At 42.1% G+C, this 57,379-nt stretch carries 61 protein-coding genes and 1 tRNA gene (2 of these 62 only partly in view); 33 read left to right on the top strand and 29 right to left on the bottom strand.

The annotated features are described in order from the left end of the window. Positions 1-132: the beginning of a translocation/assembly module TamB domain-containing protein gene (locus ABD772_RS12220; protein ID WP_345104672.1), read on the bottom strand. Its footprint begins 4,341 nt before the window's first position; the window shows 132 of its 4,473 coding nt (coding positions 1-132); it begins with the start codon at positions 130-132; the stop codon falls past the left edge of the window. A gap of 244 nt (positions 133-376) precedes the next feature. Here ABD772_RS12220 and tsaD point away from each other — a divergent pair, with 244 nt between their 5' ends. After that, the gene (gene tsaD, locus ABD772_RS12215) at positions 377-1,378 is read left to right on the top strand and encodes a tRNA (adenosine(37)-N6)-threonylcarbamoyltransferase complex transferase subunit TsaD (RefSeq protein WP_345104669.1); all 1,002 of its coding nucleotides are present in this window, start codon (positions 377-379) and stop codon (positions 1,376-1,378) included. A gap of 97 nt (positions 1,379-1,475) precedes the next feature. Next, positions 1,476-1,679 carry a hypothetical protein gene (locus ABD772_RS12210; protein WP_345104666.1) on the top strand — a complete coding sequence of 68 codons (204 nt, stop codon included), beginning with the start codon at positions 1,476-1,478 and terminating at the stop codon, positions 1,677-1,679. Here the strand turns inward: ABD772_RS12210 and ABD772_RS12205 are convergent. Beyond that, positions 1,657-2,283, bottom strand: coding sequence for a polysaccharide deacetylase family protein (locus tag ABD772_RS12205; RefSeq protein WP_345104663.1), 627 nt, complete (start codon positions 2,281-2,283; stop codon positions 1,657-1,659). The two genes, ABD772_RS12210 and ABD772_RS12205, sit on opposite strands and share 23 nt — an antisense overlap. Positions 2,284-2,387: 104 nt before the next feature. Here ABD772_RS12205 and ABD772_RS12200 point away from each other — a divergent pair, with 104 nt between their 5' ends. From ABD772_RS12200 to ABD772_RS12185, 4 genes are all read left to right on the top strand, one after another. Then, positions 2,388-3,824 carry a TolC family protein gene (locus ABD772_RS12200; RefSeq protein WP_345104660.1) on the top strand — a complete coding sequence of 479 codons (1,437 nt, stop codon included), beginning with the start codon at positions 2,388-2,390 and terminating at the stop codon, positions 3,822-3,824. A gap of 20 nt (positions 3,825-3,844) precedes the next feature. Beyond that, on the top strand, positions 3,845-5,179 hold the full coding sequence (locus ABD772_RS12195) for an efflux RND transporter periplasmic adaptor subunit (protein WP_345104657.1): 1,335 nt from the start codon (positions 3,845-3,847) through the stop codon (positions 5,177-5,179). Between the two features lie 54 nt (positions 5,180-5,233). After that, positions 5,234-6,241 (top strand): NAD(P)H-dependent glycerol-3-phosphate dehydrogenase, encoded by a 1,008-nt coding sequence (locus ABD772_RS12190; protein ID WP_345104654.1) that lies wholly within the window; start codon positions 5,234-5,236, stop codon positions 6,239-6,241. A 275-nt stretch (positions 6,242-6,516) separates the two neighbouring features. Further along, on the top strand, positions 6,517-7,023 hold the full coding sequence (locus ABD772_RS12185) for a hypothetical protein (protein WP_345104652.1): 507 nt from the start codon (positions 6,517-6,519) through the stop codon (positions 7,021-7,023). Between the two features lie 323 nt (positions 7,024-7,346). Here the strand turns inward: ABD772_RS12185 and ABD772_RS12180 are convergent, their stop codons facing one another. The 3 genes from ABD772_RS12180 to ABD772_RS12170 form a co-directional block, all read right to left on the bottom strand. Next, positions 7,347-9,197 carry a DEAD/DEAH box helicase gene (locus ABD772_RS12180; RefSeq protein ID WP_345104649.1) on the bottom strand — a complete coding sequence of 617 codons (1,851 nt, stop codon included), beginning with the start codon at positions 9,195-9,197 and terminating at the stop codon, positions 7,347-7,349. A gap of 180 nt (positions 9,198-9,377) precedes the next feature. Next, positions 9,378-9,896: a signal peptidase II gene (gene lspA / locus ABD772_RS12175; protein ID WP_345104646.1), complete on the bottom strand. Its 519-nt coding sequence runs from the start codon at positions 9,894-9,896 to the stop codon at positions 9,378-9,380. Positions 9,897-9,900: 4 nt separating this feature from the next. Further along, positions 9,901-10,368 (bottom strand): DUF4293 domain-containing protein, encoded by a 468-nt coding sequence (locus ABD772_RS12170; protein ID WP_345104643.1) that lies wholly within the window; start codon positions 10,366-10,368, stop codon positions 9,901-9,903. A gap of 120 nt (positions 10,369-10,488) precedes the next feature. Between ABD772_RS12170 and ABD772_RS12165 the strand changes: the two genes are divergently transcribed. From ABD772_RS12165 to ABD772_RS12155, 3 genes are all read left to right on the top strand, one after another. Next, positions 10,489-11,007 carry a DUF892 family protein gene (locus ABD772_RS12165; protein WP_345104640.1) on the top strand — a complete coding sequence of 173 codons (519 nt, stop codon included), beginning with the start codon at positions 10,489-10,491 and terminating at the stop codon, positions 11,005-11,007. Between the two features lie 157 nt (positions 11,008-11,164). Continuing rightward, positions 11,165-11,932: a tRNA pseudouridine(38-40) synthase TruA gene (gene truA / locus ABD772_RS12160; protein ID WP_345104637.1), complete on the top strand. Its 768-nt coding sequence runs from the start codon at positions 11,165-11,167 to the stop codon at positions 11,930-11,932. Between the two features lie 157 nt (positions 11,933-12,089). Next, positions 12,090-13,838 carry an ABC transporter ATP-binding protein gene (locus tag ABD772_RS12155; protein ID WP_345104989.1) on the top strand — a complete coding sequence of 583 codons (1,749 nt, stop codon included), beginning with the start codon at positions 12,090-12,092 and terminating at the stop codon, positions 13,836-13,838. A 70-nt stretch (positions 13,839-13,908) separates the two neighbouring features. Here ABD772_RS12155 and ABD772_RS12150 read toward each other — a convergent pair whose 3' ends face one another. Next, positions 13,909-14,103: a hypothetical protein gene (locus tag ABD772_RS12150; RefSeq protein WP_345104634.1), complete on the bottom strand. Its 195-nt coding sequence runs from the start codon at positions 14,101-14,103 to the stop codon at positions 13,909-13,911. Between the two features lie 155 nt (positions 14,104-14,258). On the opposite strand from ABD772_RS12150, the gene ABD772_RS12145 reads away from it, so the two are divergent. The 3 genes from ABD772_RS12145 (at position 14,259) to ABD772_RS12135 (ending at position 16,359) form a co-directional block, all read left to right on the top strand. Next, complete coding sequence (locus ABD772_RS12145) at positions 14,259-15,137, top strand: cell division protein FtsX (protein WP_345104631.1); 879 nt, start codon at positions 14,259-14,261, stop codon at positions 15,135-15,137. Positions 15,138-15,266: 129 nt separating this feature from the next. After that, positions 15,267-15,521: a DUF3098 domain-containing protein gene (locus tag ABD772_RS12140; RefSeq protein ID WP_345104628.1), complete on the top strand. Its 255-nt coding sequence runs from the start codon at positions 15,267-15,269 to the stop codon at positions 15,519-15,521. A gap of 34 nt (positions 15,522-15,555) precedes the next feature. Then, a complete protein-coding gene (locus ABD772_RS12135) occupies positions 15,556-16,359 on the top strand; it encodes an undecaprenyl-diphosphate phosphatase (RefSeq protein WP_345104625.1) in 804 nt (267 codons plus the stop codon). 359 nt (positions 16,360-16,718) lie between these two features. Here ABD772_RS12135 and ABD772_RS12130 read toward each other — a convergent pair whose 3' ends face one another. From ABD772_RS12130 to ABD772_RS12120, 3 genes are all read right to left on the bottom strand, one after another. Next, positions 16,719-17,825: an acyltransferase family protein gene (locus tag ABD772_RS12130; RefSeq protein WP_345104623.1), complete on the bottom strand. Its 1,107-nt coding sequence runs from the start codon at positions 17,823-17,825 to the stop codon at positions 16,719-16,721. Positions 17,826-17,999: 174 nt separating this feature from the next. Continuing rightward, a complete protein-coding gene (locus ABD772_RS12125; protein WP_345104621.1) occupies positions 18,000-19,235 on the bottom strand; it encodes an RNA polymerase sigma factor in 1,236 nt (411 codons plus the stop codon). Between the two features lie 87 nt (positions 19,236-19,322). Then, positions 19,323-19,670: a YciI family protein gene (locus ABD772_RS12120; protein WP_345104618.1), complete on the bottom strand. Its 348-nt coding sequence runs from the start codon at positions 19,668-19,670 to the stop codon at positions 19,323-19,325. Between the two features lie 528 nt (positions 19,671-20,198). Between ABD772_RS12120 and truB the strand changes: the two genes are divergently transcribed. From truB to ABD772_RS12100, 4 genes are all read left to right on the top strand, one after another. Then, positions 20,199-20,936: a tRNA pseudouridine(55) synthase TruB gene (truB, locus tag ABD772_RS12115; protein ID WP_345104615.1), complete on the top strand. Its 738-nt coding sequence runs from the start codon at positions 20,199-20,201 to the stop codon at positions 20,934-20,936. 57 nt (positions 20,937-20,993) lie between these two features. Beyond that, positions 20,994-21,926, top strand: a complete 933-nt coding sequence (locus ABD772_RS12110) for a bifunctional riboflavin kinase/FAD synthetase (RefSeq protein WP_345104612.1) — start codon at positions 20,994-20,996, stop codon at positions 21,924-21,926. 69 nt (positions 21,927-21,995) lie between these two features. Further along, positions 21,996-23,048 (top strand): DUF2157 domain-containing protein, encoded by a 1,053-nt coding sequence (locus ABD772_RS12105; RefSeq protein WP_345104609.1) that lies wholly within the window; start codon positions 21,996-21,998, stop codon positions 23,046-23,048. A 21-nt stretch (positions 23,049-23,069) separates the two neighbouring features. Next, entirely contained in the window at positions 23,070-23,672 is a 603-nt protein-coding gene (locus ABD772_RS12100) for a hypothetical protein (protein WP_345104607.1), read from the top strand. Here the strand turns inward: ABD772_RS12100 and ABD772_RS12095 are convergent. Then, the gene (locus tag ABD772_RS12095; protein WP_345104604.1) at positions 23,669-24,313 is read right to left on the bottom strand and encodes a LysE family translocator; all 645 of its coding nucleotides are present in this window, start codon (positions 24,311-24,313) and stop codon (positions 23,669-23,671) included. The genes ABD772_RS12100 and ABD772_RS12095 overlap by 4 nt on opposite strands. A 123-nt stretch (positions 24,314-24,436) precedes the next feature. On the opposite strand from ABD772_RS12095, the gene ABD772_RS12090 reads away from it, so the two are divergent. Then, positions 24,437-24,898, top strand: coding sequence for an ABC transporter substrate-binding protein (locus ABD772_RS12090; protein WP_345104602.1), 462 nt, complete (start codon positions 24,437-24,439; stop codon positions 24,896-24,898). Here ABD772_RS12090 and ABD772_RS12085 read toward each other — a convergent pair. Both ABD772_RS12085 and ABD772_RS12080 read right to left on the bottom strand, forming a co-directional pair. Next, the gene (locus tag ABD772_RS12085; RefSeq protein WP_345104599.1) at positions 24,895-26,973 is read right to left on the bottom strand and encodes a TonB-dependent receptor; all 2,079 of its coding nucleotides are present in this window, start codon (positions 26,971-26,973) and stop codon (positions 24,895-24,897) included. The two genes, ABD772_RS12090 and ABD772_RS12085, sit on opposite strands and share 4 nt — an antisense overlap. Positions 26,974-27,118: 145 nt before the next feature. Beyond that, entirely contained in the window at positions 27,119-27,640 is a 522-nt protein-coding gene (locus ABD772_RS12080) for an NADPH-dependent FMN reductase (RefSeq protein ID WP_345104596.1), read from the bottom strand. A gap of 253 nt (positions 27,641-27,893) precedes the next feature. Here ABD772_RS12080 and ABD772_RS12075 point away from each other — a divergent pair, with 253 nt between their 5' ends. The 5 genes from ABD772_RS12075 (at position 27,894) to lepB (ending at position 32,272) form a co-directional block, all read left to right on the top strand. Next, positions 27,894-28,697 carry a ParA family protein gene (locus ABD772_RS12075; protein ID WP_345104594.1) on the top strand — a complete coding sequence of 268 codons (804 nt, stop codon included), beginning with the start codon at positions 27,894-27,896 and terminating at the stop codon, positions 28,695-28,697. 1 nt (position 28,698) lies between these two features. Beyond that, positions 28,699-29,631 carry a ParB/RepB/Spo0J family partition protein gene (locus ABD772_RS12070; RefSeq protein ID WP_345104591.1) on the top strand — a complete coding sequence of 311 codons (933 nt, stop codon included), beginning with the start codon at positions 28,699-28,701 and terminating at the stop codon, positions 29,629-29,631. An 84-nt stretch (positions 29,632-29,715) separates the two neighbouring features. Beyond that, positions 29,716-30,321, top strand: a complete 606-nt coding sequence (locus tag ABD772_RS12065) for a DUF5683 domain-containing protein (RefSeq protein WP_345104589.1) — start codon at positions 29,716-29,718, stop codon at positions 30,319-30,321. Between the two features lie 34 nt (positions 30,322-30,355). Continuing rightward, entirely contained in the window at positions 30,356-31,102 is a 747-nt protein-coding gene (gene dapB / locus ABD772_RS12060) for a 4-hydroxy-tetrahydrodipicolinate reductase (RefSeq protein WP_345104586.1), read from the top strand. Positions 31,103-31,135: 33 nt separating this feature from the next. Continuing rightward, positions 31,136-32,272 carry a signal peptidase I gene (gene lepB / locus ABD772_RS12055; protein WP_345104583.1) on the top strand — a complete coding sequence of 379 codons (1,137 nt, stop codon included), beginning with the start codon at positions 31,136-31,138 and terminating at the stop codon, positions 32,270-32,272. Between the two features lie 105 nt (positions 32,273-32,377). On the opposite strand, the gene ABD772_RS12050 is transcribed toward lepB, so the two are convergent. The 7 genes from ABD772_RS12050 to rpmB form a co-directional block, all read right to left on the bottom strand. Next, complete coding sequence (locus ABD772_RS12050) at positions 32,378-33,466, bottom strand: Ldh family oxidoreductase (protein ID WP_345104580.1); 1,089 nt, start codon at positions 33,464-33,466, stop codon at positions 32,378-32,380. Positions 33,467-33,829: 363 nt separating this feature from the next. Then, a complete protein-coding gene (gene bshC / locus ABD772_RS12045) occupies positions 33,830-35,452 on the bottom strand; it encodes a bacillithiol biosynthesis cysteine-adding enzyme BshC (RefSeq protein WP_345104577.1) in 1,623 nt (540 codons plus the stop codon). 186 nt (positions 35,453-35,638) lie between these two features. After that, entirely contained in the window at positions 35,639-36,973 is a 1,335-nt protein-coding gene (gene rimO, locus ABD772_RS12040; protein WP_345104575.1) for a 30S ribosomal protein S12 methylthiotransferase RimO, read from the bottom strand. A gap of 103 nt (positions 36,974-37,076) precedes the next feature. Continuing rightward, on the bottom strand, positions 37,077-38,042 hold the full coding sequence (gene ftsY, locus ABD772_RS12035) for a signal recognition particle-docking protein FtsY (protein WP_345104572.1): 966 nt from the start codon (positions 38,040-38,042) through the stop codon (positions 37,077-37,079). A 189-nt stretch (positions 38,043-38,231) separates the two neighbouring features. Then, positions 38,232-38,396 (bottom strand): DUF4295 domain-containing protein, encoded by a 165-nt coding sequence (locus tag ABD772_RS12030; RefSeq protein WP_345104569.1) that lies wholly within the window; start codon positions 38,394-38,396, stop codon positions 38,232-38,234. A gap of 92 nt (positions 38,397-38,488) precedes the next feature. Continuing rightward, on the bottom strand, positions 38,489-38,671 hold the full coding sequence (gene rpmG, locus ABD772_RS12025) for a 50S ribosomal protein L33 (RefSeq protein ID WP_345104567.1): 183 nt from the start codon (positions 38,669-38,671) through the stop codon (positions 38,489-38,491). 94 nt (positions 38,672-38,765) lie between these two features. After that, positions 38,766-38,999 (bottom strand): 50S ribosomal protein L28, encoded by a 234-nt coding sequence (gene rpmB / locus ABD772_RS12020; protein ID WP_144247620.1) that lies wholly within the window; start codon positions 38,997-38,999, stop codon positions 38,766-38,768. 296 nt (positions 39,000-39,295) lie between these two features. Between rpmB and acs the strand changes: the two genes are divergently transcribed. From acs to ABD772_RS11985, 7 genes are all read left to right on the top strand, one after another. Further along, entirely contained in the window at positions 39,296-41,197 is a 1,902-nt protein-coding gene (gene acs, locus ABD772_RS12015; RefSeq protein WP_345104558.1) for an acetate--CoA ligase, read from the top strand. 87 nt (positions 41,198-41,284) lie between these two features. Next, positions 41,285-41,470 carry a CsbD family protein gene (locus ABD772_RS12010; protein ID WP_345104555.1) on the top strand — a complete coding sequence of 62 codons (186 nt, stop codon included), beginning with the start codon at positions 41,285-41,287 and terminating at the stop codon, positions 41,468-41,470. Positions 41,471-41,514: 44 nt separating this feature from the next. Next, on the top strand, positions 41,515-42,288 hold the full coding sequence (gene surE, locus ABD772_RS12005) for a 5'/3'-nucleotidase SurE (RefSeq protein WP_345104552.1): 774 nt from the start codon (positions 41,515-41,517) through the stop codon (positions 42,286-42,288). Between the two features lie 11 nt (positions 42,289-42,299). Continuing rightward, complete coding sequence (gene lpxB, locus ABD772_RS12000) at positions 42,300-43,409, top strand: lipid-A-disaccharide synthase (RefSeq protein ID WP_345104549.1); 1,110 nt, start codon at positions 42,300-42,302, stop codon at positions 43,407-43,409. A 322-nt stretch (positions 43,410-43,731) separates the two neighbouring features. After that, positions 43,732-44,061 carry an ArsR/SmtB family transcription factor gene (locus ABD772_RS11995; protein ID WP_345104546.1) on the top strand — a complete coding sequence of 110 codons (330 nt, stop codon included), beginning with the start codon at positions 43,732-43,734 and terminating at the stop codon, positions 44,059-44,061. A gap of 23 nt (positions 44,062-44,084) precedes the next feature. After that, complete coding sequence (locus ABD772_RS11990; RefSeq protein WP_345104543.1) at positions 44,085-44,534, top strand: SRPBCC family protein; 450 nt, start codon at positions 44,085-44,087, stop codon at positions 44,532-44,534. Further along, a complete protein-coding gene (locus ABD772_RS11985; protein ID WP_345104540.1) occupies positions 44,531-44,944 on the top strand; it encodes an LIC_13387 family protein in 414 nt (137 codons plus the stop codon). Before ABD772_RS11990 ends, ABD772_RS11985 begins: the two co-directional genes overlap by 4 nt. Before the next feature lie 98 nt (positions 44,945-45,042). Here the strand turns inward: ABD772_RS11985 and ABD772_RS11980 are convergent, their stop codons facing one another. The 3 genes from ABD772_RS11980 to ABD772_RS11970 are packed head-to-tail and all read right to left on the bottom strand — an operon-like array spanning position 45,043 to position 45,582. After that, the gene (locus ABD772_RS11980; RefSeq protein WP_345104537.1) at positions 45,043-45,192 is read right to left on the bottom strand and encodes a hypothetical protein; all 150 of its coding nucleotides are present in this window, start codon (positions 45,190-45,192) and stop codon (positions 45,043-45,045) included. 33 nt (positions 45,193-45,225) lie between these two features. Next, a complete protein-coding gene (locus ABD772_RS11975; protein WP_345104534.1) occupies positions 45,226-45,381 on the bottom strand; it encodes a hypothetical protein in 156 nt (51 codons plus the stop codon). Between the two features lie 21 nt (positions 45,382-45,402). After that, entirely contained in the window at positions 45,403-45,582 is a 180-nt protein-coding gene (locus ABD772_RS11970) for a hypothetical protein (protein WP_345104531.1), read from the bottom strand. 1,039 nt (positions 45,583-46,621) lie between these two features. Here ABD772_RS11970 and ABD772_RS11965 point away from each other — a divergent pair. Together ABD772_RS11965 and ABD772_RS11960 are read left to right on the top strand one after the other, a co-directional pair. Then, a complete protein-coding gene (locus ABD772_RS11965) occupies positions 46,622-47,791 on the top strand; it encodes a glycosyltransferase family 4 protein (protein WP_345104528.1) in 1,170 nt (389 codons plus the stop codon). Continuing rightward, positions 47,781-49,184 (top strand): exosortase Y-associated Wzy-like protein, encoded by a 1,404-nt coding sequence (locus ABD772_RS11960; protein WP_345104525.1) that lies wholly within the window; start codon positions 47,781-47,783, stop codon positions 49,182-49,184. Before ABD772_RS11965 ends, ABD772_RS11960 begins: the two co-directional genes overlap by 11 nt. A gap of 58 nt (positions 49,185-49,242) precedes the next feature. Here ABD772_RS11960 and ABD772_RS11955 read toward each other — a convergent pair whose 3' ends face one another. Together ABD772_RS11955 and ABD772_RS11950 are read right to left on the bottom strand one after the other, a co-directional pair. Continuing rightward, positions 49,243-50,055: an SDR family oxidoreductase gene (locus ABD772_RS11955; RefSeq protein WP_345104523.1), complete on the bottom strand. Its 813-nt coding sequence runs from the start codon at positions 50,053-50,055 to the stop codon at positions 49,243-49,245. A gap of 4 nt (positions 50,056-50,059) precedes the next feature. After that, the gene (locus ABD772_RS11950) at positions 50,060-51,094 is read right to left on the bottom strand and encodes a LacI family DNA-binding transcriptional regulator (protein WP_345104520.1); all 1,035 of its coding nucleotides are present in this window, start codon (positions 51,092-51,094) and stop codon (positions 50,060-50,062) included. Between the two features lie 279 nt (positions 51,095-51,373). On the opposite strand from ABD772_RS11950, the gene ABD772_RS11945 reads away from it, so the two are divergent. Together ABD772_RS11945 and ABD772_RS11940 are read left to right on the top strand one after the other, a co-directional pair. Further along, positions 51,374-53,500: a glycosyl hydrolase 115 family protein gene (locus ABD772_RS11945; RefSeq protein WP_345104518.1), complete on the top strand. Its 2,127-nt coding sequence runs from the start codon at positions 51,374-51,376 to the stop codon at positions 53,498-53,500. A 603-nt stretch (positions 53,501-54,103) separates the two neighbouring features. Continuing rightward, a complete protein-coding gene (locus ABD772_RS11940) occupies positions 54,104-54,394 on the top strand; it encodes a PAS domain-containing protein (RefSeq protein WP_345104517.1) in 291 nt (96 codons plus the stop codon). On the opposite strand, the gene ABD772_RS11935 is transcribed toward ABD772_RS11940, so the two are convergent. From ABD772_RS11935 to xylA, 5 genes are all read right to left on the bottom strand, one after another. After that, positions 54,385-54,708: a hypothetical protein gene (locus tag ABD772_RS11935; RefSeq protein WP_345104515.1), complete on the bottom strand. Its 324-nt coding sequence runs from the start codon at positions 54,706-54,708 to the stop codon at positions 54,385-54,387. The two genes, ABD772_RS11940 and ABD772_RS11935, sit on opposite strands and share 10 nt — an antisense overlap. Positions 54,709-54,808: 100 nt before the next feature. Continuing rightward, positions 54,809-54,882, bottom strand: a tRNA-Pro gene (locus tag ABD772_RS11930). A 92-nt stretch (positions 54,883-54,974) separates the two neighbouring features. After that, complete coding sequence (locus tag ABD772_RS11925) at positions 54,975-55,190, bottom strand: hypothetical protein (RefSeq protein WP_345104512.1); 216 nt, start codon at positions 55,188-55,190, stop codon at positions 54,975-54,977. Between the two features lie 356 nt (positions 55,191-55,546). Beyond that, the gene (locus ABD772_RS11920; protein WP_345104509.1) at positions 55,547-56,320 is read right to left on the bottom strand and encodes a basic secretory protein-like protein; all 774 of its coding nucleotides are present in this window, start codon (positions 56,318-56,320) and stop codon (positions 55,547-55,549) included. A 169-nt stretch (positions 56,321-56,489) separates the two neighbouring features. Then, on the bottom strand, positions 56,490-57,379 hold the 3' portion of the coding sequence (gene xylA, locus ABD772_RS11915) for a xylose isomerase (protein ID WP_345104507.1). 439 nt of this gene lie beyond the right edge of the window; only the last 890 of its 1,329 coding nucleotides appear in the window; its start codon lies off the right edge, out of view; it ends in the stop codon at positions 56,490-56,492.

The following is a 57,379-nucleotide window of genomic DNA, read 5'->3' as shown; positions in this document are numbered from 1 at the left end:
AAAAGGTTTAATATAGAGGCTTTTAACATTAACTTCGGTGCCGAGCCTTTTGGAAAGGTAAGCAGTGGCTTTTTTGGCAGCCCAGGTTTGTACAGGTTTATACTGGAACACCAATACCAATACACTCGCCATTAACAGCAGGAACAGTACAATGCCAAGCGCTATTTTTATTACTTTTTTAATAACTTTGCGGTTTAATTATTGGATTATTGAATTACTGATTTATCGAATCGGACTTTGCACCTGTCGGCTAAACCAATAATTCTGCCAAATAGTTTTTTATAAATTAATTTATTGGGTGACATGACCATTGCCTGGTTTAATTACCAATTCAAATTCACTCATTCACTAAATCACTCATTCAATCATTATACAAGTGCCTGTAATTTTAGCCATCGAATCTTCATGTGATGATACCTCAGCATCAGTTTGTGTTGACGGAAAAGTATTAAGCAATGTTATTGCCAATCAATCCATCCACGAAGCTTATGGCGGCGTTGTCCCTGAGCTTGCCTCAAGGGTACATCAGCAAAACATTGTTCCGGCTGTGCAACAGGCCCTCGCGAGGGCAAAAGTAAGCAAAAATGCGGTTGATGCGGTAGCTTTTACACGCGGACCGGGACTTTTAGGTTCGTTGCTGGTAGGGGTATCATTTGCCAAGGCTTTTGCGCTGGCAAAAAATATTCCCCTTATTGAGGTTAACCACATGCAGGCGCACGTTTTAGCGCATTTTATTGGCGACAATAAGCCATCATTCCCCTTTCTGTGCCTTACCGTATCAGGCGGACATACCCAGATTGTTTTGGTAAAAGATTATTTTGATATGGAAGTTGTGGGCCAGACGTTAGATGATGCGGCCGGCGAGGCAATGGATAAAACCAGCAAAATATTGGGGCTGCCGTATCCCGGCGGGCCGCTCATTGACAAAAATGCACGCCTGGGTAATCCTGAGGCATACAAATTTCCTGAGCCACAAATACCAGGCTTTGATTTTAGTTTCAGCGGATTAAAAACATCGATACTTTATTTTATCCGAGACAACGTTGCACAAACCCCTGACTTTATTGCAGAAAATATCAACGATATCTGTGCCTCTGTTGAAAACAGGATCGTGACTATCCTGCTTAATAAACTAAAAAGGGCGGCTGCACACTACGGCATAAAGGACATTGCTTTGGCGGGTGGAGTTTCGGCTAATACAGGTTTAAGGTTAGGCACAAAAGCCATGTGCGACCAAAATGGCTGGAACTGTTTTATTCCTGAAATGCAATATTGTACAGACAACGCCGGTATGATTGCTATTGCCGGTTATCACAAATATTTAAAAGGGGAATTCGCGTCGCAAAGTGTGGTCCCGCTGGCGCGTATGCCGATGTAAGGCCAGGCCAATTCCAATAGAGAGAATAAATTTCAACAATGAAAAAAATAAATATAGTATTGACTTTTAATACTCCCTTTAGGGAACTGGAGGCCGTATGACAGGACCCTCACTTATTTTCTGGATAATTTTTGTAATCCCCCTGGTGGCATTTTTGATCTGGCTTATGCGTCAGGACAAACGCAAAGGATGGATAGGATTAGTGGTGCTGGCGGTTATTGTAGTTGGCGCGGTAGTTTATACTATTGTAAAAAACGATGGTAAACAAGATGCAAACGTTACTCAGCAGCCAGCGAACTAAAAGTATAGCCCTGTTTACTCCAATACTCCATTGCTTTAGGCAAAGCATACTGCAGGCGATCAAAAGCTTTTAGGCTGTCATGAAACAGCACAATATCGCCGCGCTGAGTGTGTTTAGTAACGTTTTTTAAACATTGCTCAGGTTTTACAGTAGTATCAAAATCCGCACTCAAAACGTTCCACATGATTACTTTCAAATCGGGTTTAGCCTTTTTTAATAAGGCGGCCTGCGATCTTTTAATGCGGCCGTGCGGCGGCCTGAAAAGCTTGCTGCCAATTATTTCATCGGCCAAAAGAAAGTTATCAAGGTAAGTCCAGTCGTCAGTATCCCAACCTTTTAAATGATTATACGTATGATTGCCTATGGCGTGACCTCCAGCCTTTACCTGTTCAAAAATGTCGGGGTGTTTGCGTATGTTATCGCCAATGCAAAAAAACGTAGCTTTAGCGTTATATTGCTTTAAAATATTTAACACAAAAGGTGTAACAATAGGTATAGGCCCATCGTCAAACGTCAGATAAATGCAGCGGTTGGCATTGCCTGTATCCCAGGTTAACAGGGGATACAGCTTTTTAAGAAGCCAGGGAGTTTTTACCAGGTACATTTACTTTTTTTAACTAATTGATGATAGATTTGAGGAATTGATAATCAGGATATCAAATCTAATACCTAATAGCTATATCTCAAACTGTTGCACTAATAAAGTTTATGATAAAACATATTTTCGGACGAATAAGTATTTTTTTAGGCCTGGTTCTTACATTGATATCATTAGATGTCAACGCCCAGGAAAAGATCACCTTACAAATGGCGGTCGACCGCACGTTAGCCAACAACCTTACCATAAAGCAGGCACAAATAAACGAATCATTAGGCCTGGCCGATTTAGAACAGGCAAAAAATAACCGGCTGCCAAGCTTAAATGCGGGCACTCAGGGTGGCTATAACTTTGGCCGCAGCCAGGTAGCCGGGGCTTTTACTTATACGTCATCAACCTCATTAAACGTCAACGGTAACGCACAATTGCAATTTACATTATACCAGGGCGGGCAATTACATAATCAAATCATTCAGAATAAATTATTGCTGGATGTTAGCAAAGGCCAGACATCAAAAATTAAAAATGACCTGATCTTAAATGTGGTGACCGATTACCTGCAGATACTTACTAACCAGGACCTGGTGGATGCAGCCAAACAACAAGTTGATATTGCTAATCAGAATTTAGAGAAATCAAATATCAGCTTTAAGGTGGGTAATCAAACCCTGGCCGATCTGTCGCAGGCTAAAGCCCAGGTATCCACAGCAACGCTAAATTTAACTACGGCCCAGAACCAGTTGGATCTTTCTATCCTGGTTTTGAAACAGTATATGGAGATGGATCCTAATACACCGATTATAGTGGAACGTCCGGATGTCAGCAAATTAACTGATATTAAAACCGTTTATGATGCAAACGAAGTAGTAAAGACGGCATTAACCGTTAATCCGGATGTGTTATTGGCCGAGCTACAACAGAAAACTTATCAGCAGGCGATTGATCTGGCCAAAGGTTATTATTACCCTACGGTAAGTCTATATGGGGGCTTAGCTTCCAGCTATTCAAATCGGCTTGATACAAAGCTGACGGGATATAGTACGGTCATTCAACAGATCGGTATTACCCAAATCACACAAGAAAAAGTGGTGTCATCCTATCAACAGGGTGTTTACGGCCCATATTCGGCGTTCGAGCAGATTCGGGATAATTTTAATCAAAATATTGGGCTGAGTATCCAGATCCCGATCTTTAACCGTTTTAACGCTCGTACTGCCGTACGCAAAGCGCGGCTTAATTATGAAAGCGCACAGTTAAACACGCAGATAGCCAAAAACAATTTGAGTAAAACCATCATACAGGCGGTTTTAGATCTGTCTGCAGCCGAAAAGCAATATCAATCCGCCCAACAAACTTACGATGCCAACAAAGCCGCGCTGAATGTTACCAAACAACGTTATGATGTTGGCCTGGTAAACTCGTTAGACTACAACACCGCGGTTACCAATTTTAATAAATCAGAAAATGACATGATCGAGGCCCGGTATGCTGTCATCTTCAGAAGCAAGATCATTGATTACTACCTGGGCAATACCATCACACTTTAAATACCAAATCAATCCATATCATGGGAAAGACTACTAAATATATATTAATTACAGTTGCCGCTTTAATTGTATTGCTGTTAATTGGCAAGGCAACGGGTATCATAGGTAAATCAACCAACATCCAGGTAGCTACCGAAAAAGCTGCCGAGCGCGATATTAACGAAACTGTATCAGCCAGCGGAAAGATAAAACCACATGTTGAGGTAAAGATCAGCCCCGAAGTATCGGGCGAGGTGGTTGAACTACCTGTCAAAGAAGGTGATGTAGTAAAAAAAGGCGAATTGATCTGTCGTATTCGTCCGGATATTTTAAAGTCTGGGTATGAGCGTGCTGTGGCATCATATAACTCACAAAAAGCCAGTGTAGGCAACTCGGCTCAAATGCTTAAACAAGCCGAGGCTACCTTTAACAACCAGGCATCTAACTATAAAAGAAGTAAGGAGTTGTTCGATAACAAAGTGTTAACCGCTGCCGAGTTTGACAATGCCAAAGCAAGCTATGAAGGTGCCAAAGCTGCCTTAGAAGCTGCCAAACAAAACGTAATTGGTTCAAAATATGGGCTGGCCCAATCATCTGCATCAGTAAAAGAAGCGCAGGATAATTTATACAAAACTACTATTTACTCACCGGTTGATGGGGTTATATCAAAACTGTCGATAGAAAAAGGTGAACGTGTTTTGGGTACTGCCCAGTTTGCCGGTACCGAGATCATGACTATATCAGACCTAAGCCAGATGGATGTAAATGTCGATGTTAACGAAAACGACATTAATCGTATTACCATTGGCGACTCATCAAAAATTGAAGTAGATGCTTTTTTAGGCAAGAAGTTTAAAGGCGTGGTGACCGAAATTGGCAGCTCGGCCAATGTAGTAGGTACCACGGCCGACCAGGTAACTAACTTCACTGTAAAGGTTAGAATAGACCCAAATTCGTATATGGATTTGTTGAAAAAGGGCAGCGGCAATCCGTCTCCATTCCGCCCCGGGTTAACTGCTACCGTTGACATCATGACCAATCATGATAAAGGTTTATCGGTACCCATCCAGGCGGTTACTACCCGCGATGAAAAGAAAACAGACAACGTTATAAAAAAAGACGATGCTAACAATAAAACTGCAAACAATGCCCCTGCAAAAGAATACGTATTTGTTTACAATGGGGGCAAAGTTAAACAGGTGCAGGTTACCACCGGCATACAAGATGATATGTACATCCGAATATTAAGTGGCCTTAAGGCTGGCGACGAGGTAGTATCAGCTCCATATCCTGCCATATCTAAAACGTTGAAAGACGGATCGCTGGTTGATAAGGTAGACAAGTCGAAGTTGTTTGATGCCAAGGATGGCAAATAACATTTTTAGTTAAATTTCTAACTTTGTTTGCCGGATAAGCCGGCCGTACTGTTAATGCAATATAAAAACAACAAAATACTAGTTGTTGGCGGGGGTAGCTGGGCTACGGCCAATATTAAAATGCTGACTGATAATATCATTGAAAAAGAAGTTTTTTGGTGGATGCGCAATGAACAAGCTGTTGAACACGTGCATAAATTTGGTCATAACCCCAACTACCTGAGTTCAGTTGAAATAAAGGTGCCTGCCCAAAACATCTCGACCGATCTGAAAGCATTAATAGCCAGGGCAGATGTCATCTTGTTAAACGTACCAGCCGCCTTTTTAAAAGAAGCCCTGATCAAAATAACTGCCGATGATTTTAAAGACAAAAAAGTAGTATCGGCCATAAAAGGTATTGTGCCTGATGAAAACCTGATCATTGGTGAATTCCTAAATAAAAAATATGAGATATCTTTCGATAATTTTGTGGTGATCAGCGGGCCTTGCCATGCTGAAGAAGTTGCATTGGAAAAGCTATCATACCTCACCATAGCCTCCGGCGACCCGGCACTAGCCACAGAGTTTGCGGGTATGCTCAATACCCGCTACATCAAAACTATTGTGTCTGACGATATTTACGGCACCGAATATGCCGCCGTACTCAAAAACATTTACGCTATTGCAGGCGGTATCTGCCATGGTGTGGGTTACGGCGATAACTTTCAGGCGGTATTGATATCGAATGCTATACGCGAGCTAATGCATTTTGTAGACGCCGTACACCCCATTACCCGCGATATCAAAGAATCTGCCTACCTGGGCGACTTATTGGTTACAGCCTATTCACAGTTTAGCCGTAACCGTACCTTTGGTAACATGATAGGCAAGGGTTATACTGTTACTTCGGCACAGTTGGAAATGAATATGGTTGCTGAAGGTTACTACGCCGTAAACTGCCTGCACGAGATCAATAAACAATACCAGGTAAGCATGCCTATAGTTGATGCCGTTTACGCTATTCTTTACGAAAAGCGTTCGCCCGTTATGGAAATGCGGAAATTAGCTGAACAGTTGAATTAAGCCTTTGTATCTATTTAAACGTTATGGTGTATCATGACACTGGTGACACATCCTGATAGAATTAACGCTTATTAAAATGATCTGGCAGAAGAGGCGTTAAAGCAACCGTTGTACTGGATCACATACGCGTCCGCGTGTTTGGTACGATGAATATATTTAGCTTTCAGGATAGTATTTGCTTCCATAGTTATAGGATTAAGCTCTTTATAAAGATAGACATCATTAATAAACTGGCAACAAAATTGCATGTAGTGTTCTTACTAATAGATACTATTATGAAAAACTCACTTAAATTATCGTTTTTGGCTGCAGCTATGTTTGCTGCGAGCCAAACCTTTGCACAAGAACATAAAACAGTCGATAAAAGAATAGGCCACGCAGCAAAAGACGTAGGCCATGCAACCGGCTCGGCTGCAAGGAATGTAGGTCATGCCACCGGCTCGGCAGCAAAAGATGTGGGCCATGCAACTGGCTCGGCTGCAAGGAATGTAGGTCATGCCACCGGGTCGGCTGCAAAAGATGTGGGCCATGCCACTGGCTCGGCTGCAAGGAATGTAGGTCATGCCACCGGCTCAGCTGCCAGAGACGTAGGTCATAAAACATCAGAGGTTGCCTCAAAAGGCGCGGCAGCTGTTAGCGATAACAGATACGAGGGACATTGGTCACGTACAGGCGATAATGTTTATATCGACGAGCATCACAAGTATTTTTATGTAGACAAAAAAGGTCATCGTCAATTTATTACTCAAGCGCAAATGCGTACTAAACGTATAGAAGACTAAATGGTTGTAAGGTATGTCACAACAGTGTGCTACACTATGAAAACATATGCGTTAATAGCCGTTCATGTACTCACTGCGATATTGCTGGCGGGTATGGCGTGATTTTTAAGATTGAAGTATAAAGATTGGATATCGTTTGCCGATAGGTTCCAATCTTTATTCTCCAATACCCATCTTTATCTCCAAACAAAAGCCCCTCCGATCAATCGAAGAGGCTCTGTTAACTAAAAACTAAACTAAAACTATTTTTTGAGTTTAAAAATTGGAGGTCGGTATTAAGATTGGCTATTTATTTAGCCAACCTTAATCTTCAAACTCTATCTTTAAAACCTGCGCTTGCGCTCCGGGCGATCTTCGCGGCGTTTGCCGGAAAAATCACGGAAGCCTGAGTTGCCGCTGTCTCTGCGATCACCTCCGCGGTTACCGCCTTCTCTGCGGTCGCCACCACGATAGCCGCCTTCACGACGGTCGCCGTCTCTGCGATCACTGCCACCACGGTAGCTACCTTCTCTGCGGTCCCCGCCGCTACGGCTGCTGCTGGTGCCTTCGCCAGATATCTCAATTCTAACCTCGCGGCCTTTAAATTGAACACCTTTAAAGTTGTCGATCACTATTTGTGTTTCAGCATGCGGAACTTCAAAGAATGAGTAAACACCCTTAACGTCGATCTTACCTATTACACGGCCGCTTATCTTGGCATTGTTGCAGATATAACCCAGCAAGTCGCCACGGTTAAACTCATCAACTGAACCTAAATTGATAAACAGGCGGGTGTATTCAGATTTGCCGCCAGACTCACGTCCTGAACGTTCTCCACGTTCACTTCGCTCATACCTGCTTTCTTCAACAGGAGCATTCAGATCAGGAGCATTTTTATAGTAATCTAAAAAGCGGTTAAACTCGATAGAAGCAAAACGCTTTATAAAGTCTTCTTTAGAAATATCCTTAAACTCTTCCATGATGCGTGGAATATATTGTTCGATCTGTTGCTCGTTCACTTCAACATCATGTATTTTATGAACAATAGAAAACAATTGTTTCTCGCACACGTCAAAGCCTGTCGGGATTTCCGCTTTAACAAATTTCTTACCGATAACACGCTCAATCTGGCGGATCTTGCCTAATTCTTTTGCGTGAACAATAGCAATAGACACACCGGTTTTACCTGCACGGGCAGTACGTCCGCTTCGGTGGGTGTAATTCTCAACCTCATCTGGTAATGAGTAATTGATAACGTGTGTTACGTCGTTAACGTCAATACCACGTGCGGCTACGTCAGTTGCAATTAATAACTGCAGGCTACGGTCGCGGTAACGTTTCATTACCTTATCGCGTTGTTGCTGCGAAAGGTCGCCATGTAATGAATCGGCATTATAGCCGTCTTTCATTAAAGCTTCAGCAATATCCTGGGTTTCAATTTTGGTACGGCAAAATACAATACCGAAAATATCAGGGTTAAAGTCAACAATACGTTTAAAAGCGGCATACTTTTCACGGGCACGTACTACATAGTACTCGTGCTCGATATTGGCATTGCCTGTGTTTTTGGTGCCCATGGTAAGCTCAAACGGCTCATTCATGTACTTTTTAGCTATACGGCGTACTTCGGCCGGCATAGTTGCAGAAAACAGCCATGTTTTCTTGGTGTCCGGGGTAGTGGACAAGATACTGTCAATATCTTCCTGAAAGCCCATATTGAGCATTTCATCAGCTTCATCCAGCACTACAAATTTAACCTGACTAAAATCAATAGCCTTACGGTTAATGATGTCAAGCATACGGCCAGGAGTGGCTACAACAATTTGTACACCACGACGTATCTGGCGCAATTGGTCAGAGATACTTGCTCCGCCATAAACGGCAACAACGTTAACGTTGTGCATTTTTTTGGAGTAGTTCTTAATGTCGTTTGTGATTTGCAAGCAAAGCTCGCGCGTTGGACACAAAACAAGTGCCTGTGGATGATTCTCTTCGAAATCCAACAGTTCTAATAACGGCAGGCCAAAGGCAGCAGTTTTACCGGTCCCGGTTTGGGCTAATCCGACAAAATCGTTGCTGCCTGTTAACAATACCGGAATTGACTGTTCCTGGATTGGCGTAGGGTTTTCAAACCCTAATTCAGAGATGGCATTAACAATATCATGACGGATTCCCAGATTTAAAAATGGGTTCATGATTTAAAATAACGTATTCGGCTACATCGCCAAATCGGGCGCAAAGGTACGGGTTATTATTCGCAATTCAAACAGCTGCATCAAAGCCTTTTACATCGGCGTGATAATTGTGTTCATTTGATAACTAATATTTAATAACGATTGCAGCAAATATCAGAGGGGCAAGGCAAAACCATTGGATTAATGGTCAGCTCTGTCCGGTCTCAACAAACCTTTACTGGTATTCAAATACACCAAAAACAACCCGATTACCCCGGCGGTAATACAAACATCAGCTACATTAAAAATGCCGGTGCGCAGGCTGCCAATGCCCATGTTCATGAAATCGGTAACATGGCGGTCGTAAATAATGCGGTCGATGATATTACCCAGTCCGCCGGCAATGATCATCGCGAAGCAAAATAACTTAAACATGCTAAAATCATTTAGCTGCCTCATTACATAAACAAATAACATAATAATAACGCCTAAGGGGAGAATGCTTAACAACCAAAAGCTAAAGGGCTGGGGCAGGCTGTCGCCAAAGCTTAAGGCCGCCCCGGTGTTTTCTACGTATTCCAGGATAAAGGTGTCGTGAAAATACGACTTGGGCTGGCTGTACATCAAATGTTCTTTAGCCAGTTGCTTGGTCCACCTGTCGGCACCGATAAATGCCACACAAATCAAACAGAATAAACATACTTTTAAACGGGTGCTCATACGCTTATCTTAACCTGTCGGCAGAACGTACCAGTTTCTCGTCTTTCTGTATTGATTTTTGTGCAATGACAATCAGCAGCAGGCTTAATGACACCAATATAATGCCAATACCATAATTGCTCATATTCAGGTAAGCCCCGTCGATAGCATTTTTAACCGTTTGCGATAGCCAGTAACTGTAAGCAATAATTACCAGCACGAGGCCATAACACATATTGATTTGCTTGCGACGATTTTTATAAAAGAAGATAACCGTTAAAGGCAGCAATGCTACAAAGGCCGTGGCAATAATAAGCGGAATAAATACTTCGGTATGGGTTGCCTGGCCATTTACATCTTTAAAAACGCCGGTAACTGTAATGGTTTCCGGCTGGCCATTTACATATACGCCGTGTACCAGCGGGAAAACAAATAACCCCGCTATTACCAGCCCGGCAAATAACAGATATAAAGTTTGTATACGTTGTATCATTATTAACAAATTAAAGAAGCAAATATAATTGTGCTTATTGATAAATTGTTATAACTGTTATAATATTAATAATATGCGAATTATTTGTAATTTTAGTGCACCTTATTTACTACATACAACATGGCAAATACCCCTGATTCTTCGATGAGCCCTACAGATGTAAAGCTTGGAGATAACCATTTGAAAAGCATTTTTCTGGAGCACTTAAATAGCATCTATTTTGGCAAGCACCATTTACTGGCTTTTTTTGACGAGATAGAAACCATTGCTTCATTGCAACAACTTAAACTGGCTATTGATGAATTACGTACGGATACCCACAAGCAGATAGACTACATGGATGATATTTACCATTCCATAGATGCTGAGCCTTCTAAGATCAGTGTGCTTGGTATTAAAGGGGTAACGCTTGAGGCTTATTTGTCGGTAATTAAATCGGGTAAAACGCCGCTAGAACGCGATGTTTTTATATTGTTTTACCTGCAAATCATTGAGGGTATTGAGGTAACTTATTTCAAGGTATTAAAGAATCTCGCTAAGGAGATAGGCTATAATTGTACTTTCCTCGACCAACCGTTTGACTTGGCCGTGGAGAATAAATTTTTGTTTGAAGCTATTCATAAGGAGTATATTAGTTAGATTTGGTTAAAGTTTTGGCCACTGGTTCAATTTATCAGCCCAATATTGCCTTGTTTATAGCAGCCTATATTGCTTGCAAAAGAGGCTTGCCGACTAAGACCTTTGCTTAAATTGTAAATCTTAACTCGTAATTCGCAAATCCACGTACCTTTGCCTCGTGGCAAATCTACAACGCTATTTTATCGAATTAGCTTATGACGGCACCCATTATCATGGCTGGCAGGTTCAGCCTAATGCTGTAACTGTACAGCAGGCTTTGGACAAAGCGCTATCTACCGTTTTGCGGACGCCAATTGAAACAGTAGGCTGCGGACGGACCGATACCGGTGTTCATGCCAAAGAATTTTTCGCACATTTCGACCTTGAGGCTATAGCCGATAGTCCATTGTCCGTAGATAATGCCGTCCGAAGCATTAACGCGGTATTGGGGCCAGATATCGCCATCAAAAATATTTTTACGGTTGATGCCGAAATGCACGCACGATTTAGCGCCATGTTGCGATCTTACCAATATCATATCCATTTTTGTAAAGACCCTTTTAGACATAATTATTCCTGGTTGCTGCGCGATGAGCCGGATTTGGAGCTAATGAATGAAGCTGCAAAAATTATTATGGAGTACACTGATTTTAGCTGCTTCAGTAAATCAAACACCCAGGTAAAAACCAACAACTGCAAAATAAGCCGCGCCGAATGGGTTAAGGTAGACGGAGGTTTCGTGTTCTATATTTCTGCCGACAGGTTCCTGCGCAACATGGTGCGCGCTATTGTAGGCACGCTGCTGATGGTTGGCAGAAAAGAAATAACGCCCGAGGATATTCGCGGCATCATTACCAGCAAAAACCGGAGCAACGCAGGGGCATCGGTGCCGGCGTGCGGATTGTATCTGACCGAGGTTAAATACCCAATGACCGGAGGCGAATAATAGCCTTGGCAAATTTTATTTAGATCAATAAAAAGGTAACTTTGTTTAAGTGAGCAACCAATCAAACAACTCTCAAAAAGATACTTTAAAAACTCCTCCTTCAAAAGGCGCGGGCGTTACCGGTAAAGCATTCGACTGGAACCTGCTCAAGCGCGTAATGCACTATGTTAAACCGTATAATACTACGTTTGTCATATCTGCATTTTTAACCGTGTTTCTGGCGGCTAACGCGCTGGTGCAGCCTATACTTATTCAGAAAACACTGGATGAGTACATTATGTTGAACGATTACAACGGCCTGCTCTTTATGGTCGAGCTAATGATTGCCCAGTTAATTATTCAGACTGCCGCGCAGTATTATCAGACTTATTTAACTAACGCCCTGGGTCAATCGGTTATCCGCGATTTGCGGATTGATATTTTTAACCATGTTACCAGTTTGCGGCTAAAATATTTTGACCGCACACCTATCGGTATGCTCATTACCCGTACCGTATCCGACCTGGAAACTATTGCCGATATTTTTTCTGAAGGATTGATTTCCATTATTGGCGATCTGCTTCTTGTAGTAGCTGTTGTCGGCCTGATGTTGTATCAGGACTGGAAGCTGGCTCTTATTACCATGATACCGATGCCGCTGCTGTTTGCGTCGACTTATATTTTTAAGGAAGCTATTAAATCATCTTTCCAGGAAGTACGAACGCAGGTGGCGCATCTGAATACTTTTCTGGCCGAGCATATTTCGGGCATGAGCATTATCCAAAACTTTGCACGCGAGGACCAGGAAATGCGTAAGTTCAAGGCTGTTAACCTGAAATACCGCGATGCGAATATTCGCTCCAACTGGTATTATTCGATATTTTTCCCGGTTGTCGAAATTTTGTTCGCTATTTGCATGGGGCTGCTGGTTTGGTATGGTTGTAAGCGTATGCTGTCTGATGAGCAGCTGGCGCATCTTACTGCGTCGAACAAAGGCATTACGCCCGGTGTTATTACCGGCTTTATTTTGCTGCTCAATATGCTGTTCAGGCCAATAAGGCAGCTTGCCGATAAATTTAACACGTTGCAAATGGGCATGGTAGGTGCCGATCGTATCTTCAAAGTATTAGATACTGATGAGGTAGCGCCTAACCCCGGCACGCTACGTCCTAAGCGTTTAATTGGCGAGATTGAATTTAGCAACGTTTGGTTTGCTTATAACGATGAAAACTGGGTGCTTAAAGATATCAACATCCATGTAAAACCTGGTGAGACGCTGGCCCTGGTAGGCGCAACCGGCGCGGGCAAGTCATCAACCATAAACATTCTGAACCGTTTTTATGAGATTGGTAAAGGCGAGGTGAGAGTAGATGGTCATAACATTATTGAGTATGATGTAAACTACCTACGGGCACAGATTGCTACCGTGATACAAGATGTATTTTTGTTTACAGATACCATTGCCAATAACATCAGCCTGAATAATCAAACCATAACCCGCGAGCAGATCATCGCGGCAGCAAAAGATGTAGGAGCGCACGAGTTTATTGAGCGCTTACCTGGCGGTTATGATTATAATGTAATGGAGCGCGGCTCAACGTTATCTGCAGGTCAGGCGCAGTTGATTTCGTTTATCCGTGCACTGGTTTATGACCCGGCGATATTAGTGTTGGATGAGGCCACATCATCTGTAGACACCGAAACGGAATTATTGATACAGAACGCCATTAACAAGCTCATGCAGGGGCGCACAGCCATTGTGATTGCCCACCGCCTTTCAACCATACAAAACGCCGACAAGATCATCGTGTTAGACCACGGCGAGATCAAAGAGATGGGCACACACCAGGAACTACTACGCATAGAAAACGGCTACTACCGCAAACTATACGACCTGCAGTTCAACTCGACAGGCATAGCCAGGTAGTTGGCGAGTCTGCAGTCGTGAGTCTTAAGTTAACGATAACCAGGGACGCTTTTGACCCCAGATTCCCCCCTCAAGATTTCTTCCCCGGATTAACCGGTTGCTCGTCTCTTTCGTGTTTCGTGGCGATATCGCCACCATGCGGCTTTTTAGCATCATATTCTTTATCGGCTGAGCGAACTATAGCTTTGCCGCCTTTGTCGTTCGGTCTGTCGGTAGGTGTATCCGAAGGCGACGCTTTATCTGTTGAATTTGCTGGTTTTGTCATAATGTTATTTAACAGGTATGCGGGGAGATTTGTTTAATGACAAAAAGTAATAGGCGTTAAATAATGTTAAACTCCTCCATAAAAACCAATTAAAAAAATATAAACTTTTACCTTTAGACAGGGTTTCTTAAATTCGCAGAAACTAACAGTATACAATGGAAGAATTTGAAGTAAGCGAATCGGCCAATAAAACTAAAACCATATACATATCAACTGTATTTGGTATTGCTATGGTATTGCTGATGGTTGGCTTACTCGGGCTGATATTGGTACATGCTAATAACCTGTCGCGCTATGTGAAGGAAAATATCGTACTCAATATTTTTGTGGACGACGCCGCACATGAAACCGATGTAAGGCAATTGCAAAACCAGTTGGAGAGCAACCCTGCAGTTAAGCAAGCTGTCTACGTAAGTAAAGAACTGGCAGCCCGTAACCTGCAAAAAGACCTGGGCGAGGATTTTGTGCGATTTTTAGGTTATAATCCGCTGTCGCAATCGTTGGATATATACCTTAATGCCGACTATGCCAACAATGCCGAGATCACCAAGTTCAAAGCTAATCTGTTAAAGAACCCCATAGTAAAAGAAGTTAAATATCAGCAATCATTGGTCGACCAGATGAACTCCAACATAGGTTCTATAAGCCTGGTAATACTGGCCTTTACCGCAATTTTTGTGGTGGTATCAGTAGCGCTGATTAATAACACCATCCGGCTGGCTATTTACTCGCAAAGATTTCTGATCAAGTCTATGCAGTTGGTAGGGGCAACAAAAGCTTTCATTCGTAAGCCGTTTATTTTGTATGGTATATGGCACGGCTTACTGGGCGGTTTAATCGCTGTTATTATCCTGGTAGCTACGCTGTACTTTGCTAACCTTGAGATCCCCGATTTAGTGATTCTTCAAAATAACGCCGAGTTCGGTATCGTATTTTTAGGTGTGATTGGTTTGGGGATATTTATATCGGCATTTAGTACTTACCTGGCAGTAAACAAGTTCTTAAGATTAAAAGTATACGATTTATACAGATAGAGCGATGAATAGGTAAGTAATAAATAGTGAGTTGTTGATGAATAAATATAAATCCATTTGCAATTCTTTATTAACCGCTCCTGATACATTCATTAATCACTCAATCACTAATTCAATCATTAAATAAACATGGCAAAGACCACGCAAACAAAATCATCAGCTAAAACACCGGCGGCCAACACAACTCCGGTAAAGTTTATATTCGATAAAAGCAATTACACCTGGTTTATTATCAGTATTGCAGTAGTAGCATTGGGCTTTGTACTGATGTCTGGTACTACCGATATCTACAGTACTACAAAAATTGTGATCGCACCAATTGTCGTATTGGCTGGTTTCGGTATCGGTTTTTATGCTATTTTAAAGAAGTCTGACAATAAGTAATAGCTAAACCTTTCAACCTTAGCCCTCCCTTAAAATGAATATTATTCATGTTCTCATCCTTGCACTAATTGAAGGATTGACCGAGTTCTTGCCTGTGTCGTCAACCGGGCACCTGGTTGTAGCCAGCGCCATTATGGGCATTGGTAAAGACGAGTTTGTTAAGCTTTTTGAGATTGTTATTCAGTTGGGCGCCATCCTGGCTGTAGTGGTATTGTACTTTAAACGCTTTTTCCGTTCTGTTGATTTTTATGTAAAGCTGGTTATAGGAGTAATTCCGGCGGTAATTTTTGGCGTATTACTAAAAAAGAAGATCGACATATTATTAGAAAGCCCGCTGGTAGTGGCCGTAGCTTTTATATTGGGTGGGGTTATATTGCTTTTTGTAGACAAATGGTTTAATAAGCCAACCGTCACCGAAGAGAAACAAATTTCGCATGTAACGGCATTGAAGATCGGTTTTTTCCAATGTCTGGCGATGATTCCCGGCGTGTCCCGTTCAGGCGCGACCATCGTAGGCGGTATGAGCCAAAAGCTAAGTCGTAAAGCAGCAGCCGAATTTTCGTTCTTCCTGGCCGTGCCTACCATGTTTGGTGCAACCCTGAAAGATCTGTACGATTTTTACAAACATGGCAACATGACAGCCGCAGATATTCATCAGGATATTAAGTACCTTTTAATTGGCAGTTTGGTGGCATTTGTTATTGCTATGGCGGCAATTAAGTCATTTATTACCTTTTTAGAGCAAAAGGGCTTCAGGCTTTTCGGTGTTTACCGTATACTGGCCGGTATAGTAATTATTGTATTGTACTATTATAGCAACGTACTGCACACAGTTTAAGACACTTACATTTTAGGCATCCGCAAGCCATATTAAAAGGCTGCCCTTTTTTTTGTGCATACTTAGGTATAAGTAACAAAAGTGTTATGTCTGTGAAAGTAAACAATATCTCACTTCGGCATAGCGTTTGTACAATACTTTACATCAATCAGAATTAACGTAATGTGCTTAGTTGATGTGATTGTTCGCTAAGCATATCTTTCTCATATATTGGTTTATAATTGGTTAGTAAAAGCCCCTGCCCATCAGGGGCTTTTCTTTTTACTTCTCTCAAGCCAATTATCAATACATGGCAGATCAAACAGAATAATTTGGTGGTATCAGTTACTTTTGGCGACCATAAGTACAATATTCCGATTCTACCCAAGCTTTTTCCGCAACCATTTCCGAACAGGCTCGTCATACCATTTTAATGCGGCATAGGCCAAAATAATGCTGCTTATTAAAATGAGTAATGCATAAGGCAACGCCTGCACCATAGTTACCCCTTTATGATTGCTGATGCCGGCAACGTAAAAATATACCAGCGGGTAATGTACCAGGTAAAGCGGATAGGATATGTCACCTAAGAATTTGCATATCCTGTTCTCTCTTTGGGTTTGTGTGACGCCGCTGGCCCCGAGGTATACGATAAGCGGAAAAACGATAATGATGCAAACAGATTCATAGATACCGTTCATCCAAAGATGCTCAGCGCCGCCAAGGCGGGGCATATAAAGCACTATGGCAACCAAAAGGCTGCACCATAAAAACGCATGCTTAATCCGGGTTGGTTTCACCACACGCGAAAGTAACAGACCGGCAAAGAAAGGGTATAGGACACGGGTGAATCCAATGCGCATGTGTTGTACATTCAGTGTCCAGCCGCCGCTGACATCGCCGTTGGTGATGGCCAGATGAGCGAGCGCGATTGCTGCGACGCCGACCAGGATACTTAATGCCGTTTTGGAGAATTTCCTGATCCAGACAGCATACAGAATGTTGGCAATGTATTCAAACAACAATGACCAGCCCACGCTATTCATTGGGTGCATCTCTTCCCAGCCACGTATATCAAGCGATAATGGTACCGGCAGGATAGTATAACCGATCAGCATCACCAGGAGCATCTTCCAGACAGGAACAGTATGAATGAGCGGCCATAGCGTAGAATCTGTAAAATAGAAACCTATGGCGCCGAGAGTCATGCCTAAAACCACCATTGGCTGCAGACGTTCAATACGGCGTTTGAAGAAGCTGCCGGCCGTCATTTTATTCCATCTGTCGTCATACGCATAGCCGATCACAAAACCCGACAATAAAAAGAAAAAGTCGACAGCCAGGTAACCGTGATTAACCAATTTATCTAAATTACTGGTAGATAATGGCTCTGCCAGATGAAAGGTTACAACGATAATAGCTGCGACACCGCGAAGGCCGTCTAATATCGGGTAGTGTGGCTTGGTGACCAGTTCATTATTATTCATTAGTAAAATTGGATATACAAACTATAAATTAAAACCGGCGCAAAGTATGAAAAAGAACGCATCGGCACCAATGACTCAGCTGGCGAATTCACTGCTAAATAAGCTTTATGCTAAGCCTCGTCTGAATATTTATGTAAGATTTCTCATTGATGGGAATGCCCACATTTTAAGTTGCTAGGTAGCATCCAGGTCCTTAATATTCCGCTTTATCTGATTTTTTTCCTGCGACGTTTTAGCCAGCTTTAAAGCGGTTTGCAGGTGTTGCAGCGCTTTTTCATGGTCAATATCACGATATAAATATCCCAGTAATGAATGATACAAATGACTGTCGGTTAGCTGCGTCAGTTTTTCTGCTTCAATAATAGCCTGTACTTTTCCTTCGGCTTTAGCCAGGGCATAAGTTCTGTTTAATGCTGCCATAGGTGAATATTCAAGGATGAGTAGTTTGTTGTAAAGTTGTAATACATTTTTCCATTTTTCGGCACTGTCGGCTTTTTGTGTATGCCAGTAGGCAATGGCTGCTTCCAGATGATAGCGGGTAAGTTGGTTGCCTTTTGCAGCACGTATCAGGTAATGCGTACCACGCGATATCAATTCGTCGTTCCACAGGCTGCTGTCTTGTTCGTCGTAAATAATGATTTCGCCATTTTTGTCAATACGTGCCTCAAATCGCGAAGCATGAAAACACATCAGCGAGAATAGGGCATTTACCTGCGGTAAATCGGTAGCGCGGTTTTCAATCAGCAGATAATTTAAACGCATAGCCTCCAGGCACAGGTCTTTGCGCATATTGGTGTTGCCACTGGTAGAATAATATCCCTCATTAAAAAGCAAATACAACGTTAGCAAGACAGTCTCCAGCCGTTTATTGATCTCTTGATTATCCGGAAATTCAATTTTTACCTGCTGTTCGCGCAGTTTCTCTTTGGCGCGAAACAGGCGTTTGTTAATGGTTTCTTTGTTAGATAAAAAAGCATCCGCAATTTCGTCAATGCCAAAACCGCAAAGTATGCGCAGAGCCAGGCCTACCTGTGCTTCGGCAGGGATAGCAGGCTGACAAATGGCAAACATCATTTGTAGCTGGCTGTCGTTGATGTTTGCGTCCGATAAATCGATGTCTAACTCAGCGTATGTGGTTTCCGCTCTTAAATGCAGGCTAACCTTTTGGTCAAATACCGTGTTGTGCTTCAAATAATCTTTCGCTTTGTTTTTGGCAACGGTGTAAAGCCAGGCCGCCGGGTTAACCGGTATCTTACCATCTGCCCAGGTTTCTGAAGCCAGCAAAAAGGTATCGCTTGCGATGTCTTCAGCAACCTGGATATGTTCAAAACCAAACAGCCGGGCCAATACCGCAATGATCTTGCGGTACTCGGTGCGATATAAATGGGGTAAGATCTGATTGTTTTTCATAGAACGCTCCCCGGCCCCTCCGAAGGAAAGGGAGTGACATACAATTATTAAAAAGCCCCTCTCTCCAAAAGGAGAGGGGGGGGGAGATTACATCGCCATTTGCACAATCTGCCTTACCTCAACGCTGCCATTAGCGTTCAGGATAGGACAGCCTTTTGCAATTTCGGCGGCTTCTTCAAGCGACGCTGCACGAATTACGGTGTAACCGCCAATTACTTCTTTTACCTCGACATAAGGGCCATTTGTTACCACGGCGCCGGGTTTAATTACCCGTCCGTCAAAATCGAGGCGATTGCCGCGGTCGGCCAGTTTGTTTTGGGCGGCCAGGCTGCCCATCCAATCTTGCCATGGTTTAGTAGCTTCTTTTAGCTGCTCTGGAGTGAATTTGTTCTCGATGCTTTCATCGCGTCTAAAGATCAATAGGAAATCGTTCATTTTAGTACAGTTTAATGTTTTAAAACTAAATGACGACTCGCTTCTTAAGAATTGGACAAGTCGTCAAAATAATTTTTAAACCATACCATGAAGGTAGAAAAATTTAAGCGCTTTGGTTCACCGCATTAAAAGCATCCGCCGGCGGTAGTTGGTGGTATTTTATTTTGTGTGGATTGATTGTCATTTTAAAACAGCTATGTAAAAATTGGGGTCAGGTGTTTCACTTAGGTGTTTCATCTCATTTGGTCAATAAGTCAAAAAAAATGGATAATATGTTTGCTATCAGTGTATTAAGTGCGTTTACCTGAAGTATTGGTAGTGTTTCAAAGTGTTTCACTGCGTTTTTGTAATCCTTTAATATACAGCTGGTTAATATGAAAAAGTGTTTCAAGTGTTTCAAAGTGTTTCACTTTTTTATGAAACACCAATAAGCAAAAAAGATGAAAACGTATTGATCAGCCAGGCAGCGTCCTGAAACGGAACGTCCCGACAACATACCAAGCTTATTATTACCTTTGCAGCGTGAACATGGATACATTGAATACCACGCCGCTAAAGGATAAAGAATTTAAATTTGCCGAAGGCGAGTTGCTGCTGGTAAATAAACCTTACAAATGGACAAGTTTTGATGTAGTAGGCAAACTGCGCAACTCATTTAAACCGCTGAAGCTGAAGGTTGGCCACGCCGGGACGCTTGACCCGCTGGCTACCGGTTTGCTGATTATCTGTACCGGTAAGATGACCAAACAGATAGACACCTTTCAGGCCGAAGAAAAAGAGTACACCGGTACCATGATCCTGGGGGCCGCCACGCCCTCGTACGATATGGAAACCGAGGCTAATGAAAAGTTTGATACAAGCAACCTTACAGACCAGCAAATCCGTAATGCCTGTAAACAGTTCACCGGCGATATACAGCAGTATCCGCCGGCTCACTCGGCCATCAAGGTCGACGGTGAAAGGCTATATGAAAAAGCCCGCCGCGGCGAGGAAGTTGAGCTAAAATTACGCAACGTAACCATTACCAGGTTTGAGATTACCCGCATTGCCCTGCCCGAAGTTGACTTTAGGGTAGTATGCAGCAAGGGTACTTACATTCGCTCATTAGTAAATGACTTTGGCCGCGCGTTGGACAATGGCGCTTACCTGTCAAAATTAACCCGCACCCGCAGCGGCAACTTTAAACTGGCAGACGCCTGGGAGGTGATGGAGCTGGTGGCAGTTATAAAAGCGGAAAGCGGAAAGCCAAAGGCTGAAAGCTTATAATGGATATTTATATAAAGAGCTTTTAGCTTCAGGCTTTGTGCTCTTAGCTTAATAAAAATGAACATTTACCATCATATTGATGATTTTAAACCTGTTGAAAGTGCCGTAGTTACCATTGGCACGTTTGACGGGGTACATCTCGGCCATCGCAAGATCATAGCGCGTATTAAAGAGTTGGCTGATGCCTGTGGCGGTGAGACGGTGATCTTAACTTTTTTTCCGCACCCGCGCATGATATTGCATCCCGAGGATGACAGCATCAAGCTGATCAATACAATTAATGAAAAAGCCGAATTGCTGGAGCAACTTGGAGTCGACCACCTGATTATTACCCCGTTCTCCTGCGATTTCTCAAACCAAAGTGCCGAGGATTATATCAGGGATGTACTGGTTAATAAAATAGGTACTAAAAAGATTGTAATTGGCTACGACCATCATTTCGGCAAAGACCGTAGTGGCGGGCTGGATGATCTGCTGCGCCTGTCGCCGGTTTATGGTTTTGAAGTGATCGAGATACCTGAGCAGGATATCAATGACGTAGCCGTTAGCTCAACCCGCATTCGTGAGGCTTTGCTGGCTGCTGACATTGATCTGGCCAACATCTTCCTGGGTTATCCGTTTTTTATCACCGGTAAAGTTGTTCGCGGCGACCAGATTGGCAGACAGATTGGTTACCCTACAGCTAATATCCAGGTCGAAGAAAAATATAAACTCATCCCTGCTGACGGCATCTTCGCTGTTAAAGCGCAGCACAACGGGCAGCATTACAAAGGCATGGCTTATATAGGCAGCCGCCCCACCATTAATGGCATGACGCGGAATATAGAAGTTAACCTGTTTGATTTTAATAAAGAAATATACAATGAGGTTATCCGGATGTCGTTTTATCACTACGTGCGCGGCGATGTCAGGTTTAATGGCCTTGATGAACTTAAGGCACAAATAACCCGCGATAAAGAAGATGTATTAAGGCTAATGGCCAAAAGTTGATGCGTTGGTGCAAACTTTGCTATTATTGCAAAAGTTCTCTGCATAAGGCACACGCAAAACCAATAATATATGCCTAAGCTAAATATTGATAGGGTAGAAAGCGAATTTCTGAATAAAACTATAACCCACTGGCAGGAGGAGGGGATGCTGAGTGACGATACAGCCGAAAAACTACGCGGTTCGTACGAAGTTAAAGGTTTCGACTGGATGCGGCTTGCCAAATATTCGTTTTGGATAGCGCTGATTTGCGGTGGGGCATCGTTTGCTTTTCTTATAGTTAATGATGCTGTGGTCAGATGGCTTAAACATCTATATTATACCCCGGATATTGTTATCAGCATCATCTCGGCCGTTGCGGCTGTTTTCCTGTTTTATTGGGGGCGCCGCAGAGAGCGGTTTTATCCGGAAAAGATATTTAGTAATGAGGCGGTAATTTTTACCGGCATACTATTCACTGCTTGCTGCATTGCTTACCTGGGCAAAGCGCTCGACCGTAATTCGGGACATTATTCGCTGCTTTTCCTTCTTTCGGTGTTTGTGTATGGCTTTTTAGGCTGGCGCATGCAGTCGAAGCTGATTTGGTTATTTTCGCTGATATCACTGGGTAGTTGGTTCGGTACCGAAACGGGCTATCAAACGCATTGGACAGATTATTTTCTAGGGATGAATTATCCGTTGCGCTTTGTACTGTTTGGTTTGGTCCTCATTGTAGCCTGTGCGCTGTTGAAGAACCGTAAATGGTTTGCCTACTTTTGGGAACATACCTACGTGGTAGGTTTACTCTACCTGTTTATGTCATTATGGTTACTCAGTATATTTGGCAACCTGGGTAGTTTAGATGTATGGTATCAAATTAAACAGATCACGCTATTTTATTGGGGCATTATATCAATATGCGCGGCCGGAGCGTTTTTGTTATACGGGTTAAAAAATAACGATGATATATCGCGCGAGTTTGGTATTACCTTTCTCATCATATTCATCTACACTAAATATTTTGAATATTTTTGGGACAATACCAACAAGACTGTTTTTTTTGCCATACTTGCAGCCTCATTTTGGTTAATTGGCCGCAAAGCCGAAAAGATATGGAACCTGAAAAGTAAAAATTCATCTGTATAATATAATTGGTTAGGTACTTTAATGAAAAGGTTTGTTTTTTTCCTGGTCTTATTTTTTACGTCCCGTCAATTTCTTCACGCTCAAACCCTCAATCCAAATTATTTAAAGGATGCTTACCGCAAGGGTTTTGTCGTGCCTAATAAAGACTCGATTTATTATCAGCGTTTATTTTTTAAAGCCCTTCCGTCAAACTTTAAAACCTTTTTCAGTTATTACGGGTGGGACGAAAAGAAGCAGATGGGGCGCCCTTTAACCGGTGTGCCACCCAATTATTTTAAGCGTATTTTTAACTCTACTGCTTACAGCCAGTTGGCAGTTATAAAAAAGATCATTGAGATATCAATAAACGGCATTTATTGTCCTGACGCCATTGGCAGCTTTCAGCGAAGCAGTTATGAATTCGCTGAGGCTCATAATGCTCAATTTGTAAACGAACTAAACGCATTTAGCAAGCCTGAGATTGTTTCGATGTGGAAGTTTTATTTCGACTACCCCAGTAGTTTCGTTCGCCGGTCTGTTTATAGTAAATTATGCAAAGTTACCGCCCTCAATAATAGAAGGATGGTTCCGTTAATTACCGAAGGATACGAAAAAGCTGTGGCCAAATGGGCGACGCATCATTAGTCTTTTACTTCGGCAACTTGCGCAGGCTTAACAGACAGGTAAATACGTTTTATCAGGTGATATCCGGCAAAACTGAAAAACAAAAGGGCGATGGCAGTATTAATGATCCTGGTACTTAATGCAAATTTGCTTTGGATATATTGTGCAAAACGGGCATACAGAAACAGGCAAAGAAATGCGCCGCCTGCCGAGCCGATGCTGAATATTGTAAGCGCCATATTTCCGTCTAATATCCATTGGTGCGTTATAAGATAGGTGCCGCATATCATCCAGAATGGTATTTGCATAGGATTCAAAAAGCCCAGCAGGACGCCATATTTAATGCTGTCGTGCTCTTTGTATTTAGTTTGGGGTGGTTTCTTGCGATGAAGCCAGGTAACAATACCCAACACTAAGAATAACGCAAACATTACCCAATCAATTACCACATCCAGATGTACCTGTTCTGACAGCCATTTGGCCGCATGCATAATAAAAAACGTGAAAAAGAATTCTACACATGAAAAGGTAATGCTGAATTGCATAGCTTGTTTAAAACCACGATTTATGGTAATGCGAACAAGCGTAAGGTTTATGTTTCCTGGCGGGATATAACCTATAAAGTTAGCTATAAGCCCAAGGAAAACGGTCAGAAATATCATAAGCGTCAAAGATAAGTTTTGCAGCTGCAGATATGCAAATGTGTGGGTATGCAGGCCTTGTTATTTAATATAAGGATTTGACAACAGGTTTTAGCAAACATAAAAAATGCGCAACTTTGCAGCATGACATCATTAACCGAAGAACAACAGGAGCGCCTGGATATCATCAAACATAAACTCAAGTTTATAGAGCAAAAACCTAAGGTGGCTTTTGTAAAAACCCTGGAGCCGTTAGCTCTGGCGGCTGACGAAATAGTGAAGATTGTCAATATGGCGGGCGGTAGTTTGATTGAAGGGGATGAGCAAACGTTGTTTGCTCTTAATCCAGACGTTGTTATACTGATGCCCGATGATATGCCCATCGCACAAACTATGACCAATATCGATCGGCTATTGCAATTACCGGGTTTTACAGAGTTACAGGCAATAAAAAACAATCGCCTGTATATTGTTAGCGGGGATATATTCTTGGACGATTCAACCGAAAATAGAGTAGAAGCCACGGAACTACTGGCTGAGATACTCTATCCCAAACAATTCATATTTGGCTATGAAGGTAACGGTTGGATCAGATTCACGATCTAAAACTTCACATTAAATCCGCCATAGTAGTTGCGCAATGCTGATGGGTTGTAAAAACGATTACCCACCGCATCCAGATCTGCGCCCAGATTATAATATTCATTCAACAAATTATCTATTCCAGCAAAGACTTCCAGTCGGGTTTTATTGCCTATCTGGTGCTGCCAGCCAACTTTTGCCTGCACCAGGTTATAGTGCGGTGCATAAAAAGTATTAGCCTCATTTAAAGGTATGCGGGCGGTAGCGTTGTATTGCGCATACAGATATAACGATTGCGGAAATTTTACCTGCGCGCTGGCTACACTAACATCGCGCGGTACACCGGTTAGCTCATTGCCTGTATAGCCCCTGGTAGCGTCATGATAATTGCCGAAAGTAAACTTACTCAACGTAAATGATTCGCTGATCTGCAGGCCGCGTATAAACCCGCTATCGTTAGGCTTGATGATCCAATCGCTGAAATATAACTCTAAACCCGGCTGTTTGATATCGCCGGAGTTGGTATAATACTCGGTACCGTCATCGTTAAGGCGGCGTACAATGGCGTTATTCAGGTGATAGTAAAATGCAGATACGTCCAGTAAAACGCTTTCATCATTGCTACGCAGACGGAAGCCGGTTTCATAATTCCAACCAAACTGTGCTTGTAACGAGGTGTTAATTATGTTGTTTGATGGCCTGATCTCTGCCGAAGTTGGTGTTGAATAACCACGGCTGGTTGATGCCCTCCACACAAAGTTATTAGTGATCTGGTATGATAATGCTATACGCGGCATTACCTGGGGCGAGAAAGTTTGCTTGGTAAACGCCGTCTGCATTTGTGGGTATACGTTTCTGAAATCGTACCCATAAAAGTTTAAGCTGGCGGCAGCCTCAACATGAAGGCGGTTAGCTACAGTCTCCTCATAACGTGCGAAAAAGAAATGGGTGCCGGTGTTCACCTTATCCAAACTCTGCGCAGTATCACGCACGCCAAAGCGGTTGCCATAATCATTATTGTCAGCATTAGTTTGCGACCACTCCATACCGACATTGGCTTTCCAGCTGAAATTGCTTTTTTGCTGGCCGGCAAACTCAAAGTAAGTGCGCATGCCGTAAGTGCGCTCATAGCGCTGCTCGTAGTTGGTTATAAACGGATTGGTAAAATCAACATAAGTACCATACACCGCAAATACGTTGCGGATACGGTCTGTAATGTGCCACTCGTTCACTACGCCGCCATAAGTCATTTTATTAGTGATGCCGGCATGCTGGGCTATTGCACCAGGGACGAAAGGAGTAGAAGGCCGAGCCATCCGTGGGTTGGTAGCAACCTGGGCCAGCGTAAGTCCGCCGGGTGTTTCGTAATTCAGGTCTGAATAAAAACCAAGCACTTTTATAGAATTAACACCCCCATAAGTAAGCTTATCACTCAGCTGAAAATAATGTCGGTACATATCGCTGTGCACTCGGTACCCATGATAAGTCTGATAAGACTGGTTAAAATTAAACTGGTTGTTTTTGCTGACATTTTGCAAGCCGGCATTCTCATGCACCAGGCCGTATGATCCGCCGGTAAAACCCGCCGTTACAAAGTTGCTCTTATCAAAGCGGTTGACCGGGCTAATCAAAACTACTCCACCAGAATTAGCGCCAAACAGACTGCCGTCAGGTCCTTTCAATACTTCAAGACCTTGTACGCTGTTAAAATCAATGGTATTAAGATAGGTATTGCCACCGGCGTCCGTTAATGGCAGCTCGTCGTAATAAATTTTGACATCGCGTATGCCAAATGGCGACCTTAACAAACTGCCCCTCACAGAAAGACGATAGCTACCCGGCGAACGCTCTTCCATGCGTACGCCGGGAACTGTATTCATTACCGATACCAGGGAAGCGTCGGGCTGCAACTTAAGTTGCCCGGCAGTTATTACGCTCACTGATGCAGGTACGCTCAATAATGGTTTTTCTGACAGATAGCCCTGGACAGTTACTGTATTTAACTTATTAGTATCAGGTTTTGTAGCATGGCGAGCACTCTGCGCGATGGCAGCGAAGCTTGCCAAAATTAAAATTGCAGCAAGAGTAGTTTTTAGCACGGTTAAATATGAGTTGAATATTAACCAAAAATAGTCCTTCGGTTAATAAAAAGGACTATTCTGATTGTAAGATGTTAGATACGAAAACTATTGTACACTTATTGACCAGATACTCTTATCAGCGTTATCAGCTATCAGTATGCACTTAAAACCTGACAAACTTATCTATTTGCTCATTGGTGAACTTTACTGTATCCTCTTTAAATAGGTCGCCTTCCTCGTTGATCTCGGTTTTAATATTAGCTATATGCAGTTTTAACGGCATGATGTTTAAATGCACATAATGGCACACGCCGGTAAAATGATCTATTCCGCGGATGTTCCCATATTTACCCGATGATATGCCTACTAAAGCGGCTTTTTTGTCATAAAAACTATAAGGGAAAGTACAGGCATCAACAAATACTTTTAATGCTCCCGGGAAGCTGCCGTTATATTCGGGAATTATGAAAATGAATTTATCAGTAGCGTCAACAATGTCCTGAATAACCTGGAATTCGGCGCTGCGTTTTCCATATAAGTCTGTAGCCAAAACGTTGGGCGGCAACTGTTCTAACGATAAAAGTTGCGTTTCGGCACCTTTTTCAGTTAATGTTTTTTGATAGTACCGCGCCACTTTAAGTGTCGAACTGCCCGGCCGGTTGGTAGATGATATGATGGTAATCATTTTTAATAAGTGAATTATCGCATGGCCGAATGATACCTGGAAAAGCTTTGAATTAATGAATTGTAAAAAATATTTACTCAAACGCTCATTCTATAACCATTCCACATTAATATGTTTGTAAATCGGCCAAAACTGTGGATTTCTACATTGTTTAAATCTATATCTTAGCGCTGATAAAAGTTCCCCGAAGGTAGAAATTTATCTTTCTATTTTTCGTTGTACTAGACACTGTTATAAATTTTAGAGATTTAGAATGAGCAAAATAATTGCATTAGCCAATCAAAAGGGCGGTGTTGGTAAAACCACATCTTCCATAAATCTGGCTGCAAGTTTAGCCGTATTAGAGTACAGAACCTTGTTAGTTGATGCAGATCCGCAGGCTAATGCTACGTCTGGTATAGGCTTCGATCCGCGCAATGTGAAAAACAGTATTTATGAGTGTATCATTAATGAAGTTGATCCGAGCGAGGCTATCATAAAAACCGATACTCCAAATCTTGACCTACTGCCTGCACATATTGACCTGGTAGGGGCCGAGATCGAGATGATCAACCTGGATAACCGGGAGTATAAAATGCAGGAAGTTTTTAATAAGGTGCGCGACGATTATGATTTCATCATCATTGACTGCTCGCCGTCTTTAGGTTTGATCACCATTAATGCTTTAACCGCTGCTAACTCGGTAATTGTACCTGTACAGTGCGAATACTTTGCGTTAGAAGGATTGGGCAAGCTGTTAAATACTATAAAAATTGTACAGAACCGCCTAAACCCTCAGTTAGAGATTGAGGGTATATTATTAACGATGTATGATGTAAGGCTACGCCTTTCAAACCAGGTTGTCGAAGAGGTGAGGAATCACTTTGAAGAAATGGTATTTGAAACCATCATACAACGCAATACCCGCTTAAGCGAGGCGCCAAGTTTTGGTTTATCGGTAATTATGCACGATGCAACGTGTAAAGGGGCTATCAATTATCTTAACCTGGCCCGCGAAGTGATACGTAAAAATGGTTTAGTGAAGGATGAATTAGCGGAAACTACAGAAACAGCATAAAATGAGTGCAGAAAAAAGGAATGCTTTAGGCAAGGGGTTGAGCGCACTGTTAAATGATTCTGAAAATGTACTTCCCTACAAAAAATCAAATAACACAAACGGTAGCAACGCTAATATAGGTGCAGTGGCTTCTGAGGTTAATCCTCTTGGCTCGGTTAATGAAATTAAGATAGCTGAGATTGAGGTTAACCCTTTTCAGCCACGTACAGAGTTTGATGAACAGGCCCTGGCCGATTTGTCGGCTTCGATCAAATTGCAAGGGCTTATCCAACCTATTACGTTAAGAAAAGTTAGTGCTAATCATTATCAACTAATATCGGGCGAACGCCGGTTACGGGCTTCAAAACTGGCAGGGCTAACGCAGATCCCGGCTTACGTGCGTACCGCGAATGACCAGCAAATGCTGGAAATGGCACTAATTGAAAACATTCAGCGCGAAAACCTGAATGCCATTGAAGTAGCGCTTAGCTTTCAACGGATGTTAGACGAGGTAGGGCTTAAGCAGGAAGAATTAGGCGAGCGTGTCAGCAAAAACCGGTCTACCGTAAATAACTATTTACGCTTATTAAAATTACCGCCAACCATACAAGCCTCAATTCGCGATGGCGAGTTAAGTATGGGCCACGCCAGGGCTTTGATCACTGTCGAAGACCCGGCGCAACAATTATATTTGCATAAACATATCATTGAGCAGGGTTTATCCGTTCGTAAAGTGGAAGAGATGGTACGCGATTTGCAAAAAGGACGTACAAAAAAGGAAGGAAAGCAACCCGAGCCGGTATCGTTTCAGTTTCAGAAGATTCAGGACGATCTTGCCTCTAAGTTTAGCTCGCAGGTTAAATTAAAGGTGAACAATCAAGGTAAAGGTATTATTGAAATTCCTTTTTTATCCGAGGATGATCTTGCCCGCATACTTGAAATGTTGGACTGGTAACTTATGCAGAAATACCTTTTTATAACTGGCTTTATAATAGCTTTCGCTTTTTCAGCGCGCGCGCAGACACCTGTTAACCCAACCATGCCGGCAAAAAGTAAGGCCGACAGCTTGCAGGAAAAACGCGATTCGGTAAAGTCAAAGCCCTTTGTGCCCAAAATAGCGACAAGCCCAAAACTATATCATCCCGATAGTTTGCACAGCCCTACCAAAGCCTGGCATCGCTCGGTTATTATTCCCGGATGGGGCCAGGTTTATAACCGGCAGTATTGGAAAGTGCCTATTATTTATACCGGTTTTACCTTGTTGGTATTGATGTACCGCTTTAACCAGGATCTGTATACGCAGGATTTAGCTATTGCACGCTATCGCGCCCGCGGTACGCAGCCCGCTCCAGGCGACAAATATTATCAGCTTTATCAAAACTATGTAGGATACCCTGATCAGTCTATTACAGATGCAACCAGAGGTTACGCGCGCTACCGCGATTTAGCTGTATTGATTTTTGTTGCCGGCTGGGGTATACAAACCATTGACGCGTATGTGGATGCTAAGTTTAAGCATTCTTATTCAATGGACAGCGATTTCAGTGTTAAGCTTAGGCCCACGTTGATTAATTCGCCGGTTTATGCGCAAACTTTAGGCGATGTTTTTATTCCGGGTTTAAAAGTTACCTTTACACTTCCATAAAGCAGGTTATATTTGCCTGTCAAAACAACGAAGAATGAAAATTGCATTATTAGGTTACGGCAAAATGGGCAAGATTATCGAAAAAATCGCGCTCGACCGTAAACATGAGATCGTATTGAAAATTGATTACGATAACCAGCAAGACCTAACTACCGAAAATCTGCAAAAAGCCGACGTGGCTATTGAGTTCAGTACACCGGGTACTGTGCTGGCCAATATAAATCATTGCTTTGATGCAGGGTTGCCTATAGTAGTAGGCACCACCGGCTGGCACCAGCAAATAACCGAAATAAAACAACGATATAACAACAGCGATAACGCATTTATTTACGGTACCAACTTTAGTGTGGGCGTAAATATATTTTTCCATGTCAATAAGGTTTTGGCAAAACTGATGAATAATCATCCGTATTACGATGTGCAGGTTGAAGAAATTCATCACCTGCAAAAACTGGACTCGCCCAGTGGTACGGCAATTACCATCGCCGAAGGCATTATAGATAATTTAGATCAGAAGAAGCAATGGATAAATATTTTGACAGATGCCAATAACCCGGTTGAAGATAATGCCAAGGCAGAGGATGTGCTGATCGAGTCTCACCGCATTGACAGCGTGCCAGGCACTCATACTGTAATTTATGATTCGGAAGTTGATACTATAGAGATCAAACATACGGCTCATAATCGCAATGGATTTGCGTTGGGCGCAGTTTTGGCGGCCGAATGGATAAAAGGCAAGAACGGCTTTTACTCGGTAGAGGATATGTTTGATTTATCCTGATAATAAACTACTTTAAGCATATTTTTAAAGATAATGAACTGGAAATTCTGGAATAAAAAAAACACCAAAACCAAGGCTAAAAAGAAATCAAAAACCCGCGAATGGGCAGATGCCATTGTATTTGCAGTAATAGCCGCTACCATAATACGTACGTTTTTAATTGAGGCTTATACTATCCCCACGCCGTCAATGGAAAGATCGTTACTTGTAGGAGATTTTCTGTTTGTGAGCAAAATAAACTATGGTGCGCGTACGCCAATGACACCTATATCTTTTCCGTTTGCACATCATACCATGCCTTTGATAAATACCAAAGCATATTGGGATGGCTGGGAACTGGGCTATCACCGTTTGCCCGGATTAAGCGAGGTGAAAAAGGGCGATGTTGTCGTATTCAACTATCCGATGGATGCCGATTCTCCATATTTCAGGCCGGTCGATAAACGGGAGAATTATATCAAACGTTGCCAGGGCACGCCCGGCGATACGTTGAGTGTTGTCAAAGCGCAGGTATATATAAATGGTAAAGCCGCTCCAAACCCGCCCGAAAGCCAGTTGGATTACACAGTTACCTCTAAGACGCCTTTAAACCCGGATGTGGAAGATGAACTTCATATTCAGCGGTATGAACAGAATCCGTATCCTTTCATGACTCAGGATTCTTATAATGCACTTAAGGGTTATTCAGGGGTTACTGTTACCCCGAATATCAGACAACCGGGAGAACCGGATTACGTGTATCCAACTAATCCGCAGCATCCGGTTGGTCCGCCAAGCTTAGATTTGCCGGGCAAGCCTCATGATTACCATTGGAACGTAGATAACTACGGCCCGATTATTATCCCTAAGAAAGGCTGGACTGTAAAATTGGATAGTGTGACTTATCCTCTTTATGAGCGGTGTATTGCTGTTTATGAAAATAATAAGGTACAGGTTATAGGCAGCGATATTCTGATCAACGGTAAAAAAGCCGATAGCTATACCTTTAAAATGAACTATTATTGGATGATGGGCGATAATCGCCATGATTCTGACGACTCACGTTTCTGGGGCTTTGTACCGGAGGATCACATTGTAGGAAAGGCCCTTTTTATATGGCTAAGCCTGGACGATCAGGCTTCATTTCTCGGTAAGATCAGATGGAGCAGATTCTTTAAAATAATTCATTAGACCCCTTCTTCTGAGGGGAAGTATAGATACAAAAAAGCGGCTTGGTAATTACCGAGCCGCTTTTTTTGTATCTATAATCAAGCTAACATTCCCCAAGTCCTCCTTTTAGAGGGAGGGCGGGGTAAGCGGAGCGACATTCAATTTGTCTGCCACCTCATGTAAATCTTTTACTACCGCGTCAACTATAGGTATGCCGTTTTTTCGTCTGTCCTGTTCAGCGTAATATTCAGGTTCGCCGGGAATGATTACCCCTTGATCGGGATTAATAGGAGACGCTGATTTAAAGCGCGATACCCAATTATCCATATGCTCCTTAAACTCATTTACCGGGCGAAAACCATCTACCCGCATAGCACCTAAAAAGTGGCCAATACCGGTGCCCACCGGGTCGGCAGGTGGTTCGAGGAATGATACGAATGGCGGTACCCACGGCCCATAATTAGCACCCGATAATACAGCCGATAAAATGTCTACCGTAGCGCTCAAGCCAAACCCCTTGTGGCTTCCATGTTCATAATCGCTACCTAAAGGAAGAAGTGAGCCCCCGCTTTTTAAGGCGTGCGGGTCGGTAGTATACCCTCCTGTTGCGTTTTGTACCCACCCTTCTGGCACTGGTTTGCGTGCGCGTTGGGCAATCTCTAATTTGCCATTGGCAGCAGCAGATGTCGCCATATCCACAATTACCGGCGGATATTTACCTGCCGGAAAGGCGTAGCACATAGGGTTGGTGCCCAACATACGTTCGTTTGAAAAAGTGGGCGCAACCAGCGGACTGGCATTGGTCATGGCAAAGCCAATCATATCTTTTTGCACGGCCATTAGTGCATGATAACCCGCGATACCAAAGTGGTTAGAATTGCGAATAGATATCCATCCGGAACCATACTGCTCAGCTTTTTGGATAGCCACTTTCATGGCAAAGGGAGCAACAACCAAACCTAAACCTGCATCGCCATCAATGGTAGCAGTGGTTGGTGTTTCATGTACTATTTTGATGGCAGGAGTGGCATTAATGCGCTGCTTTTGCCAAAGGCGCACATAACCGGTTAGCCTTGCAACGCCATGCGAGTCAATTCCGCGCATGTCAGACAGTAATAACACATCCGCAGCCAGCGCAGCATGCTCTTTGCTGCAACCCATGGCCAGGAAAACGTTCTCGGTAAAATTTCTTAAGGTAGATTCAGAGACGATCATCTGCAAATATAGTATGATCGTCTCTAAGTGCTTTGTTATTTCAGGGTTATTTTCCGGATTCTGTATTGGTCTGCTACATAAACGTTGCCCGCATTATCAACTGTTATAGCACCACCAGTAGTAAAGCCTGCTGTAAATTGGTCGCCGTCTTCGTGACTTTTACCAATAGCCTTCCTTGCGATAATGCTTATTGTGCCTGTGACATGATTAATAAAGGGATGTTATGGTTGGCGTTGAATCTACAGGCGTTTCTGTGCCATTATCTGATTTGTTAGGATTTGGATTGTTGGTTTTTGAACAACCTATGATATTGAGAAGTACCAGGGCAGAAAGCTAACAAAAATCGTCTTCCAGCCAAACTAATTACGCCTCGGTCAGCACCGCAAATTCAAAATCCAAAGGCTCAAAACGGCGGATCAGCTCGTCAATAAAAGCCTGCCCCCACTTAACGTAGAGCAAACCAAAGTTTTCGTTACGCTCCTGTAAACTGCCACCGGGGAATAATTCGGTTTTAATATGATCTATTTGCTCTAAGCGGGTATGATAGTTTTGCTTTTCGGCACGGATCAATTTCTTTTCCAAATTATCTATCGATTTTTTTAAGCGTGTTTGAACTGCCTCGGTTGATGGGCCGAGTGTTGGGTCGATCTGGATGGCTTTTTGTTTAAGCTGATCAAAAATAGCGGTCAGTCCGGCCCATTCGGTTTTTAACGACAGCTCGTGGTCGCTGTGTTTTTTAATCCAATAATTTTTAAGGACTTCGGTAGGTTTAAACAAATCAGCAGGAGTGAGCTCCATCCGCTTGATTTTGGCTGCCGATTCTTTACGTATAACCAATCCGGAATTACGCAATATCAGTATTGGGAAATTAACCCCATAATGTTCGAAGTTTGACTTTAGTTCTAACCAATAAACCACTTCTGCACCACCGCCGATGTACGCAATATTCGGCAAAATGCACTCTTGATATACCGGACGCATTACCACGTTCGGACTAAACCTTTCGGGGAAAGATTTTATTTCCTGTTTCAGTTCGGCTTCTGTAAAAGTGATCTCAGTATTTAAAACTTTATATTGGTCGTCTTCAAAAATCAAACGCTCGCGCAATGTGCCTTTTAAATAAAAGAAGTTGATCTCCCGCGGGTTTACTTGTATGTGCACACCCAACTTTACTAACCCTTCATTAGTAGCGCTGATATTTTTGAAGCTATTTTGTTCGATAATGTCTTTCTCAATAATTTGAGCGAACTGCTTTTTGAATCCGCGGTTATCTGCATCGATAATTACCAGGCCGTATTGACCAAACAATTCATTCACTAAATAGCGGGTAGCATCAGCCAGTCTATCGAAATTAGTGTAAGCAGTTTCCACTATCTTACCTAAATCGGCCGAAAATCCATTGATCCCCAACACCCCTTTATATTGATTAAGCGCCTGGCGCATCGTTTCCGGGTGGATACGCCCGGTGGCACCGGAAGCATCGTGCCACCAGTGAACTTTTTTACCGCCTATGGTGGTGTAGTTTATCTCTGCAAAATCGTGATCCTCTGACGCCATCCAATAAACCGGTACAAAGTTTTTGTCTGGAAATTTTTCTTTGAGCTGCTGCGCCAGTTTAATCGCAGTAACTATTTTATAAATAAAATACAGCGGACCGGCAAAAATATTTAACTGGTGACCGGTGGTAATGGTATAAGTATTCTCCTGCCTTAAACTATTAATGTTTTGCCTTACCTGTTCAGATATACCAAACAGCGGGTCCCAGATGCGGGCATATCTAACAATGATCTGGTATTGATCTGTTAACGTATCTGCTAATAGCTGGCGGTCGGCGATAACTTTTTTGTTTTTTAGCAGTTCGGCAAAACCTTCAAGAGTGGGACGGTGGTTATAAAAAGGTCTTAATTCTGGTTTGTCTTCCAGGTAGTCGACAACCGTTGGAGAAAAGTATCCGGTTTCTTTATAGCTTATACAGGCAACGTCCATTGGTCAAATGTAAAATCATTTAACTTTATACACAATGGGTTTGTTTTATTTTACAATAAAGAAACGGAAGGATAGTTATAAAAGAAATGTCGCTTCGGCCAACGGGAGAACTATTCTCTTGAGCGTAGCGAAGAATCTATACATGTGCTAAACCGGCGTGACTATCCGTGCACAGATCGGCGATTCTTACCTCACTATATGTCCATAAAGATCGAAATCCTCCGCTGAGTCAACCTTAACATTTACAAAACTGCCGATGGTTGCATAGTCAACGGCGGCGTCTATCAGTACCTCATTATCAACTTCCGGCGAATCAAATTCAGTACGGCCAACAAAGTAGGGTCCGTCTTTTTTGTCAATCAATACTTTGAACGTTTCGCCGATCTTTTCCTGATTTTTTTCGAACGATATTTCCTGCTGCATTTCCATGATCGTATCGGCTCGTTGTTGTTTAATTTCCTCGGGCACGTCGTCAATCAACGAATGAGCATGTGTTTTCTCTTCGTGCGAGTAAGTAAAGCACCCCAGGCGGTCAAACTTAGTATCTTCAACCCACCGCAGCATCTCTTCAAAGTCACGTTCGGTTTCGCCCGGATAGCCGGTAATCAGCGTAGTACGCATTGCGATGCCCGGCACGCGATTGCGTATTTCATTGACCAGGTCAATGGTTTTTTGTTTAGTGGTGCCGCGGCGCATTGATCTCAGCATGTTATCGCTGATATGCTGGAGTGGCATGTCCATATATTTGCAGATATTTTCGCGCTCGTTCATTACCTCCAGAATTTCCATCGGAAAACCTGAAGGATACGCATATTGAAGGCGAATCCATTCAATACCATTGACGTCTGACAAGCGACGAAGCAATTCGTCCAGGTTTCGTTTACCATATAGGTCAAGACCGTAATACGTCAGGTCCTGGGCGATCAATATCAACTCTTTGGTGCCATTTTTAGCTAATTTTTGTGCATCCTTAACCAAATCCTCAATCGGTGTAGTCAAGTGCTTACCACGCATCAACGGAATAGCGCAGAACGAGCAAGGGCGGTTGCAGCCCTCGGCAATTTTAAAGTAAGCAAAGTGAGACGGTGTGGTCAGCAAACGCTCGCCAATGAGTTCATGCTTATAGTCGGCACCTATAGATGACAGTAAGTTCTGCAGGTCATTAGTGCCAAAATAGGCATCGACACTGGTTAATTCGGCTTCCAACTCGGGTTTATAGCGTTCAGATAAGCATCCGGTAACAATAACCTTACCCACTTTGCCCTGATCTTTCAGCTCGCTGTATTGCAGAATGGTATCTATGGATTCTTGTTTAGCGTTGTCAATAAACCCGCAGGTATTGATGACAATAATATCATCCTTACTCACTTTATTAGCCTCATGCACCACATCAAAAGCATTACCTTTTAATTGGCCAGCCAAAATCTCAGAGTCGTACACGTTCTTAGAACAGCCTAAGGTTACAACATTTACGCGTGGCTTCTTGGGTTGGATAGGCTTGATTACTTCTTTCGTCCTCATGTATCTTTTTCACTTTTTGTCATCCTGAGCGATAGCGAAGAGCTGAAAACTATGGATTCGCCGCTGGGCAATTCTTCGCTATCGCTCAGGATGACAAACTATTCTAATTTTTAAACAGACTATCAACAAATGCTTTACGATCAAACAATTGTAAATGATCAAGGCCTTCGCCGACGCCGATATATTTTACGGGTATTTTAAACTGGTCTGATATACCTATTACTACACCACCTTTAGCGGTGCCGTCCAGTTTGGTTAATGCCAGAGCGTTAACGGCGGTAGCTTCGGTAAATTGTTTGCATTGCTCAATAGCGTTCTGACCGGTTGATGCATCAAGCACCAGTAATATTTCATGCGGAGCACCGGGTACTACCTTTTGCATTACGTTTTTTATTTTGGTCAGCTCGTTCATCAGTCCTACTTTGTTATGCAAACGGCCTGCCGTATCAATTATTGCCACATCATCACCATTGGCTGTAGCCGATTTTAAAGTATCATAAGCCACAGACGCCGGGTCTGACCCCATCGCCTGGGCTACTACTTTAACATCCACGCGTTCACCCCAAAGTTTAATCTGATCTACAGCCGCGGCACGGAAAGTATCAGCCGCGCCAAGCACTACCTTGTTACCGGCAGCTTTTAGTTTATGAGCCAGTTTGCCAATAGTTGTAGTTTTGCCAACACCGTTAACACCCACAACCATTATTACATAAGGTTTATGGTCGCCGTATTCAAAGCTTGAAAAATCATTACTGTTGTTTTCGGCCAGCAGTTGTTGTATTTCGTCGCGCAGTAAAGTGTTCAAGTCGGCAGTGCTTACGTATTTATCGCGTGCAACGCGTGCCTGTATACGGTCGATGATCTTTAGCGTGGTTTGCACGCCCACATCTGATGTTACCAGTACTTCTTCCAGCTCATCAAGCACGTCGTCATCGACGGTTGACTTGCCGGCAATTACTTTGGTAATTTTTGAAAAAAAGTTGTCCTTGGTTTTTTCTAAACCTGTATCAAGCGCCTCCTGCTCTTGCGGTGTGCTTTCTTTTTTCTTAAAAAAATCAAATAGTCCCATGCGTACGGCCCCTCCCAACCTCCCCAGGGGGAGGAGAGATATTTTATTAATTTATTAAGTATAAATGTAGCTTTTGTTTTTAAATCTCCATGTTAACCCCCTCTCTTTTGGAGAGAGGGCCGGGGAGAGGTAAACAAAAAAAGCCCTCTCGTTAATACAAGACGGCTTTTATGCTTTTAACAAAGTTAATTATTGAGCTTTCGACTGAGCGATCGCGTCTTTTACGTGATCGTTATGAACGATAACCTCTTTGAATGAATAAGCACCGGTTTTTGGCGACTTAGTCATTGTGATAACTTTTGAATATTCTTTACCCTGACCAGTTTTTAGGGTTGCAACTACTTTCTTTGCCATGTTTCTTTAATTATTGAATGAGTGAATTATTGAATGAGGTGAATGTGGTTTTATTAATAAACTTAATCAAACCAATCACCTAATCAACCAATTTACTTAATTTCCTTGTGAACAGTAACTTTCTTTAAAACCGGGTTGAATTTTTTCAACTCTAATCTTTCAGTTGTGTTCTTTTTATTCTTGGTAGTGATGTAACGAGACATACCTGGCAAACCAGTTGCTTTATGCTCTGTACATTCTAATATTACCTGAACTCTATTACCTTTCTTAGCCATCTCTTTTTAATTATTGAATGAGCGAATGAGTGAATGAGTGATTTGATGAAGTGTATCACAACTAATCACCAATCTTCAATCTCTAATCTTTCTACTATATATATCCTTTTTTTACAAACTTGTTGATACAAGCTGTTATCCCGTTTTTGCTGATAGTTTTAACAGCTGATGTAGATACTTTTAAAGTAATCCATTTATCTTCTTCAGGGATATAAAACTTTTTAAGTTTAAGGTTTGGATGAAACCTGCGTTTAGTTTTGCGGTTAGAGTTAGAAACGTTGTTACCAACTATTGACGCTTTTCCTGTTAAATCACAAATTCTTGACATGACAATTGTTTTTAAAACCCTTTTATTAAAGGGATTGCAAATATCAGGATTTTAAGTGGAATAGACAATACTGTTTTTAAAATATTTTGAAAAAATATAATTCGGCATTGTAATTTGACGGGAATGCTTAATTACTGCGCCGGGATGCGCTCTCTGCGCCACACGCATCTGGGGCAGCGCCGCACTTAGCGCAACATTATTTAATGGGTATTTAACCCCATTGCAAACAAACCATTTCCAATAAAATGTATTTTTTATAGATAAATCACTAATTTTCGCTCACCAATTACCCAATTATGAAAATTACCTCTTTTGAGCACTACAAGGAAGTTTATAAATATAGTGTTGAACAGCCCGAAGCATTTTGGGCCGGTATAGCCGATACTTTCAAATGGAGAAAAAAGTGGGATAAGGTTTTAGAATGGAACTTTAAGGAACCCCGGATTAAATGGTTTGAAGGTGCTAAATTGAATATTACGGAGAACTGCCTTGATCGCCATCTGGATACTATAGGTGATAAAGCTGCCATTATCTGGGAACCAAACGACCCGAAAGAGGATCATCGCATACTCACCTATCGTCAATTGCATGATAAAGTTTGCCAGTTTGCTCATGTGCTTAAAAACAATGGCGCAAAGAAAGGCGACCGTATATGTATTTATATGCCGATGGTACCCGAACTGGCTATTGCATTGTTAGCCTGCGCCAGGATTGGGGCAATCCACTCGGTGGTATTTGGTGGATTCTCCGCACAATCCATAGCCGACAGAATACAGGATGCTGATTGTAATATCGTGATCACCGCTGATGGTAGTTTTAGGGGTAATAAGGAAATTTCATTGAAATCAATCATTGATGATGCTTTGGTAACTTGCCCGTCGGTGCAACGAGTTATCGTGCTTACCCGTACACGTACACCGGTTGCCATGATCAAAGGGCGCGATGTTTGGTGGGAAGATGAGATAAAAAAAGTAGAAACCCAGGGAACCAAAGAATGCCCTGCCGAGGAAATGGACGCTGAGGATATGCTATTTATCCTTTATACCTCAGGTTCAACAGGTAAACCCAAGGGTGTGGTGCATACCTGCGGCGGTTATATGGTATATACCGGGTTTACTTTCGACACCACTTTTCAATATCAGCCCGACGAAATTTATTTCTGTACGGCAGATATTGGATGGATAACCGGCCACTCGTATATTGTTTACGGGCCGCTATCGCAAGGCGCTACTTCGCTCATGTTTGAGGGCATACCAACTTATCCAAGCCCGGGCAGATTATGGGATATAGTTGATAAATTTAAGGTTAACATTATATATACCGCCCCAACGGCTATACGCTCATTAATGAGTTTTGGCGATGATCCGCTAAAGGCTAAAGACCTGAGCTCGGTAACCAAGCTGGGGTCCGTAGGCGAACCTATTAATGAAGAAGCCTGGCATTGGTTTGACGAAAAGATAGGTCATGGCCGATGCCCATTGGTCGATACCTGGTGGCAAACAGAAAACGGTGGCCACATGATAAGTGCTATTGCCGGCGTGACACCGTTAAAACCTGGCTATGCCGGTTTGCCGCTACCCGGTGTACAACCCGTATTAGTAGACGAAACAGGAAAGGTGATTGAAGGTAACAGTGTAAGCGGAAACCTTTGTATCAAATTCCCGTGGCCGGGCATGCTGCGCACTACTTATGGCGACCATGAGCGCTGCCGTCAAACCTATTTTGCCGCTTATCCGGATATGTATTTTACAGGCGATGGCTGCTTGCGCGATGAGGAAGGTTATTACCGAATTACCGGCCGTGTGGACGATGTACTGAATGTATCCGGTCACCGTATTGGTACAGCCGAGGTAGAGAACGCTATTAATATGCATAGTACGGTGGTTGAGTCGGCTGTTGTTGGTTATCCGCATGATATTAAAGGGCAGGGTGTATATGCATTTGTGGTAGCGCCTAATAAAAAGGATGACGAAGAATTAACCCGTAAGGATATCATGATGACAGTATCGCGTATTATAGGTGCAATTGCCAAACCGGATAAGATCCAGTTTGTAAGTGGTTTGCCTAAGACACGTTCTGGTAAGATTATGCGGCGGATATTGAGAAAAATTGCCGAAGGCGATACTTCTAACTTAGGTGATGTGTCGACTTTGCTTGATCCGGCAGTGGTCGATGAGATCAAAGCTGGAGCGCTGTAGCGTCAAGGTTAAGAGAGAAGATATTGGAATATTCTAAACTTTAACTTGCCTGCGCTTGTTGCTTATATATAGCAAATTGAAAAACATATGAGCGATTTAAAATTAAGAGGCGGCTGGAACGAGCTGAAAGGAAAAATAAAACAAGCTTACGGCGACTTGACAGATGATGACCTGATCCGCGAAGAAGGGAAAGACGACGAGCTATTAGGCAAGCTACAGCAGAAAACCGGCAAAGGCCGCGATGAACTGGTAAAATGGCTTAACGAATTGTAAATAAAAAGGCTCCTTTCGAGGAGCTTTTTTAATTTTGAATTGTAATGACAAACACGAAGCCTAATATATTAGTTGTAAACGACGATGGCATAACCGCCCCTGGTATCAAAGTGCTGATGCACGTGATGAAAGACTTGGGCCGTGTAGTAGTAGTAGCGCCTGACAGCCCGCAATCTGGCATGGGGCACGCTATCACTATAGGTAAACCTTTACGATTGGATAAGGTTGACATTTATGAGGGTATCGAAATGTACGCCTGCTCGGGCACTCCGGTCGATTGTGTTAAGTTGGCGGTCACCAAAATATTTAAGGGTAAAAAGCCTGATTTGTGTGTGTCGGGTATTAATCACGGTTTGAACAATGGCATTAACGTATTATATTCGGGTACCATGTCTGCAGCAGTTGAGGGCGCTATTGAGCGTATTCCATCCATTGGTTTCTCGTTGGATGATTACACTATGCAAGCTGATTTCAGCCACTGCGCCAAATATGTAAAAGAAATAGCACAGCAGGTATTGGCTAACGGCTTGCCAACCGCAACTTTACTTAATGTAAATTTCCCTGCAGGTGCCCACGTGAAAGGTATTAAAATATGCCGCCAGGCCAATGCTAAATGGGCCGAAGAATTTGATGAGCGCCTTGATCCCTACAAACGTCCATATTATTGGCTTAGCGGTGTATTTCAACTGAATGACCGTGGAGAGGATACTGACTCGTGGGCTTTAGAGAACAACTATGTGTCGGTAGTCCCTATCCAGTTTGATATGACGGCTCATCATGCCATCCCTTTGTTAAATAGCTGGAAGTTTAATACTTAAAGACGCGTGCAATGAGATACTATCTGGTAGTCGGCGAGGCTTCGGGCGATTTGCACGGGGCCAACTTAATGAAGGAGCTGAAAAAGCTTGACCCACAAGCCGAATTTCGCTTTTTTGGCGGCGACTTGATGCGTGCACAGGGCGGCACGCTGGTTAAACATTATGCCGACATGTCCTTTATGGGTTTTTTTGAGGTGATAGCTAACCTGCGCACCATCTTGAAAAATCTTGCTTTTTGTAAAAAAGATATTGCAGGCTACCAACCGGATGTACTGATCCTGATTGACTTTCCCGGCTTTAATTTAAAGATTGCAGCCTTTGCCAAAGACCGTGTATTGCCGGTATATTATTATATATCGCCAAAGGTTTGGGCCTGGAACCAGAAGCGCGTTCTAAAAATAAAAAAAGTTGTTGATTACTTGTTTTGCATACTGCCGTTTGAAGTTGACTTTTACCATGGCTGGGGTATGAAGGTTGATTATGTAGGTAACCCGCTGCTGGATGCAGTAGCCGCATTTAAACCGGATACTGCCTTTATGGAAAAAAACAATCTGGGCAAAAAGCGGATCATTGCCTTGCTACCCGGCAGCCGCAAGCAAGAAATTAATTATTTGCTACCAGATATGCTGGCAGTAGCCGACCAGTTTCCAGATTACCAGTTTATAATAGCCGGCGCGCCTTCATTCACTGCCGGTTACTATCAGCGATACGTTAAAGGCCGTGACATCCAGGTGCTGTTCAATGCTACTTATGACATCTTGACCAACGCACATGCGGCTATCGTAGCGTCGGGTACTGCTACACTGGAGGCCGCTTTATTTAATGTGCCGCAGGTGGTTGTTTATAAGGGAAACAATATCTCTATAGCCATTGCGCGCATGGTGGTTAAGATCAAATTTATATCGCTGGTGAATTTGATTGTTGATAGAGGTATCGTCAAAGAACTGATCCAGGAAGATTGCAACCCAATAGCAATCGGCGCAGAGATGGATTTAATATTGAATGATGAGAATTACCGCGACGAAATGTTAGCTAATTACGATGCACTCGATGAAAAAATGGGCGCACCCGGTGCTTCTGCTACAACGGCGGCGTTGATCGTGAAGTATGCTAATGCTTAAAAGCCAACATAGTAATGTTTCACTTTAATTGAAACATCTAAAACGCTTTTTGGCTAAATATTAATAACCACGTACTTATTTAATTAAAGTGAAACACTTAGAGCAGAATAAAGCTTTAGCAAAATGCTGTTAAGTGGTTGTGAAATAAGTGACTATGTGGTTTCTTGCTGTTCGAAATCCGGAGCAAAACACCCGGAGTAACAAGGCCTTTTTTACAGGCGGGCAGATTTTTGACTTCTGATTTATCTGACAAAAAAATATTGTAAATATCAAAACTATTGGTAAGTTTGTACTTACGGTAAGTAAATGCTTACCAATAACTATGCAAACAGCCGAAAACTATGATCAGGCGTTTAATGCACTCGGTGATCCAACACGCAGAGCAATCTTCGAAAAGCTACAACAGGGCCCGTTATCGGTTGTTCATATTGCAGATGGTCTGCCTGTTAGTCGGCCAGCGGTATCGCAACACCTTAAGGTACTAAAAGAGGCCAAACTCATCAGTATCCAACAGCAAGGCACCCGTAGCATTTGTGAGTTGAACAAGGAAGGAATATTGGCTATGCGAAATTATCTGGATAAATTTTGGGATGACGCGCTTGAGGCTTTTAAAGCACTGGCCGAAAAGGAAGAAAGGTTAGACAACAATTAAAGCGAAAGAAAATGACCGAAACTATGACATCAATCAGAAAAGAACTCCTGGTAGAGGCCTCACAGGAGACAGCCTTTAATGTATTTACTACAAAAATGGGTCTTTGGTGGCCGAAGAGTCATCATATCGGAACCGCGCCAATGGTTAAATTATCATTAGAAAACCAGCTCAATGGTCGTTGGTATTCCACACACGAAGATGGAAGCGAGGTGGAAATTGGCTATGTGTTGGTTTGGGATCCCTATAACCTGTTAGTGCTCAACTGGCAGATTAATGGAGATTTTAAGTTTGATGATCAGCTCACTACAAGAGTTGAGGTCCAATTTATTGCCGAAAGCCCCACAACAACCCGGGTCATACTTCAGCACCACGATCTGAATAAACTTGGCAGCGGCAAAACCATACAAATGATGGATGAGGGATGGGGCATGATCTTCAATCTGTATAAAGATCTGACGAATCAATTGGCATGAGCGCAAAATTATCACTTCGTATCGCGGCTGTATTAATACTGCTGCATGCATTTGGCCATACTTTTGGAACGCTTGGGTGGAAAAAAGCGCCTAACGCACAAGTAGGCAATGTCATTAATGATATGCAAAACATCCATTTTCAATTTATGGGCCGGCAAGTATCTTTTGCAAACTTTTACGAGGGCTATGGCATAAGTATGATTTTTGTGCTGCTGCTGGTAGCAGCGCTGTTATGGCATTTTTCTTATAGTATACAGGCGAAGCCGATAGCTTTTTTAACCATTTTTCTACTATTGCTGGCATTTACAGAATATGTATATTTTTTTTCCTTCGCCGCTGCATTTTCTTTATTGGCCGGTGTATGCGCAGGGTTAAGTTTGTTGCAAAAATCTAAAAAGGCAACCCCGTAAAGGCGCAAAACCAATTCAAAAAAATAGAGCCTTACAAATTGCAGGGCTCTATTTTTTTCATAGGTAGTAAATTTTTATAGGTAGATGTATATGATTGATCAGGCAGCTTGTTGTGCAGCTGGCTGGTTGTTGCTGATGAACTGACCTTTTTCTTTGAAAGCTTTAAGGTCTTGCATTAACAATGCTTTTAACTCGTTATCGTAACGGATTAACAATTTGCTGGTTGCTGGTTTCTGTGAAGTTTTCATAGGTAGATGTGTACTAGGTTAATAATTTATAATCTAAGCAACAGACAATTGCTCGTTTCTGATCGCTCTTAAAAATTGACTTTTTGCGCCTTTTAACATTTTTAGATCATTCATTATGATCTCTCTGAGTTGGTTGTCAAACTGAGCAACTAATTTACTCACTGCTGGTTTCTGGTTAATGGTTTTCATAATGTATGTTTTAATGTCTTGTTATTTTGTTTTGTCTTTTTGATCATCATCTTCAGTTAAATTGTCGTGGCGACGTTTAGCTTCTTTGTATTGTCTTAGCAGTTGCTCTTTATCGCGCTCGTCGGTAGGCTCGGTCGGATCCTTAGGATTTTCCCATTCTTTTTCTTTAGCCTCGCCGGGTTTTTTATCTTCAACAATCATATAATAGTTGATGGTTGATAAACACTATTCCAATTAAGTGCCAAGAATTTAAAATCCTCTATAAAAAGCCATCAACAAATCTGAAATATTTTACAATGTTGTGTAAAATGCTGAAAATCAGTATATATTAACACGGTGGTAAAATATGCAGAATTTTAAAAGTGTATAGAAAACCAGAATTCAGAAATTTTTAAAAGTACTTAAGAGTGTACAATTTTAGGCTTGTTTTGTATCTTTTTGCGATTGGCCAAATGCAAAATCGTGGCAATAGTCGAAACGGCCATGCTTAATATACGCCATTCCATTGATAAAGATGCCAAAGTTGGGTAGCTACAAAAATGTAAAACCATTTTAACATACATGTTAGTACTAAGCAATAATTTAGCGCTGCGTTAAATACGTTGGTCGAATGATATTAACAGACCTATTATCTGTCAAAAAAATATGAAAAAATATTTTTTTTCATGGCAACATAATTTTGGTAACAAATGGATCGAAAATTGGTCTAAAAGAATAAAAATGCAACGATGTTTGACATTTTTTAGCTATTTGGTGTAAAAAGGGGCTAAAAAATAAGTCCAAGGTGTTCTGGGTGAGTCATTTTGGGTAAAAATTGTTCTGTGAAGGTTGTAAATTGTAAAAAATCTCAAATAATTAACACAATGCTAACGTTTTGTTTAATAAATTGAGAATGTGATAGGCGGCCTATTCGTTTTGACAAAAAAATTACAAAAATAAATTTGCACAGTAAAAAACTTAGTGTTACCTTTACACCATGCAAACGGGACAAGATTCCGATAGCAGAATAGAAAAAGTCTTCTCATAATTTAGGTTTATAATTGGTTTAGTAAAGGTCCCTGCCCATCAGGGACCTTACTTGTTTTAAGACCTTTAGATCATCAAAAGATATTGACCAATGAACCGTTAGTAGCGTCCGAATCCATACGTTTTGTTTGCCTGGTGCTGTTATCTTAAACATATGCGCTTTATAATCATAGATTTATATGGTATTATTGCTATAAGTGATAGCTAAAAATAGATGAAGCGCTTAGCCATTGTTACAACACATCCCATTCAATATTATGCTCCGGTATTTAAGCTATTGCATAAACGGGGGCGTATTTCAATTAAAGTGTTTTATACCTGGGGTGAGGCCGCTCTGCAAAAATATGATCCGGGATTTCAGAAACATATTCAATGGGATGTGCCCCTGCTGGACGGTTACCCATATGAGTGGGTGTTAAATACTGCGGCTAACAAAGGGTCGCATCATTTTAAAGGCATTGTAACACCTGGTTTAAATCAGCAAATAGAAGACTGGAAGCCAGATGCTGTATTGATTTTTGGATGGGCGTACAAAGGGCATTTATCGGCTATGCGTTATTTTAAGGGTAAGTTACCGGTTTTTTTTAGAGGCGATTCTACAATGCTTGATATGGGCCCGGGTGTCAGGTCGGCAATAAAAAATGTCTTTTTGCGATGGATATATCGTAAGGTTGATTACGCTTTTTATGTAGGTGCCAACAATAAAGCATATTTTAAGACAGTTGGATTGATTGATAGCCAATTGATATTCGCCCCGCATGCGGTAGACAATGCGCGTTTTTATATTAGCCGCAATCAGGAAGTGCTTGCTTTACGAGATAGTCTAAGTCTGAAGCCTGATGATATCCTGCTATTATTTGCCGGAAAATTTGAAGCGAAAAAAAATCCACACCTTTTATTAGAGTCGTTTAAAAAAATAAAGAAACCTAATTTGCACTTGTTATTTGTCGGGAACGGCGAATTAGAAAGAGGATTGAAGAATGCCGCAGCTATTGAAAGTCGTATTCATTTTATGGATTTCATGAATCAGTCTGAAATACCGGTGGTTTATCAGGCAGCAGATCTTTTTTGTATGCCCTCTGCCGGGCCGGGCGAAACATGGGGGCTTGCAGTTAATGAAGCAATGGCTGCAGCTAAACCAGTTTTGGTTTCAAATAAGGTTGGCTGTGCGGTTGATTTAGTCAGGTATAATATTAATGGAGAAATTTTTAAAAGCCAATCGGTTGAGGCGTTAACAGACGCTTTATTGCGCCTAACATCTGATAAAGATAGTTTAGCGCAAATGGGTGCGCAATCAAAAAAAATAATACAACCGTGGAATTTCATTTCAATAGCTGAGGCTATTGAAGAAACACTAATTCAGAGTTACGCAGATGAATCGTAGTTTTGTATTTGAAAAATTTATTTTACTCTATCTGCCCTGGATATTTGCGCTGATTTTTAAAGAGCAACCTATATTTTCTTATTTCATTGCCTGGTTGGGTTCTTTTTATATTTTCTTTATGACACTGACAGGCCGAATTGTCCCTCTGCCCGACGACCGGAGCTTCGCCGAGCAAATAATGCGCCCAATTGTTCTTGTTCAGATCATTTTTGCCGGGTACATGTGTTGTACTTCGATTTTTTATTTTATGTCGCTTTTGGGTTATAATAACTTTACAGCTGTGCCTTTTTACCTTCCAGACCCATACAAGCTGGCCTTAGCTGCGCAATGTCAACGCTATTATTGTTTAGGACACGCAGCAATGGTATCAGGTATTTTGTTTTTTATGCAATATCCAAAAGCTCCCAGATATAGGGTACAGCCGGGCAAGTTTGCTCAATTGCTATATTACGCTGCTATTTTTTCATTCCCATTAGCCATTTTATTTTTAAAACTTCCCGGCTTATCTCAGTTTGCCAACCAGTTTAATGCTTTGAGCTTTATGGCTTCGGCATTGGGATTGGCGTTTGCCATTCCGCAAAAGAAATTTGTAAACATCGCGGTATGTGCAATGTTTTATGCGCTCAACTTTTATGCGGCTATGACATCAGGTTTTAAAGAGCCTATTATATTAAGCGTAATGGTGCTGGGCGTTTTTTTATATCCTATTTATAAAAAGATGGTGCTGATAATTTTCGTTCCGACTTTGCTATTGCTTTTTTTAGTGTTGCCTACTTATGTAAATGTAATAAGGCAAACCAGTTGGGCTGGCGATACAAATGCAGATGTGGCTACCTCAGAAGCCCTGGATGCGGCAATTAATCAGGGTGCTACTGCAGATGAAGGTACCTGGACATTTCTGGTTGGTCGTTTAAGTGAAATTGGGATGTTTACGACATTTGTTGAAAGTACTCCTGAGAACGTGGGTTATTACCATTTTGAACTGGTTAAACAATCGCTTATTGTTTTGGTACCGCGGATTCTTTGGCCGTCAAAACCGGTAACAGAACAGTTGGTGATGCAGCGAGTATATGATGCCGGCGTTATAAACCCCTACTCAAGAGTATCGGCAAAACCTCCCTTTATAGTTGATGCTTACTTATCATGGGGCGGGTGGGGTATATTTATTTTTCTTTTTATATATGGTGCGGCGGCGCAACGCATATGTCAGCAGGCAGAGTCGCTATTTGGAGGTTATATTTTAGGGGCTGCTCTTGTGTTCTCTGGCTTATTTCAAATATTCTGGCGCGGCCAAAGCTTTGAGTTTTTATTAAATAATGTGGTTTGGAGCTATATAAGTATGCTCATTATTGCCGCTATTTTACGGCGCGCGCGCATATTAGAACCAGCATAGCTGTTTTAAGTTTACATATATAATGTGGGAATTTTGTACGTTTCAAGACGTTGTTTAATTAAACACCACTGTTCACGGCAAAGCCTCCATCAACATTAATTACTGTTCCGGTCACGAACTTTGATGCATCGCTTAATAACCAGAGTAGCGCTCCTATAAGTTCGTCAGGTTCGCCAAATCGTTTAAAGGGAGTTTGCTTTACCACCAGATTGCCCCGATCTGTATAGCTGCCATCGGGCTGTGTAAGCAGTGCCCGGTTTTGTTCAGTAAGGAAAAAGCCGGGAGCAATACCATTCATACGCAATTTATCGCCATAACGGTTGGCCATTTCTACTGCAAACCACCTGGTGTAAGCATCAATAGCGGTTTTAGCCAGCGTATACCCCAAAACTTTAGTAATCACTCTCTGTGATGCCATACTTGATATATTGACGATACTGCCTTTGCCGGCCTTACCCATTGCCTCGCCAAAAACCTGGGTGGGTATGAGTGTGCCCCACAAATTAAGTTCCATCACCTGGCGCAACCCGTCCATATTCAGTTTGAAAACATCAGCCTCCGGTTGTATTATTCCGCCTGGCATATTGCCGCCCGCGGCGTTAACCAGACCATCAATTTGCCCAAATTTGGCTAATACTTTATCACGGGCAGCCAATAATTCATCCTCTTTCATAACATCAGCTATCAAAGCCAACGCCTTACCACCTGCCTCAGTTATTGCAGACGCACGTTCTTGTGCTACTTTTTCATTACGGCCCAAAATGCCAACTATGCCACCCGTAGCGGCTATGCCCTTAACAAAGGCCTCGCCCAAAATGCCGGTGCCCCCGCTAACTATTATTACTTTATCTTTTAATGAAGAATTATCCATTTTCTTAAATGCTAGGTTTTACTTTCCGGGATGAAGATCGCCGCACAATAAGCCGGGGCCTGATCGATATGGTTTTCGGAATACTTTTTACGTTTTTATCTTCTAAGATCTGCAACATTATTTGTGCGGCGCTTGCGCCTATTTCTTGCGGAAACTGTTCGACAGATGTTAATGTTGGAGTGGTCAGATCTCCATAAATATCATTACCATACCCAACTACACCTATTTGCTCAGGCGACTGAATATTTCGTTGTTTCAGCGCCTCCAATACGCCAAGTGCTAAAGTATCGCTTGCACAAAATATGGCGTCGGGCGGATGCTTACTATCCAATAGTAAGCAGGTAGCCTGATAAGCGTTGCTCTGGGTGTTGATGTTTTGAATTATCCAATCTGGTTGTAAATCCAGGTTGTTTGAAGCTAAGGCCTGTTTATAGCCCTGATAGCGGTTTTTATAAACGTAAATGTGCTCCGGCCCGTTTAGCAACGCAATTTTGCTGTATCCTTGTTCAATTAAATGTTCTATTGCTTCATAGGCGCCCCTGGTGTCGTCATTAACAATACAATCAACTTGGAGCGATTCGGTGATGCGGTCAAACATGATCAGGGGAATGTTATTAGCTTTGACCATGGCCAAATGACCTGTCGAAACAGTTTCATTTGACACAGAAATAAGTATTCCCGAAACCTGGCTGTCAATCAATGTTTTGACATTGCTCAGCTCTTTTTCATAATGTTCTGTGGATTGGCAAATGATCAGGTTATAGCCCGAAGGATAAATTACATTTTCGATTCCGAAAATACAGTTAGACATGAAATTGCTATTGATCTTAGGGATAATTACCCCGATAGCCGTTCCGTTTCCGCTACGCAGATTTGCTGCAATTTTATTTGGCGAATAGTTTAACTCGCGGACGGCATTAAATACGAGCTTTTTGGTTTTAGCACTAATGGAAGGATGGTCCTTTAAAGCTCTCGAAACAGTAGATGTGGCTACTCCAAGATATCTGGCGACATCGATGATGTTGGCTTTTTTTTCCATAGTTGCCTACAAAAATATAAAAATCCGGATTACTAATTATGGAAGTTATGAACAATCGTTTGTTTAAGTGACAATCGTGGATTTTTTAAACTTTATTAGCTATAAATATGCAGGTTATATAATAGAGTGGAATTGGCGTGAAAAATAAAGTTTGTATTTAAACAATCGTTTGCGTTAATTTGAGACATCTGTTATTGGTTTTTTAAAAGCCGGCACTAATTATAACTTCCAATTTTGAACCAGGTATATCTGTAAGCAGATATCCATATTTAACTGAACATGAAAGACAATATATCACGTAAGGGGTTCCTTAAAACGGGAGCCACAGCACTGGGCTCTCTGCTTATTGCTTCAAACTTACCGGGGCAAAATATTAAACCCGTAAGTAGTAGCGATGCTGATGAATATTTTCAAGGCTACACCGGCACCAGATGGGGATCATGGGTGCAAACCGGGACAAAGCAACCGGGAGATATCTCTTTACAAAATTGTCAGATAGTTATTGATCGCTCGGAGAGTTCGATTGTACAAAAGGCGGGCAGGGTATTGGCAAGTGATATAAAAAAAATATCAGGATATGAACCTGCGGTAATGGAGGCGCCAGATGAAAGTAAAGTTAATATCAGGCTGGTTACGTTGGGCGATATAAAACTGCCGGATGAAATAGATATCAACCAACTAAAAGATAAATGGGAGGCCTACCAAATTAAAACCACCGAAAATACCATTTGGTTAGTCGGCGCTGATGCACGTGGTACTGCCTACGCTGCCTATACGCTTAGTGAAAGGCTGGGTATTGATCCGCTTTATATATGGACTAACTACAGGCCGGTGCAATATGATCCGCTTATTTTAAAGAAGACAACGCACATTATAGCACCTCCAAAATTTAAATATCGTGGGTTTTTTCATGATGATGAAGATATTCTGCCGCGCCCGTTTAATGTAATTGACTTACCTATATGGACAGGGGATGTAGCCACCGTCTGGTACGAACGCTATTTTGAAACGGCCCTTCGTTTACGCATGAATATGGTTGCGCCTTATACAAGGGTGCATCGCCGCTACGAGATTCAAAAAATGGCCAGCGATTGGGGCTTGTATTACACCTCGCATCATTACGATATTTTACTATCAAACCCATTTGGTTTTGAAAATTTCAAACTGGCCGAACAGCGTGGCGTAACACCACAATGGGATTGGTTTAAAAATAAGGAAAATATGATCAGGTATTGGCAGGCCGGAGTGGAAGAAAATAAGCATCTGGATGCTATCTGGCCGGTGGGATTACGTGGGATAGATGATCGTTCTTATCAGTTTCCGAAAGGTATGTCAGATGCCACAAAAATAGCGGTATACAATGAGGCAATTAACATTCAGGTACAACTAGTGAAAAAAATGATTCCGAAGGATAAAAAGCCGCTTTTTCATTTTACGCTTTATACAGAAATGCTTGATATATATAGCAAGAATAAAGAAGCATTTAACCTGCCTGAAGACGTTATGATTATCTGGCCTGATGACAATGACGGCCATATGCGCGACTTGCCGAAAGAATCAGGAAAATGGAAACACGGGGTTTACTATCACCTTGCGTATATGGGGCCGCAACAAATTACCAAACAGATCACTCACGTAGTATCGCCTTTAAAAATAGCACAAGAATTTAAGGCTATTATTGATTCGGGAGCGACAGAATACGTTCTGACCAATGTTTCGGAGCTAAGGGAGTATGTTATGGAGGCAAGAATGTTGGCGGAAATTACGTGGGGAGATTCCGGACTTATCGAAAATGCAGACCCCGGGGGGGCATATATTAACTGGTGGACGAAAGAATATTTCGGGCCTGAGGCTTATGATGCCGCCACGAAGGCATATGATATTTATTACAAGCTTATTCATGCCTCAGATAGCTTATGGCAGGGATCTGATTTGCTGCAGGAAATTCTCCGGAAGTTGCAGGATAAGCTTAAAGGAAAAGATGTGCAGCCTATGGCCGAGTCGCAGATCCAGGAGTTTAGGGATAGAGAAAAACAATATGCTTCGTTCCACAAGTTGATACAAAAATCTGCCCAATCCATGAACCAACAGCAGCAGCAGTATTTTTATGAACAGATATCGCTGGGGATGTTGGTTGACTGGCGCCCGACACAGGCTGCATTAATTTTGGCTGAAGCTTTGAAAAAAGATTCAAAAGATGAAATTATGGCTCAGGTGAAGAAGGCTTTAGAACCTTTGTTTATTTATGAAGGCGAAATTTTAAAAGCCGAGCGGCCGCCATTTGAAAAATGGTATCGCGAGACCTGGTGCCGTCGTGAATTTTCTCCAAACAACCTGCATCGGCCATACAGACAGGTTAGCGAATTTTATTATTCAGATGGCCGGGACTTTACACAGAGCAAATAAATAACGCTTGCACAGGCGTTATTTGACGGCCTAATTTGTAAATCTGTCGGGATGGCGGGATTCGAACCCACGACCTCCAGCACCCCATGCATGCCACATATTGTCCCTTAATATAATAAATCTGTTAATTTGAGCAGTATTTGTAATGCAGTCATAGAAGACCTTATACAAAACCGTATACTTTTAGGAGCACATGCTCTAACCGGCTGGGCTACTCACGAGTAGCATTTTTACCTCCCCCCCCTTTTTTTGATAGCTGCAAAAACTATTTGCAAGAACCATGACCTGTTTAATAAATTAATGAACTGTGATGCTAAGATAAGCACTTCTTGCTTAGCTGCTGTTAGTACCATTCATGTTGACTTATTTAAGTGAGTTAAGAATATATATTCTACAACCCGGTTTTTTATTTCGCTATTATTATTAGTTTATCTAGCTAAAAGTATTGGTAAACACCGGTTTTTAAAATAAAAGTTATATATTGAACAACAGCCGAATTAAAGTATGCGTTACGAACTATAATTTGCTGACTCGATTAGCACAAAAGCGGGTGTGCATTGTTATCCCTGATAGTTTATAAAACAATTGAAATAGTGGTCTATAATGGAGAACTCCAAAAACGAATTAATTGGTCAAGTTGCCGCTCTTCAAGCCGAAATAAAGGAACTTAAAGAAGAGCATGCTAAAATACAAGCCAACGAACATGAGCACCATGAGTGCCAGGTTCGATTCAGCACTGTTTTTGAACTATCACGGCTGGGCAACAAAATTATTTCTTCCGATTTGAAGATATTGGAGGTCAACCCGGCTATGGTCGCTCTGTTGGGTTATGATAATAAGGAAGAGATTATAGGCACTAGGATACTCGATTATGCTCCTTTACCTTATAACTGATTAAAACTAAAATGAATACACTGATCCTCATACCTGGTAAGGATAGTTTGAGCTTCAGATAGTTTTGCTTTTAAAACAATGTTACACTCTTTATATGCAATAAAGCTTTTTCTGAATTTACCAAGTCCATTATCTTCTGCTTCGGCAGGCCTCCAATGTTCAATAGAGCACTTAAATGAAATTGACTGGTCAACAATAAGAGTATTTATAGAATAATATTTCTGTTTTCTTTCATGCGTTACTCTCAGAGAAACGGCATACTCATTGTTTAACAACCTGTAAGTTGTATTCAATACTATTGCTACTGTAGCCATAACTTGTAGGTTATGACAATATGTGGGTTGCATCTTAGTGACTGTATACAGAACCGTATACATATAAAAAAAGCCCTGCTGCAGTCAACAAGGCAAAACGTCGGGATGGCGGGATTCGAACCCACGACCTCCAGCACCCCATGCTGGCGCGATACCGGGCTACGCTACATCCCGAAGAGATGAGTAAAGATACAAATGTAGCTACAAATATAAACTGTATGCTTATAACTACCAATATTGTAGTTAAGCTGCCTGGCATCAGTAGCTTACCTGTTGATCTTTACCGATGTTAATTGGTTAATCGTTTTCTGCCGATTTATATGTATTGTTCTAAATAAAAACAGGCTTAACAGTATAGTTGCCGGAGTAATTAGCTTGGCATAATCGGTTTTTACCGGATTATAAATAGTAAGTATGACATCAGCCACTACCACGGCTGTCAGTACAATTAGTGCGATATTTAGTAAAATATTTATTCTCATGGCCTTAGGATTTAAAGCAATGTAAATATATTTTGTGGAAAAATCAAAAGTTATTAACATTTGTTAGGGTGGGAGACATCTATTTAAGAATTAAACACCAATATTCAGCATAATTTTTTCGGCGTCAGCCAGCCTTACAGAATGCAGGGTACATATTCTGCATATCTTCTATAGGAGCTTTGAGCTGATTGATATCTCCATGCAAAGTATCTCGGTCGTTGCCATTGTCTTTCATAAAGCCGACATCCAGGTTGATGTTTTATGATCAAGCGGCTCGATCACCAAGATCAGCTTTAATACTATACAAAAAAAGGCCGGTCTGCTTGGACCGGCTTTTTTTGTATCACACCCTATGACTAAGATTTCGGGAAAGTAGCAATATACTCCGTCCACAATTCATCCAGCGTTTTGCCGGTTTGTTGTTTCCAGATGTCGTCGGTATAAGTATGCTCGCGCATGGCCTGATTCAAATTTACCACCAGGTCTTTTTTGTAGTTTTTTTCTATCCAAAGCAAGAAACGGGCGGTTACACGATAGCTGGCGGTGTAAGTTTGTTGTTTTCCGTCTTTGTCTGTTCTAAGCTTCTCTGGCAATGTCCATTTGGCACCTGCATTATCTACGCCATAAACCGCGCGGACATAATCAGCAATACCCTCGGTTAACCAGCCCGGGCCAGCACCGCCACCGTAAGCTTGCACAATGTGCATTACTTCGTGAGTTACCACATCAATGTCTGTTGGTTTTTTTAACATCCATGGCGGATTAAAGCGCACCGTCATATTTGATGTCGCAGCCACACCTTTGTAATTGCGATCAACAAAGAACACCACTCGTTTAGCCGTGTTTTTGTTGTAAGTGTTCGCTTCTGCCGGATAAACTTTGTAAAAAGTTTCGATCATTCGTTTTTTAACGTCAGCACCCTCCTTTTCAAAGGTAGTATCGTTGTTGGCGAAAACCAGGGTATATCCATCGCGGGTTGTCGAATCAACAGACAATGCGCTACCGTCATCCCATCTGGAGCGTTGACGGCGCGGCCGCTGTTGCTGTTGTTGTGATTGTTGCTGTTGGTCTTGGGCATCAACCTGCGTAAAAGCTGCAACCGTCAAAACCAGTACTAATAACTTTTTCATTAATTGACTATTTAAGGGGTTAAAAATTCTTATAACTAATTCAAATATAAATCAAGTATTAACCCAATCGTGTAACAATATTACCTCACAAAATAAAATACAGACAAAAAAATATCCGCCGGCTACCTCACAGCAACCGGCGGATTTACGTTTGTTGAAATTATTAATCTTAGATATAACGGTTAATCAGGTTCTCAACGTATTCCTGCTTCCCGCTAATTGTTTTCGGTTCGCCATTTTCAATAGCATAAGCGCGCAGGTCTTCTAACGAAAGCTTGCCTTGTTCAAACTCTTTTCCTTTGCCGCTGTCGTAAGACGAATAGCGGTCTTTGCGCAGCTTTTCGTATTGAGATTTTTGCAGAATATTATCAGCGGTGATCAAGGCCCTGGCAAAAGTGTCCATACCACCAACGTGAGCATAGAACAAATCAGCCGGATCAGTAGAGTTACGACGGATCTTGGCATCAAAGTTAATGCCGCCTCCCTGGAACCCACCGGCCCCTAAAATAACCAGCATGGCTTCGGTTAGTTCGTTGATATCCGTCGGGAACTGGTCGGTATCCCAGCCATTTTGTACGTCACCACGGTTAGCGTCGATAGAACCTAATAGGCCTGAGTCGGCAGCAACCTGCAGCTCGTGTTGGAAGGTGTGGCCCGCCAAAGTCGCGTGGTTAACTTCGATGTTTAATTTAAAATCGTTTAACAGATCATATCTCTGTAAAAAACCAAATACGGTAGCCGCATCATAATCATATTGATGCTTGGTTGGTTCGCATGGTTTAGGTTCGATAAAGAACGTGCCGGTAAAACCTTGTTTGCGGGCATAGTCTTTGGCCGCATGTAAGAATTTAGCCAAATGCTCCTGCTCACGTTTCATATCGGTATTTAACAAGGTCATGTAACCCTCGCGGCCACCCCAAAAAACATAGTTCTGCCCCCCTAATGCAATAGTCGCATCCAAAGCAGCCTTAACCTGCGCGGCGGCATGACTCAGTACATGAAAATCCGGGTTAGTAGCAGCACCATTCATATATCTGCGGTGCGAGAACAGGTTGGCAG

It is taken from the genome of Mucilaginibacter panaciglaebae (assembly GCF_039539265.1).
Classification (GTDB): Bacteria; Bacteroidota; Bacteroidia; order Sphingobacteriales; family Sphingobacteriaceae; genus Mucilaginibacter; species Mucilaginibacter panaciglaebae.
The sequence above is the reverse complement of the archived record's forward strand: the minus strand, read 5'-3'. Positions and strand labels throughout refer to the sequence as shown.

Coding starts and splice junctions, on each gene's coding strand:
- ABD772_RS11955 (WP_345104523.1), bottom strand. CDS start 50,055: ATGGATAATTCTTCATTAAAAGATAAAGTAATAATAGTTAGCGGGGGC.
- ABD772_RS12190 (WP_345104654.1), top strand. CDS start 5,234: ATGCAATATAAAAACAACAAAATACTAGTTGTTGGCGGGGGTAGCTGG.
- ABD772_RS12050 (WP_345104580.1), bottom strand. CDS start 33,466: ATGATCGTCTCTGAATCTACCTTAAGAAATTTTACCGAGAACGTTTTC.
- ABD772_RS11920 (WP_345104509.1), bottom strand. CDS start 56,320: ATGAAAAAGTTATTAGTACTGGTTTTGACGGTTGCAGCTTTTACGCAG.
- ABD772_RS12095 (WP_345104604.1), bottom strand. CDS start 24,313: ATGATATTTCTGACCGTTTTCCTTGGGCTTATAGCTAACTTTATAGGT.
- ABD772_RS11935 (WP_345104515.1), bottom strand. CDS start 54,708: ATGGCTACAGTAGCAATAGTATTGAATACAACTTACAGGTTGTTAAAC.
- ABD772_RS12080 (WP_345104596.1), bottom strand. CDS start 27,640: ATGATTACCATCATATCATCTACCAACCGGCCGGGCAGTTCGACACTT.
- ABD772_RS12030 (WP_345104569.1), bottom strand. CDS start 38,396: ATGGCAAAGAAAGTAGTTGCAACCCTAAAAACTGGTCAGGGTAAAGAA.
- surE (WP_345104552.1), top strand. CDS start 41,515: ATGACAAACACGAAGCCTAATATATTAGTTGTAAACGACGATGGCATA.
- rpmG (WP_345104567.1), bottom strand. CDS start 38,671: ATGGCTAAGAAAGGTAATAGAGTTCAGGTAATATTAGAATGTACAGAG.
- ABD772_RS12180 (WP_345104649.1), bottom strand. CDS start 9,197: ATGAACCCATTTTTAAATCTGGGAATCCGTCATGATATTGTTAATGCC.
- ABD772_RS12125 (WP_345104621.1), bottom strand. CDS start 19,235: ATGAAAAACAATCAGATCTTACCCCATTTATATCGCACCGAGTACCGC.
- ABD772_RS12145 (WP_345104631.1), top strand. CDS start 14,259: ATGGAAGAATTTGAAGTAAGCGAATCGGCCAATAAAACTAAAACCATA.
- ABD772_RS11925 (WP_345104512.1), bottom strand. CDS start 55,190: ATGAGAATAAATATTTTACTAAATATCGCACTAATTGTACTGACAGCC.
- rpmB (WP_144247620.1), bottom strand. CDS start 38,999: ATGTCAAGAATTTGTGATTTAACAGGAAAAGCGTCAATAGTTGGTAAC.
- ABD772_RS12205 (WP_345104663.1), bottom strand. CDS start 2,283: ATGTACCTGGTAAAAACTCCCTGGCTTCTTAAAAAGCTGTATCCCCTG.
- ABD772_RS11950 (WP_345104520.1), bottom strand. CDS start 51,094: ATGGAAAAAAAAGCCAACATCATCGATGTCGCCAGATATCTTGGAGTA.
- ABD772_RS12165 (WP_345104640.1), top strand. CDS start 10,489: ATGGCAAATACCCCTGATTCTTCGATGAGCCCTACAGATGTAAAGCTT.
- ABD772_RS12110 (WP_345104612.1), top strand. CDS start 20,994: ATGAACATTTACCATCATATTGATGATTTTAAACCTGTTGAAAGTGCC.
- ABD772_RS11985 (WP_345104540.1), top strand. CDS start 44,531: ATGAGCGCAAAATTATCACTTCGTATCGCGGCTGTATTAATACTGCTG.
- ABD772_RS12100 (WP_345104607.1), top strand. CDS start 23,070: ATGAAAAGGTTTGTTTTTTTCCTGGTCTTATTTTTTACGTCCCGTCAA.
- lspA (WP_345104646.1), bottom strand. CDS start 9,896: ATGAGCACCCGTTTAAAAGTATGTTTATTCTGTTTGATTTGTGTGGCA.
- ABD772_RS11945 (WP_345104518.1), top strand. CDS start 51,374: ATGAAAGACAATATATCACGTAAGGGGTTCCTTAAAACGGGAGCCACA.
- ABD772_RS12135 (WP_345104625.1), top strand. CDS start 15,556: ATGAATATTATTCATGTTCTCATCCTTGCACTAATTGAAGGATTGACC.
- ABD772_RS11980 (WP_345104537.1), bottom strand. CDS start 45,192: ATGAAAACTTCACAGAAACCAGCAACCAGCAAATTGTTAATCCGTTAC.
- ABD772_RS11970 (WP_345104531.1), bottom strand. CDS start 45,582: ATGATTGTTGAAGATAAAAAACCCGGCGAGGCTAAAGAAAAAGAATGG.
- ABD772_RS11940 (WP_345104517.1), top strand. CDS start 54,104: ATGGAGAACTCCAAAAACGAATTAATTGGTCAAGTTGCCGCTCTTCAA.
- lepB (WP_345104583.1), top strand. CDS start 31,136: ATGAACTGGAAATTCTGGAATAAAAAAAACACCAAAACCAAGGCTAAA.
- ABD772_RS12210 (WP_345104666.1), top strand. CDS start 1,476: ATGACAGGACCCTCACTTATTTTCTGGATAATTTTTGTAATCCCCCTG.
- ABD772_RS11965 (WP_345104528.1), top strand. CDS start 46,622: ATGAAGCGCTTAGCCATTGTTACAACACATCCCATTCAATATTATGCT.
- ABD772_RS12140 (WP_345104628.1), top strand. CDS start 15,267: ATGGCAAAGACCACGCAAACAAAATCATCAGCTAAAACACCGGCGGCC.
- ABD772_RS11990 (WP_345104543.1), top strand. CDS start 44,085: ATGACATCAATCAGAAAAGAACTCCTGGTAGAGGCCTCACAGGAGACA.
- bshC (WP_345104577.1), bottom strand. CDS start 35,452: ATGGACGTTGCCTGTATAAGCTATAAAGAAACCGGATACTTTTCTCCA.
- ABD772_RS12170 (WP_345104643.1), bottom strand. CDS start 10,368: ATGATACAACGTATACAAACTTTATATCTGTTATTTGCCGGGCTGGTA.
- ABD772_RS12120 (WP_345104618.1), bottom strand. CDS start 19,670: ATGAACGATTTCCTATTGATCTTTAGACGCGATGAAAGCATCGAGAAC.
- ABD772_RS11975 (WP_345104534.1), bottom strand. CDS start 45,381: ATGAAAACCATTAACCAGAAACCAGCAGTGAGTAAATTAGTTGCTCAG.
- lpxB (WP_345104549.1), top strand. CDS start 42,300: ATGAGATACTATCTGGTAGTCGGCGAGGCTTCGGGCGATTTGCACGGG.
- ABD772_RS11960 (WP_345104525.1), top strand. CDS start 47,781: ATGAATCGTAGTTTTGTATTTGAAAAATTTATTTTACTCTATCTGCCC.
- ABD772_RS12195 (WP_345104657.1), top strand. CDS start 3,845: ATGGGAAAGACTACTAAATATATATTAATTACAGTTGCCGCTTTAATT.
- ABD772_RS12065 (WP_345104589.1), top strand. CDS start 29,716: ATGCCGGCAAAAAGTAAGGCCGACAGCTTGCAGGAAAAACGCGATTCG.
- dapB (WP_345104586.1), top strand. CDS start 30,356: ATGAAAATTGCATTATTAGGTTACGGCAAAATGGGCAAGATTATCGAA.
- ABD772_RS11995 (WP_345104546.1), top strand. CDS start 43,732: ATGCAAACAGCCGAAAACTATGATCAGGCGTTTAATGCACTCGGTGAT.
- rimO (WP_345104575.1), bottom strand. CDS start 36,973: ATGAGGACGAAAGAAGTAATCAAGCCTATCCAACCCAAGAAGCCACGC.
- truB (WP_345104615.1), top strand. CDS start 20,199: ATGGATACATTGAATACCACGCCGCTAAAGGATAAAGAATTTAAATTT.
- ABD772_RS12075 (WP_345104594.1), top strand. CDS start 27,894: ATGAGCAAAATAATTGCATTAGCCAATCAAAAGGGCGGTGTTGGTAAA.
- ABD772_RS12105 (WP_345104609.1), top strand. CDS start 21,996: ATGCCTAAGCTAAATATTGATAGGGTAGAAAGCGAATTTCTGAATAAA.
- ABD772_RS12090 (WP_345104602.1), top strand. CDS start 24,437: ATGACATCATTAACCGAAGAACAACAGGAGCGCCTGGATATCATCAAA.
- ABD772_RS12130 (WP_345104623.1), bottom strand. CDS start 17,825: ATGAATAATAATGAACTGGTCACCAAGCCACACTACCCGATATTAGAC.
- acs (WP_345104558.1), top strand. CDS start 39,296: ATGAAAATTACCTCTTTTGAGCACTACAAGGAAGTTTATAAATATAGT.
- ABD772_RS12200 (WP_345104660.1), top strand. CDS start 2,388: ATGATAAAACATATTTTCGGACGAATAAGTATTTTTTTAGGCCTGGTT.
- ABD772_RS12010 (WP_345104555.1), top strand. CDS start 41,285: ATGAGCGATTTAAAATTAAGAGGCGGCTGGAACGAGCTGAAAGGAAAA.
- ABD772_RS12155 (WP_345104989.1), top strand. CDS start 12,090: ATGCACTATGTTAAACCGTATAATACTACGTTTGTCATATCTGCATTT.
- ABD772_RS12150 (WP_345104634.1), bottom strand. CDS start 14,103: ATGACAAAACCAGCAAATTCAACAGATAAAGCGTCGCCTTCGGATACA.
- ABD772_RS12185 (WP_345104652.1), top strand. CDS start 6,517: ATGAAAAACTCACTTAAATTATCGTTTTTGGCTGCAGCTATGTTTGCT.
- ftsY (WP_345104572.1), bottom strand. CDS start 38,042: ATGGGACTATTTGATTTTTTTAAGAAAAAAGAAAGCACACCGCAAGAG.
- ABD772_RS12070 (WP_345104591.1), top strand. CDS start 28,699: ATGAGTGCAGAAAAAAGGAATGCTTTAGGCAAGGGGTTGAGCGCACTG.